We start from the raw sequence: 57671 nt of genomic DNA on the forward strand, positions 1-57671 counted from the left end.
TTGTCGTAGCTGTTGGCCGCTTCCTGCGCGCGGATCAGATAATCCTCGGCATCGTCATAGCTCATCACGCCAACGCGGCGGACGGCGTCCTTGGTCGCCTTCAGCGCGACCGGGTTCTTCTTGAGCAGCACGCCGGCGACCTCGGTCACGCGCGCCTTCAGGTCCGCAAGCGGCAGCGCCTCGTTGACCAGGCCCCAGTCGGCGGCAGTCCTGCCGTCGACATTCTCGCCCATCATCGCATGGTACATCGCCTTGCGGAACGGCAGCAGCTCGGTCGCGACCTTGGTCGCGCCGCCGCCGGGCAGGATGCCCCAGTTGATCTCGCTCAGCCCGAACTGCGCTTCGTCCGCCGCAAAGGCCAGGTCGCAGGCGAACAACGGGCCGTATCCGCCGCCGAAGCACCAGCCATTGACCATCGCGATGGTCGGCTTCTGGTACCAGCGCAGGCGGCGCCACCAGCCATAGCTCTCGCGCTGCGCCTGACGACTGGCACCCAGGCCCTTGGCCTCGGTCTCGCGGAAATATTCCTTCAGATCCATGCCGGCCGACCAGGCCGTGCCCTCGCCCGACAGCACCAGCACGCCGACATCGTCGCGGAACTCGAGCAGGTCGAGCACTTCCATCATGTCGCGGTTGAGCGTCGGCGACATGCAGTTGCGCTTGTCCGGGCGATTGAAACGCACCCAGGCGATGCGGTCGACGACGTCATAGGCAACGGTGCCGTTGGAGCTGGTCTCGGTCATGGAAGGTCCGTTCTTGGAAAGGAAATTGAATCAGATCGGGTAATGGCCGGGCTGGGTCTCGATCGTGATCCAGCGCAGCTCGGTGAAGCTGTCGATGCCGGCCTTGCCGCCGAAGCGGCCGTAGCCGGAGGCCTTGGTGCCGCCGAACGGCATCTGCGCCTCGTCATGCACGGTCGGCCCGTTGACATGGCAGATGCCCGACTTGATCTGGCGCGCGACGCGCAGGCCGCGCGCGGTGTCGCGCGTGAACACCGCCGCCGACAGGCCATATTCGGTGTCGTTGGCCAGCTCGATCGCATGTGCCTCGTCGCGCGCGCGGACGATGCCGACGACGGGGCCGAAGCTCTCGTCGCGGAACAGCTTCATCTCGGGCGTGACCTTGTCGATGACATGCGCCGGCATCAGCACGCCGTCAGCGTCGCCGCCATTGACCTGCACCGCGCCGGCCCCGAGCGCATCCGCGACCAGACTCTTCACATGATCGACCGTCTTCTGGTCGACCACCGCGCCCAGCGGCGTCTTGCCCTCGCGCGGATCGCCCACCGGCATGGCGCCGACCTTGGCCGCGAACTTCTCGACGAACGCGTCGGCGACGCTGTCGACCACGATGATCCGCTCGGTCGACATGCAGATCTGGCCCGAATTCATGAACGCGCCGAACGCGGCGGCCTTCACGGCTTCTTCGAGATCGGCATCGTCGAGCACGATCAGCGGCGCCTTGCCGCCCAGTTCGAGCAGCACGGGCTTGAGATGCCCCGCCGCGCGGATCGCGATGATCTTGCCGACCGCAGTCGATCCGGTGAAGTTGATGCGGCGCACCGCGGGATGGTCGACCAGCGCGCCGACGATCTCGGCTGCGTCCTTCGGCGCATTGCTGACCAGAGTCACCGCGCCCTTGGGCAGGCCGGCTTCCTCGAACGCCTCGACGATCAGGCCGTGCGTGCGCGGGCATTGCTCGGAGGCTTTCAGCACCACCGTGTTGCCGCACGCCAGCGGCATGGCGATCGCGCGCACGCCGAGAATGATCGGCGCGTTCCACGGCGCGATGCCCAGCATCACGCCGACCGGCTCGCGTAGTGCCATCGCGATGCAGCCCGGCTTGTCGGAGGGGATGACTTCGCCGCCGATCTGGGTGGTCATCGCCGCGGCCTCGCGCACGATCCCGGCGGCGAGCATCAGGTTGAAGCCGGCCCAGCCCCGGGTCGCGCCGATCTCACCCATCATCGCCTCGATGAATTGCGGCGCCTTGGCCTCCAGCGCATCGGCCGCCTTGTTGAGCAGCGCGCGTCGCGCATTGGGCCCCATCGCCGACCAGATCGGGAACGCAACGGCGGCAGCTTCGCACGCCGCATTGGCGTCAGCGATCGTCGCGGCCGGTGCGGTGGTCGCCACTTCCCCCGTCACCGGGTTGAGGCGGTCGAAGGTCGTTGCCGAACGCTCGGCGAGCATGGTGTCGAACTCGGTCATCACCCTCTCCTTAATTGTTATGTGACATAGCATGATGAATCAGGAGCCGCAAGACCCTCGGACGTCATCGGCGCCTGGCGGCGCGCATCACTTTCGACGTGAGCTGAGCGAGATAGTCGGGTTCGACAACACAGCTGAACGAAGCAGCGGCCTTGGGATCGCCCTTGCCGTCATATCGGGCCCGTTGCGGAAACGCACAGAGTGGCCGCGTGAACTGCGCCCTGTCGTCGGCGACCTTCGCTGCCTCGATCCGCGCCGGCGCCCTGCCCTGCTCGACCCAGTCGATCAGCGACCAGAGCATGTCGCGCGAGGGATCGCCTGGCGCCGTCGCCTGGCCCGATCCGCCGAACTGGTCGGCGCCCGGTCCGCGCGCGCAATGATACATGCCCGGCACCATGAACAGCCGCACCGAGTCATCGAGCTTTTCATACCCGCCATTGGCCCGGGCGAGCGCGGCATAATAGTCGACCGTCGGCCCGGCGATCACCGAAGGATCCTGCCAGCCCTGATAGATGATCGCCTTGCCACCGCGCGCCAGGAACGGGGCGATGCGCGTGCTGTCGGCGCGAAGCTGCGGCATCGTCCTGTTAACCAGCGCCAGGTCACGCGTGCGCTGGAAGCTGTTCTCGTTCCAGTCCGGATTGCGATAGACCGCATCGCCCCACATCGCGCGCAGCAATGGCGAGGCCGGGCCGGGGCGCGTGCGCACGCCCGGCAGCAGTCCCTTGTCCATCGCCCGGCCGCGCTCGTCGGGCATCGGGGCGATAATCCGCTGCAGCATCGCGAGGCGCGGTGGCGACAGGCAGGCCCTGGTCTCACCCGGCTTGCACGCCAGCACGGCCGGATCGAAGCGGCACGCCAGCGGATTCTCGACGACGCCGTCGCGCAGCCCATCCTGCGTATCGCACGCCTTGTTCGACGCGCTCTCGTAGAGCGCCCAGTCTTCGTCGCTGAGCGCCCCCGCCGCATCGCGCTTCTGCGCCAGCGAGAACCACATCATCCGGACAGAGATCAGCGGCATGTACGGCCCGGGCGCGCCGGCGATCACGCCGTCATAATCGCCGGGATAGGCCTGCATTTCCTTCAGCGCCTGCCGTCCGCCGCCGGAACAGCCCGAAAAATAGCTGCGGTTTGCCGGTTTGCCGTAGAAGCGCGTCACCAATGCCTTGGCCGCCACCGCGGTCAGGTGCACGGCGCGGTGCTCGTAATCGTCGCGCGCCTTGGCCTCCATCATCCAGTGGGCCATGCTGGCCTTGTGCCCGCTGTCGGTGGTGACGGTAGCGAAGCCCTCGCCAATGCGCCGGCTCATATCATTATAGTTGAACACCCCAGCATCGCCGCCGACCCCGGCACCGAGCAGCCGCCCGTTCCATTGCGCCGCCAGCGGCAGCCACAGCTCGAAGCCGATACTGCCCTCGATCCGCCCCTCGACCCGGCACAGCGAAGCGCGGACCGGTTGCGGCTTGTAGAAACTGTCGGTGGCGGGCGCCCAGCCCTTCGCCTCCGGCACGATCTCGGTTGCCGACACAACTTCGACCGATCCGGCATGCCTGCCCGCCAGGTCGGCACAGGTCGTGGCCCGGGCCGGCGCCGCAACCGCGAGCGCCGGGACGAACGCCAGCATGGCGAGCAGGGACCTCACCGGATCAGAACTTCACGCCGGCGGTGAAGGAGATCAGCCGCGGAACCGGATTGGCCGATTGCGGATCATAGCCACGCGTCGTGTCGACGAAGGGCGGATCGCGGTCGAAGAGGTTACGCGCATCGACCGACACAGTGATGCGCGGCGTGATGTCGTAGCCGAGCGACAGGTCGACCGTGTCATAGGCCTTCACCTGCTGGTTCGGCACCACGGTGTTGTTCCGGTAGCCCGACAGATGGTTCAGGGTCGCCCGCGCACGGAAGCCGTTCCACGCGATGCCGGTATCGGCCTGCATCCGGAATTTCTGCGAGAAGCCGATCGTGTTGAGCACGTCGACCAGCCCCGATCCCGGCACCGCCTCGAACTTGTAGCGCGTGTAATAAGTGCCCTGCACACCGGCATCGAGCTTGAAGTCACTCCATTGCCAGCCATAGTTCAGGCCGAAATCGATCCCGCTGACCAGCGACGTGCCGAGATTCTGCCGCCGTCCGTCAGCGATGAACGCGACCGCCGATGCGTTGATCGTGTTGTTGATCGGCAGCCCCGAATTGATCAGCGCGGTGATCTGCGCCTGAGTCGGGGAAAGGTTGCGGAACGCCGCATAGATCGGGTTGGTGAGCAGGCCCGCCGTGCCGCGCAGCGCCTGGATCTGGTTGGTATAGTTGATGTCGAAATAGGTCGCGGTCGCGACCAGCCCGGGCACGCCGCGAGGCGCGATCTCGAGGCCGACCGACCAGGTCTTGGCGGTCTCCGGCTTCAGGTCGGGATTGCCGCCGGCGATGCCGATGCCGGTCAGGTTCCCGTTCGGCCCGGGCAGGGTGTCGTAATAGAGCCCGGCGCCGCCCGCGATGGTCGACACCTCGGTAAAGGTCGGCGCGCGGAACGACGTGCCATAGCTGCCGCGCAGGGTGACGCCATCGACCGGCTTGTAGGTCAGCCCGATCTTCGGGTTGGTCGTGTCGCCGAAATCGCTGTAATCCTCATAGCGCCCGGCGACCGACAGGCTGAGCTGCTCGATCCCCGGCATGGCATTGTCCACCCCGACGATCGGCACGAACAGCTCGGCGAACACGGCCTTCACATTGCGCGATCCGTCATCGGCGACATGGACCTGCGCCGCGCTGTTGCCGGTCGCGAGATCGGTGAAGGTATATTCCTTGCGATATTCGCCGCCGACCGCGAGGCGGACATTGCCGCCCGGCAGCGCGAACAGCGATCCGTCCATCTGCGCGTTCACCACATCGAGCCGCGTCGCCCCGGTGATGACGAAATAATTGTCGTTGATCCGCGCGAGCGTCGCCGCATTGTTGGTCCCGCCGAACACGTTGAGCGCGGTCGCGGGATTGGTGTCGGCCAGCGGCGCGTTCAGCGCCGCCGTGTTCACGCCCTTGCGGCGATCCGCCACGTCGCGCGAGGCGCCGTGCGCATAATAGACGGTGCCCGACCAGTCGCCGAACAGCTTGGCCTCGACCCCGCCCATCAGGTTCCAGGAATAGGAATGATAGGGATTGCGATCGGGCCCGAGCTCCGGGAGCAGCGAATAGGTCACCGTTTCCTGCGTCGCACCGGCGACCGGCGAGACGAAGAACGGATTGGTGTTGCGCACCGTCGCGGTGAAGGTGTCCGCCGTGCCGAGGATGATGCCGTCGCGGTAGGAATAGAAACCATCGGCAAAGATGCGCACGCTGCCCACATCCTGCGTCACGGCACCGACCACGCTGTAGCGCTGCTGCTCCGGCACCACGGCATCGAGGCCGTTATAGAAGCATTTATTCGACGTCCCGGCGACCAGCGTGCCGACATTGGCCGACGTCACCCCGCCCGCCGGAATGGCATAGGTGTTGCCGCCCGCGGTGATCGTGCCGGGTCGGCAATTGGTCGTGCGCAGGTCGCGCCCGCCGCGGGAGCGGTTGTCGTCCTGGTACCAGGGGAGATCGTAACCGCGCAGCGCCGAATTGCGGGTATATTCGCCCGCGATCATGGCGGAGCCGCCATCCCATTTCTTGCCCGCGATCGCCGAGACCTGCGCCTCGTTGTAATTGCCGTCAGTGAAGCCGTAGCGCGCCCGCGCCTCGATCCCGTCGACATCCTTGCGCAGGATGAAGTTGACCACGCCGGCAATCGCGTCCGATCCGTAGATCGCCGACGCACCGTCAGCGACGACCTCGACCCGGCCGAGCGCGATGCTCGGCAGCACGGAGGGGTCGGTGTACTGGCCCTGGGTGCCCTGGGGCGGGAAGCGCTTGCCGTCATAGAGCAGCAGGGTCGCGCCGGTGCCGATGCCGCGCAGGTTGATGCCGGCGCCGCGCGTCGCATTGGCCGCGCCATTCTGCGCCGTGCCGCCATTGCGGTTCGCGCCGAGCGAGACGACCTGCGGCACGCGCCGCAGCAGATCGTTGACCGAGGTGACGGGCTCCTGCGCGATCTTCGCCTGGTCGATCGCGATGACGTTGGAGCCGACCGGCGCGATGCCGCGGATCCGGCTGCCGGTGACGACCACTTCGGCCGCGTCCTCGGCCGCGTCCGGGGCCTGATCGGCGGGTGCCGCCTGGCTGACGGGCTCGGCGGTCTGCGCGATGGCCGGGCCGGCAAAAGCGATCAGTCCGATCGCGGCGCTCGATGCGAGCAGGGCGTGACGGTTCAGCATCTGGATCATTTTTCCTCTCCCCTGTCCTCCGTATCCGGCATCTGCGTGCCGTGACGGATGGACTCCCTTGAGCCCCGATGGAGCGCTCGTCGCCGCACCGGAAGTAATGACTTATAACAATTTCTATGAGCTGATTGCAAGCGCTTGCAAGACTCCCGATCCCTCGATAGGCTGGCCCTTGAAATCAGGCGGATTCCCGCGCCACGACCGCTCAGCCGGCGTGCGACTCGGGCGTCGATCAGGGAGAGACGGATGCGGTATCGGCACCTCGCGCGCGGCACGGCGATGACCAGCTTGCTGGCGGCCATGGCCCTTTCCACCGCGTCCGCCCAGGTCGGCCCGCAGGCCAATGCCGACCTCGCCAGGGAGGTCGCGGCGCAGCGTGCCGCCTATGCCGCGATGCCCGATACGCCCGGCACCGGCCCCTATCCCGCGGTCAAGCAGGTCGTCGCCTCCCTGCCCGATCATGTCGTCTATCACCCGGCCGATCTGGCGGCGCTCGGCACGCGCAAGCTCGGCATCCTCGCCTGGGGCAATGGCGGCTGCCGCGCCGACGGTGCCAGCGCGCGGCTCCACCTCGCCGAGATCGCCTCGCACGGCTATCTCGCCATCGCACCCGGCGCGATCCTCAGCGGCCCGGGCGCGCAGCCGGCCAAGGTGCCCGAGCGCGGCATCGATCCGGCGACGGGCAAGCTGCCCCCGGTCGCGACCACGTCAGCCGCGCTGATCGCGGCGATCGACTGGGCCTATGCCGAGAACAAGCGGCCGGGCAGCCCGTTCTTCGGCAAGCTCGACACCGACAGGATCGCGGTTTCCGGCCATAGCTGCGGCGGGCTCCAGGCGCTCGAGGCAGCGATCGATCCGCGCGTCCACGCGGTGATCATCCACAATAGCGGTATCTTCGCTGACGGCAGCAACCCGATCAGCGGCATCACCGTCGACAAGGCATTGCTCAAGCGGCTGCACACCCCGGTGCTGTACATTCTCGGCGGGCCGAAGGACGTCGCTTATCCCAACGGCATGGACGATTTCAAACGAATCGACACCGTGCCGGTGATGGTCGCCAATCTCGGCGTCGGCCATGGCGGCACCTTCGCTCAGCCCAATGGCGGCGCGGCGGCAGCGGTGGCGGTCGACTGGCTCGACTGGCAATTGGCGGGCGACAAGCGCGCCGCGCTACGCTTCACCGGCAAGGACTGCGGTCTGTGTACTGACCCTGCCTGGACGGTGGAGCGCAAGGGGATCGAATAGGGTCTTCACCTCAAGCCTGTCGTCATGCCGGACTTGTTCCGGCATCCATTCCTCCGCAAGCGCCGCAGATGTTGTGTTTGCGGACCGATGGACCCCGGAACAAGTCCGGGGTGACGATCTGTTTTAGTCGTTCGGCCGACCAAACGCTCATCACCGGCACTTCTTCCCCCGCACGCAGGGCCGCAGCATCGGCGCTGGCATATGGGCCACGAAGGTCGCGGGTGGAGCCGGCCAGCGCCGCGTATCCAGTCGCTCCCCCAGATAGGATAGCGACGCCAGCACCACCGGGGTGGGGAAATTGCAATGCCCCGCCCCCTCGACCCACAAGGGCTTCACCAAAGCACCTTTGCCGCTCGCTTTGGCCGCATCGGCATAAGCCTGTTGCAGCGACGGCGAGGTCAGGCCGTCGCCCGTCATCTGAACCGCCAGCAGCGGCGCCAGCGGCCGGGCATCGGGCGTGTAGTGGCTGGTCATATACGCCACCGCCGCCGGGTCGGCGGCGACCCGCTCGCCCCTGGCCAGCAGGGCCAGGTCAGCGTCGAGATCGATCCCCGCCTCGCGGTACAGCGCCCGCACCATCGCCTCGCGGCCAGACCCCTTCAACTGCGCCGCATAATCGACGCCGGTGTTCCACGAAAACACTCCGCCCGCCCGGCGCTCCTGATCGCCGCGCGGCAGGAACACGCCCATCGCAAAGCTCTTCGCCATCTCCGATTGCTGCGCAGCATAATCGCCGACCGTCGGCTGTTGGCTGTTCGGCGTCGTCCATCCCGGCAGGCCGGCCAGCACCGCCGCCAGCGCCACCCGAGCACGCCCGGCGGCACTGCCCTGCGCCTCCTTCAGCGCGGCCGTCACCCGCCCCGCATTCTCGCGATCGTCGCCCGTCCGCACCAGCCTGATCCCGGCCTCGGGCGCGACCAGCGTACGAAAGGCATAGGCGCCGTCGAGCGCCATGTTCATCATGCCGATCGCCCCGCCGATCGACCCGCACAAGGCCAGCCCGCCATCGACCCGGCGCGGCGACCGCTCGACGATCGCGGTCGTCACCAGCGCGCCCATCGACATACCCCAGGCAATCACGCGTTTCGGCTTGCCGAACTTCCGCTCGAACGCGGCGAGCGTACCGAGCTGGTCGGGCACCGCCGATTCCAGCGCCCAGCCGCCATCGGCATAGGTCGACCCCGCCAGCGCATAACCCGCCGCCAGCAGCTTCTCGCGATGCGCCGCCGGCCCATCCTCGGCCGTACTGCCGCGAACCTGCGAATAGCCATGGCTCCACAACAGCAGCGTGCCGTTCCAGTTCGCCGGGATCGTCGCGCGCCACAGCGCGCCGTCGGCCAATGTCCCGTCCGCCTGCCGCACCGCCGGATCCTGTCCGCCGGCCGCCACGGGCGTCGCCATCATCACGGCCAACGCCACCACCATTCCGCGTCCAAGGCGCATGCGTCTCTCCTTCACCGAGCTTGATAGGCTCGATGAAAGCGTTTGCAAATCCGCTTTGTGGCCGTCAGTCGCCGGGCGGCCCGAGATAGTCCGCGCCGTAAACGGCGGCGCGGATGTCATGGTGCAGCGTCCCGTCGAACGGCCTGACCTGTACGAAGAACACCACCGCCATGTCGTTGGCCGGATCGACCCAGAACAGGGTCGTCTCCGCCCCGTCCCAGAAGAACTCGCCGACCGCGCCGCGATTCTCCTTCGCGTCGCGCGGCCGCGCCGTGCGCACGGCAAAGTCGAAACCGAAGCCGACCGATCCCTTGCCCGGCAGGAAGAAACGCCGCGTGATGCGCGGGTCGAGCTGGTCGGTCGACATCAGCCTGACCGTCGAGGGCGCGAGAATCCGCACCCCCTCCAGCGTGCCGCGCCCGAGCAGCATGCGCGCGAACCGCATATAATCGTCGAGCGTCGAGGCGAGCCCGGCGCCGCCCATCGTCAACCGCCGCGGACCGAAATTCAGCGCGCGCGTCTTCTCGTCGGGCTGGCGCAGAAGCTTCCCGTCGGTCTGTTTGTCATAACTCGCCGCAAAGCGCGCGAAACGCTCCTCGGGCTGAGTCCAGCCGGTCTCGCGCATGCCCAGCGGATCAAGGATTGTGCGCCGGACATGCTGTTCGAACGGCTCGCCCGTCAGCTTCTCGACCAGCAGGGCCTGAACATCGACCCCGGTGCTGTAGCTCCATTCGGCTCCCGGATCGAACAGCAAAGGCACCTGCGCCAGCTTCCTGCCCATCTCGTCGAGGCTGTTGGTCAGGGCGAGCGGATCGATCTGATGGAAGATCATATCGGCGGCGGTATCGCGCATGCCATAGGAGAAGCCTGCCGTGTGCCGCATGATGTCGCGCACGCTGATCGGCCGCGCCGGCGCACGCAGGACCGGCTTGCCGTCCGCCCCCATGCCATCGATCACCTTCACCGCGCCGAACTCGGGCAGATAGCGTTCGAGCGGATCGTCGAGCCCGAACTTGCCCTGCTCCCACAGCTGCATCAGCGCGACGCCGGTCACCGGCTTGGTCATCGAGAAGATCTGCACCAGCGTATCGCGCCGCATCGGCCGGTGCGCCTCGCGATCGGCCTCGCCCGCCGCGCCGAAATAGCGTTCCGCGCCCTTCTGCCAGACCAGCGCCGAGGCGCCCGTCGCGCGGCCGCTGGACACCATCTGGCGCAGCGCCGCGTCGATTCGCGCCCGGTCGATGGTGACGCCTGCCTTGTCCGCGCCCGCGCCTCCCGCACCGGCCCACGCCATTTTCGGTGCGGTCAGGCCGAGCATGATCGTGGCCAATGCGCTGCGTCGCTGCATTTCAGCTTCTCCCCTGTCGCCGCCCACGATAACGTTCACAACGCTGGCTTTACAAGAGACTTACCCGAGGCCAGCCTTGACCGGAAGAGGATTGCCGCCCGATGAGCCCGCTCATCCTGATGACGCTCCAGGCGGCAAGCCTGGCCGCGACCAACTACACCGTCGACGCGCCGATGGAAGCGCCCTCCACGGTGCCCGACTGGGCCGACGAGTTCGACGGCAAGCGGATCGACACCGCCATCTGGCGCTTCGACACGGAGCGCAACGCCCAGGGCTGGTTTAACCACGAACTGCAATATTACGCCCCCGAAAATGCCTCGATCGAGCAGGGCGCGCTGGTCATCGAAGCCCGCCGCGAAAAGCTGCCCATCAAGCCCGACTGGGGCGGCCAGGCCTATACCTCCGCCAAGCTCGTCAGCCGCAAGGCCCATGGCCATGGCTTCTACGAAATCCGCGCGAAACTCCCTTGCGCCCGCGGCACCTGGCCCGCGATCTGGCTGCTCCCGCCCGACGGCAAATGGCCCGACGAGGGCGAGATCGACCTGATGGAAATGGTCGGCTGGCAACCGCGGATCGTCCACGCGACGCTCCACACCGGCGCCTTCAACCACGCCAGGGGCACACAGCGCGGCGCCGAGAAGCTGGTGCCGACCAGCTGTTCCGACTTCCACCGCTACCAGCTCGACTGGCGCGCCGACTCGATCACCATCGGCGTCGATGGCCGCGCCTATCTACGCGTGAACAACGACCAGCCCGGCGGCACACCCGCCTGGCCGTTCACCCGCCCCTATAACCTCATCCTCAACCTCGCCATCGGCGGTGACTGGGGCGGCGCGAAGGGCGTCGACGATACGGCGCTGCCACAGCGCATGAGCGTCGATTATGTGCGTTACTGGAAACCGCGATGAGCGACATCACCGTTCATCGCATCGGCCGTGAGCAGCAGCCGCTCGTCGTCATCGACGATTTCGCCCCCGATCCCGACGCCCTCCGCGCCACCGCGATCGCAGCCGAGTTCGGCCCGGCCCTGCACCATTATCCCGGCATCCGCGCCCCGCTGCCGGCGGCGTACATGCCGACGCAGCAACCAGTCATCGCCGGGGTTTTGGCCGATGTCTTCGCCCAGCCCGGCCCGATCGACCTGATCGACGCAAGCTTCTCGATGGTCACCACCGACCCCGCGGCCCTTTCGATCCACCAGCGCCTGCCGCATTGCGACGCCTTTGCGGTCGAGCGCATCGCGCTGATCCATTACCTTTCCGAAGGCGACGGCACTGCCTTTTTCCGCCACCGCTCGACCGGCTTCGAGACGGTCGACCAGGCCCGCGCCCCGATCTATCTCGGCCAGCTAGACGCCGAGCTCCGCCATGGCGGCGAACCGCCGCGCAGCTATGTCGCTGGCGACACGCCTCTGTTCGAACGCACCCTGCTCGCCGAGGCGCGCTTAAACCGCGCGCTGATCTACCGGAGCTATGTTTTGCACAGCGGCGCGATCCGCCCGGACGCGCAGCTCTCGCCCGATCCCGCCAAAGGCCGCCTGACGGTCACTGCCTTCCTGTCGGTGGAGAAGATATGATGGAGACGAACCCGACCCGCCGGACGGTGGTCGCCGGACTTGCCGGAACCGCTATCGCCACGGCGGCCGGCCCCGCCACGGCCCGCACGCGCGATCCCGATCTCGGCCCGAACGTCCTGATCGCCGACCCGTCAATGCCCCGCGCCGAGCTGCAGCGGCGGCTCGACGCGATCTTCCAGTCGATGGAACGCGCGCATTTCACGGACGAGCGCCACGCCATCCTGTTCAAGCCCGGCCGCTACGATCTCGACGTCAATATCGGCTTCTTCACCCAGGTCGCCGGGCTCGGCGCGCTGCCCGGCGACGTCACGATCAACGGCCATGTCCATGCCGAGGCGGACTGGGCCAAGGGCATGGCGCTGGTCAATTTCTGGCGCGGCGTCGAGAATCTCGCAGTCCGCCCGCCTGACGGCGCGGATCGCTGGGCAGTGTCGCAGGCCGCGCCTTATCGCCGGGTCCATCTCGCCGGCGACCTCGCGCTCGACGATGGCGGCTGGTCGAGCGGCGGATTCACCGCCGATTGCCGCATAGACGGCGTGATCCGCTCCGGCTCGCAGCAGCAATGGTTCACCCGCAACAGCACGCTGCGCGGCTGGCAGGGATCGAACTGGAACATGATGTTCATGGGCGTCGAGGGCGCCCCCGCCACGAGCTTTCCCGATCCGCCCTATACCAGCATTCCGACTGTGCCGATCATACGGGAAAAGCCGTTCCTGCACATCGACGCGTCCGGCGCGTGGAAGGTGTTCATGCCTGCCCTCCGCCGCAACGCAAGCGGCGTGAGCTGGGAAGGCGGGAAACCGCGCGGCACCTCGATCCCACTCGCGCGCTTCTTCATCGCCAGGCCCGAAATGTCGGCCAGCCAGCTCAATGCGGCGCTGGCCCGTGGCCGGCATCTGTTGCTCACGCCGGGCATCTACCGCCTCGACGCGCCCCTCCGCATCGCGCGCGCGAACACCGTTGTCCTCGGCCTCGGCCTCGCCACCCTGCTGGCGGAGAGGGGCAGCAAGGCGATCGCCGTCGCGGACGTGCCCGGCGTCACCATCGCCGGGCTGATGATCGACGCCGGCCCCGCCCTTTCACCCGTACTGGTCGAGATCGGGCCAAGGGGCGCCAACCGCGATCACCGCGCCAATCCGACCCTGCTCTCCGACCTGTTCTTCCGCGTCGGCGGTGCGACGATCGGCAATGCCGAGACCTGTCTCGAGATCAACAGCCACCACGTCATCGGCGACCATCTGTGGATCTGGCGTGCCGATCATGGCGACCGGGCAAGCGGCCGGATCCATGTCGGCTGGGACGAAAGCATCGGCAATCAGGGGCTGGTGGTGAACGGCGACGACGTGACGATGTGCGCGCTCTTCGTCGAGCATTTCCGCCGCTACAACACGCTGTGGAACGGCGAGCGTGGCCGGACCTGGTTCTACCAGAACGAGCTGCCCTACGACCCGCCGAACCAGGCCGCGTACATGGCCGGCACCATACGCGGCTGGGCCGCCTACAAGGTCGCCGACCGGGTGGAGGACCACCAGGCAGTCGCGCTCGGCATCTATGCGAACTTCACCGCCGACCCGAGCATCGTCGTCGAAAGCGCGATCGAGGCGCCGCACAAACCGGGCGTCCGGTTCTCGAACGTCACGACCATCTCGCTCGGCGGCGGCAAGGGCACGATTGCGCATCTCGTCAACCAGGCCGGCGCCGCGGCAGAGCCCGGGGCGATCAAGCAGACGCTGGTCAGCTATCCCTAGAGTTTCGGCCCGATTGCCCCCTCTCCGTTCGGGCTGAGCTTGTCGAAGCCCTGCTCTTCCCTTCCGCGGAAGAAAGAACAGCCCTTCGACAAGCTCAGGGCGAACGGAGAGTGGTAGTCTGATTCTAACGCCGCCCGCGCACCCCGATCACGCTCAGCCCGCCGCACAGGGTCAGCCCCACCAGCGCGAGCATCAGCGTGCTGAAATCGCGCGGCGTCGCCAGCGACCAGGTCAGCAGCGGGCCGAGGAACGAGGGCAAGGTATTGGTCAAATTGATCAGCCCGAGATCGCGCCCGCGATGATCGGGGTCGGGCAGCAACTGCATCGCAAAGGCCGCATGCAGCGGCAGGAACACGCCCGATCCGATCGCGTAGAGCGCGAACGCCGCCGCCCCCATCGTCCAGTCCCGCGCCAGCGCCATGCCTAACAGCCCCATCGCCGCCACCATCGCCGCCGCGACCAGGAACGGCTTGCGCCGGTCGATCCGGTCGGACAGGCGGCCGACCAGCACCGCGATCGGCAGCGGCACGATGAAGGATATCGCCAGCAGATGCCCGACCCGCAGCGCCAGGTCGCGCGGGTCTTCACTGGTGATGCTCTCGAAATAATAAAGCAGGTACAGCGACAGCACCGCGCCCGCGACCTGAACGAACAGCCGCGCCGCCCAGGCGATAGCGAGGTCGCGCCGGGGCGAGGTGAAGACCGGGCGCGGCTCGCTCCCGACCGGCACCGGGATCGACCGCGACAGCAGCAGCGGCGTGACGCAGGCCGTGAACGCCAGCACCACGAGCCCGAACTGAGTCACCTCGCCCAGCCGGTGCAGGCCGACCACGATCGCCAGCACCGCCGATGCCGAGGGGTTGGCCAGCGCCAGCAGGCCGCCGGTCAGACCTTTTTGCGCATCGGGCACTTCGTCCGCCATGATCGCGGCGAGCGGCCCGAGCATCGCGTTCAGCGCAACCTGGAACAGGATCGTCGCCATGATGATCGCCCCCGGCGTCGAGGCCGCCGCGACCAGCGCGTAGGACAGGGCCGTCACGACCATCCCGCCCGCCACCCAGCGACGCCGCCCGCCACCCGCGGCGACCGACCGGTCGCTGAGCCAGCCGAACAATATGCCGCACAGGCTCGCCGCGATCGCGCCGCACACCACCGTCGCGGTGAACACATCGATCCGCGCCTCGCCCGATACGCCCTCGATCTTCATCGGCAGCAGCATGCTGAGCAGCGGCATATACGCCATCACCCCGCCGGCATGCGCGATCGCATAGATCAGCAGGAAGCCGATCGGCCGGTGGCCGGTGCGCGGTCCGGCCGCGAGCGCAGGAGCGAGGGGGAAAGGCATCAGCGGTCGCCCGACCTTGCCCGTGCCGGCGGCAATCGGCAACTGCCCGGGGTTGGGGGCGTCGATCCTTAGTGTCGGCTCATCATCCTTCAATCGTCACCCCGGACTTGTTCCGGGGTCCATCGTGGTCCAGGCGCAGCGCTTCATGATGCACGCTGCGCCTCGCCGCAGGATGGATGCCGGAACAAGTCCGGCATGACGGAAGTGCTCACGGTTTCATCGTCGCCGCCGCCACCGTGGCGGTCGAGACGATCGAGCGATCCGTCGCATCACGCCCCAGCGCCACCCGGTATGTGCCGCCCGCGATCCGCCAGCCCGGCAGCTTCACGTCATAATCGGCCAGGATGCGCGGCTCCGCGGTCAGGGTCACGCGCCGCACCTCGCCTGGCTTCAAGGTGATGCGCGTGAACGCGGCAAGGCGCATCGGCACCTTCGATCCCTCCCGCGCGACATACATCTGCGGCACATCGGCGCCCGCGCGGCTGCCGCTGTTCACCACCTCGAACGAGAGGCTCAGCGTCTTGCCCCCGGTCACCACCGGCCGCCGATAGGTAAAGCTGGTGTAGCTCAGCCCGTGCCCGAAGGCGAAGAGCGGCTGCCGGCCCTTTTTCTCGTACCAGCGATAGCCGACATCGGCGCCTTCGACATAATCGACCGGAAAGCTCGCCAGCTTGAACTTGCTCGCATTGGCGGGGTCCGCCGCCGCCTGCGCCTCGAGCGAGGTCATCGTATCGAGCCCGACCGGGGCCGGGCGCGGCGCCTGCGCTGCCGAGGCAAGGAAGGTGATCGGCAGGCGGCCCGAGGGATTGACCCTGCCTGTCAGCACGTTGGCGATCGCCTCCCCGCCGCGCTGGCCGGGATACCAGGCCTGCACCACCGCCGGCACTGCCTTGATCCAGGGCATCAGCACCGGGCCGCCGGTCTCTAGCACCGCCACCGTCCTGGGCTGCGCCGCGGCCACCGCCGCGATCAGCGCGTCCTGCCCGTCGGGCAAGGACAGGTTCGGCACGTCCTGCGCTTCGGTCGTCCACTGCGTGGCGAAGACGATCGCGATATCGGCGCCCCGCGCCGCCGCTGCGGCCGCCGCGACGTCCTTCCCGTCGACGAAGCTGATCTCGGCCTTGGGCAGCGCCGCGCGCAACGCCTTGAGCGGCGCGGACGCATGATAGGTGACGCGCGCGAACGACATCGCCGCCCCGGACGTCAGCGGAATCTCGATCGGGGCACCCCCGACCGACCGCACCTGGCTCGATCCGCCGCCCGACAGGACGCCGACATCGGCATTGCCCCCGATCACCACGATCCGCTTCGCCGTCGCGGCGACCGGCAACACCCCGCCGTCATTCTTCAGCAGCACAATACCCGCCTCGGCCGCGCGCTGCGCCACTTCGGCATGCTGCGCATAGGAGATCGGCTGCACCGTCTCCGCCACCGGCGCGTCGTACAGGCCGGTCTCGATCAGGCCGGTCAGATAGCGCACCACCATGTCGTCGAGCCGCGCCATCGGCACCTTGCCCGCCTCGACATCGGCCTTGAGCCTGTCGAAGAAGATCTCGCTGTCCAGTTCCTGGCCCGATTCCTGGTCGAGCCCGGCATTGGCGGCCTTGGCGGTCGAATGCACCCCGCCCCAGTCGCTCATCACCCAGCCTGGATAGCCCCAGTCGCGCTTCAGCACCTTGTTCAGCAGGAAGTCGTTCTCGCACGCCCAGTCGCCATTGACCTTGTTGTACGAGCACATCACCGAGCCGGGCCTGCCGCGCTCGATCGCGATCTGGAAGGCAAGCAGGTCGCTTTCGCGGAAGCTCGCTTCGTCGATCCGCGCATCCACCACCATCCGACCGGTCTCCTGCGCGTTGAGCGCGAAATGCTTGACCGTGGAGACGATGCGGTTGGACTGGACCCCGGCGATATGCGCGCCCGCCAGGGTGCCCGCGAGCAGAGGATCCTCGCCGAGATATTCGAAATTGCGTCCGTTCCACGGGTCGCGCGTCAGGTTGACGCCGCCCGCGAGCAGCACGTTGAAGCGCTTGGCGCGCGCTTCCGCGCCGATCATCACCCCGCCGGCGCGGGCGATCTCGGGGTCGAAGCTCGCCGCCGTCGCCAGGCTCGACGGCAGCGCGGTGGCGACATCGCCCTTGCGCTGCTCGACCTGGTTGGCGACGCCGAGCGACGCATCGCTCTCGCGCAGCAACGGCACGCCCAACCGCGGCACGCCGTCGATATGGCCGGCCGAGGGGATCAGCTCATGCCTGGTCTTGCCCTTGGCCATGGGCGGGAACAGACCATGGACCAGCCCGATCTTTTCATCGAGCGTCATCTTCGCGACGATCGCGGTGGCCCGCGCGCGGGCGTCCTGCCTGACACTCTTGGTGCCGACGCTCTTCCTGGCGGCGCTCTGCGGCTGGGCGATGCTCGCCGCCGCCCCCGTCAGTGCGAGAACCGACACCGCGGCCAATATGGCCTGCATCCTTTTCGACATCCTCTTTCCCCTCGAATCCGTTGCCGATTTGCACCAGCCCGGTGATGATTTGCGCGGGTGGCGAAACCCGCAATCGCCCGAAAACATGCAAATTGCTAACGTTCACAACCACTCAGGCCGATTCGGTGCCATTTGCGGCTTTCCGCGAAGGACCTTGACAACGCACGACAAATTTCGCAAGTGAACGTTATCAATAAAGTGCGGATCAAGCTGCACTGATAAAACAGGGGAGGATATATGCGGCGTCGTTCTACTCGCGTGCTTTCGCGATTCGTGGTTGGAGCATCGGTTCTGGCGATCGCCACGGTGTCCGGCACGGCCCATGCGCAGGACGCGAATGCAGCGGGTGGCCTGGTCCAGGATCAGCCGGCTGCCGATGAACCCGATATCGTCGTCACCGGCATCCGCGCCAGCTTGCGGCAGGCGCTCGACATCAAGCGCGACTCGCAGGGCGTGGTCGATGCGATCTCGGCCGAGGACATCGGCAAATTCCCCGACACCAACCTCGCCGAATCGCTTCAGCGCATCACCGGCGTGTCGATCGACCGGTCCAACGGCGAGGGCTCGCTCGTCACCGTCCGCGGCTTCGGGCCCGAATTCAACCTGGTGACGCTCAACGGCCGCCAGATGCCGACCGCGCTGATCGGCGACGGCGGCAGCGCGCCGTCCTCGCGTTCCTTCGACTTCGCCAACCTCGCCTCCGAAGGCATCGCCGCGGTCGAGGTCTACAAGAGCGGTCGCGCCTCGATCGAATCGGGCGGCATCGGCTCGACCATCAACATCCGGACCCCGCGCCCGCTCGACCGGCCCGGCATGCGCGGCAGCCTCACCGTCAAGGGCGTGATCGACAGCTCGCAGAACGGCAAGAACGACATCACGCCGGAAGTCTCGGGCATCTTCAGCAGCACCTTCGCGGACGACCGGATCGGCATCGCGATCATCGGGTCGTACCAGAAGCGCAAGGCAAGCACGAACCAGGGCGTCGTCGGCTGGCGCGACGGGTATCTCGGCAACGAGAACAACTGGGGCTCGCTGGCGCAGCCCGGCAGCCCGGGCGCCGCGAACATCACCAACCGACCCGATCCGACCGATGTCTATCAGGTGCCGCAGAACGCGTCGTACGAGTTCAACGACATCGATCGCGAGCGCATCAACGGCCAGGCCGTCCTGCAATTCCGCCCGACCGACGAGCTGACCGCGACGATCGACTATACCTATTCGCGCAACACCGTCGAAATCCGCAACAGCAATGTCGGCATCTGGTTCAACCATGGCGACACGTCGAGTTCCTGGACCGACGGCCCGGTCGCCGGCCCGGTCTTCTATACCGAGCGCTTCGCGGTGCCGGATGCGGGGTGCGTGGCGCCGTCGACGGTCTGCAACGTTGGCAAGGACCTGTCCTATAGCGGCTCGCTCACTGCGAACCGCGCCGAGAACAAGTCGCTTGGCGGCAATCTGGTGTGGAAGGCCCCGGGCGGGGTGACGGTGACGCTTGATGGGCATCACTCGACCGCGGAAGTGAAGCCGACCAACCGGTTCGGCTCGAGCATGTCGGTCGGCACCGCGATCTTCGGCGTCCAGAACCAGACGATCAATTTCGACCATGACCTGCCGGTCATCTCGTACAACATGGCCCCCGGCATCGACCCGCTCAACGCGGCACTGATCACACCCACCGGCAACGCCTTCCGCAACGCCTATTTCAAGGACACGATCAACCAGGCCCAATTGGGTATCCATTACGACCATGAGGGTGGTTTGCTCGACGGCCTCGACTTCGGCGTCTCCTATATCGAGAACAAGGTACGCTCGGCCTTCGGCACCATCCAGAACGACAGCTGGGGCGGGATCGGCCCGGCATCGTCGGTCCCCGACAGCATGTTCACGCTCGCGACGCTGCCCAATCTGTTCCCGGGCCTGGCGCAGCAGGGCATGGCGCAGAAATTCTACACCTTCAATTTCGAGGACATGGTCGATCTCCTCGAATCCAAGTTCAAGGCGTGCAGCCAGCCGCGATCGGGCGCCTCGATCCAGGGCAGTTGCCTAGCGCAGTTCAACACGGACCGGCGCATCACCGAAAAGACGCTGGCGCCTTATGTGCAGGTGGCCGGGAAGTTCGACGCGTTCGGCAATCCGGCGCACATCGTCGCCGGCGTGCGCTACGAATCGACCGACATCACCTCGTCGGCGCTCGTGCCCGTCCCGTCCAGCACGCAGTGGGTGGCGGACAACGAGTTCAACGTGGTCCTGTCGGGCAACAGCGCCTTCACCCGGTTCGACGGCCGGTACGATAACTGGCTGCCGTCGATCGACTTCGACATTTCGCCGCTCCACAACGTCAAGCTGCGCGCCTCGTACAGCCACACCATCACCCGCGCGAGCTATGACCTCATGCAGGGCGGGCGGACGCTGGACGGGCTGTTCCGTGTCGGCGGCGGCACCGGCGCTCAGGGCAATCCGGGCCTGATCCCGTACAAGTCGAAGAACATCGATCTGTCGGCCGAATGGTATTATGGCCGCGACAGCTATGTGTCGGTTGGCTATTTCCGCAAGAGCGTCGCGAACTTCATCGCGTCCACGCGCTTCGACACCACTGCCTTCGGCCTGACCACCCCCCAGGGCGGTCCGCGCTACAATGCAGCGGTCGCGGCGATCGGGCCGAATGCGACGGCCACCCAGATCCGCCAGTATATCTTCGCGCATTACCCGCAATCGTCGAACGCGGCGCTGGGCCTAATCTATTCGCTGCCCGAGGATCCGGCGCTCAACTTCAAGATCACCACGCCGGTGAACAGCGATCAGACGGCGACGCTCCATGGCTGGGAATTCGCCATTCAGCACAGCTTCTGGGATACCGGCTTCGGCGCCATCCTGAACTACACGATCGTCGACGGCAGCGCGGTGTACGACAATACCAAGCCTTCGACCGTCACCCAGTTCGCGCTGACCGGGCTCAGCAACAGCGCCAACGCGGTGGCGTTCTTCGACAAATACGGCATCCAAGCGCGCGTCGCGTATAACTGGCGCGACGAATTCCTGAACTCGACCGGCATCAATCCGACTTACACCGAAGCCTATGGCCAGGTGGACGCGAGCGCGAGCTACGAGTTCATGAAGGGCATCAGCGTCTTTGCCGAGGGCATCAACCTGACCGGGTCGGGCCGGCGCCAGCATCTGCGGTCCGATCGCAACGTGACCGTCGTCGCACCGGGCTTCGCGCGCTACTCGTTCGGTGTTCGCGCGGCGTTCTGATCCGACCGTTGGGACATTGCCGGTGACAGGAAAGCCACCCTCCGACGAGGGTGGCTTTTCCTCTCCTGGCGCGGCAAGTTGCCGATCGTGGATGAAGGCGCGTAGCGTGGACGAGGCAGTCTCGAGGGTCGTGATCGTCGGCGGCGGCACCGCCGGCTGGCTCGCGGCGTGCCTCATCGCCGCGCGCGCCAACCCGGCGGCTCCGGCGCCGCTTTGCGTGACGCTGATCGAATCCCCCGATATCCCCACCATCGGCGTCGGCGAGGGCACCTGGCCAACGATGCGGCGGACGCTGGAGCGGATCGGCATCAGCGAGACCGAATTCCTGCTCGCCTGCGACGCTTCGTTCAAACAGGGCTCGCGTTTTATCGGCTGGCGCACCGGCGGCGATGGCGACGCCTATCTCCACCCCTTCGTCGCCCCGATCGACGGCGATCCGCGCGACGTGGTGGCGGCATGGCACGATGCCGCGCCCGGCCGCGGCTTTGCCGACACGGTCACGCCGCAGGCGCGCCCGTGCGCGCTCGACCTGGCGCCGCGCCAGCGCGCGATGCCGGATTATGCCGGCGCGCTGAACTATGCCTATCACCTCGACGCCACAAAGCTGGCGGCGCTGCTGAGCCGGCACGCCACCGATCGGCTCGGCGTGCATCTTGTCCGCGACCATGTCGTTTCGGTCGAACGCAGCGAAGACGGCGACATCGCGGCGGTCCGTACCCGGGCGTCGGGCGATGTCGCGGGCGACCTGTTCATCGATTGCACCGGCCACGCCGCCCTGCTGATCGGCGGGCAATATGGGGTCGATTTCCTCGATCGCAGCCACGAGCTGTTCAATGATCGCGCACTGGCCGTGCAGGTGCCGGTCGCGCCCGGCAGCCCGATCGCGTCGCAGACCAACGCCACCGCGCACGCCGCAGGCTGGATCTGGGACATCGGCCTGCCGACGCGGCGCGGCGTGGGCTGCGTCTATTCGTCGCGCCACGCGAGCGACGAGCAGGCCGAGGCGACTCTCGCCGCCTATCTGCGCCGCGCCCTGCCCGGCGCCGATACCGATCGCCTGACCTTCCGCCGCCTCACCTTCCGCTCGGGCCATCGCGAGCGCTTCTGGGAACGCAATTGCCTCGCGATCGGGCTGTCGGCGGGTTTCCTCGAACCGCTCGAGGCATCGGCGATCGTGCTGACCGAGCTGTCGCTGGAGGCGCTGCTCGACAATTTCCCGGCGACCCGCGACGTGATGCCGATCCATGCGGACCGCTTCAACACGCTGTTCCGTTACCGCTGGGACCGGATCGTCGAATTCCTCAAGCTCCATTATGTGCTGAGCGCGCGCGACGAGCCCTATTGGCGCGACCACCGCGATCCTGCCTCGATCCCGCCGCGGCTGGCCGATTTGCTCCGCCTCTGGCGCGACCAGCCGCCGTCGCGTGCCGACCTGCCCGCGGCGGAGGAGATCTTCCCCGCGGCGAGCTACCAATATATCCTCTACGGCATGGGCTTCCCCGCCCCGCCCGCCGGCGCCATCCTCGGCGCGCCCGGCAACGGCGTGACGCAACAGCTCGGCCAGGTCGAGCAGCGGTCCCGCGTGCTCGCCGCCAGCCTGCCCACCAATCGTGCCTATCTCGATGCGCTGCGCGCGCATCACGCTATGGCGCCTCCCATGGAAAATACGCGCTGATATGTCCGAACACGCGCTTCTCACCCTCGAAGACCATCGCGACCTCCGCGTGCGCACTGACCGCGGCATCGCGCTGGGCGACGCGGTGATGTGCGCCATCGCGGTGCCAAGCGAGTTCCGCCGCGTGCAGGACGACTATCCGATCCTGTTCCGCCTGAATGCGGAGCGCGACCGCTTCACCGCGCTGGCGATGTTCGGCTTCGATACGGGCGAGAATCTGTTCCTCGACGATGGCCGATGGGATGCGCGCTACCTGCCGCTGGCGATCGACATCCAGCCCTTTCTGATCGGTGGGTCGCCGACGGAAGGCGGCGACAAGCAGGTGCATATCGACCTCGCCAGCCCGCGGATTGGCGCAGACGGTGTGCGGCTGTTCGACGAGGATGGGCGGCCGACACCCTATCTCGAATCGATCACACATAAACTGGGCGAACTCGACCTGGGTTATCGCGAGTCCGAAGGCTTTTTCGCCGCACTCGATCGCTACAAGCTGCTCGAGCCGCTGACGCTCGAGATCAAGCTCGACGACGGATCGACCAACCGCCTGGTCGGCTTCCACGGGATCGACGAGGATCGGCTGCGCGAGCTCGACGCGGCGACCTTGGGCAAGCTGCACGCCGACGGCCATCTGATGCCGATCTTCATGGCGATCGCGTCGCTCGGCCGGCTGCGCGAGCTGATCGCGCGCAAGAACCGCCGGATCGGACATGGCTGAGGCCGACCCCGGAATCTTCGAGGCGCTCGCGCCGGTGCCCGAGGTCGAGGTCGAGGTCGCCGACGCCGCCGCGCTCGACACCCTCCTGCGCGAGGCCGATCGCCCCTTCGTGGTGCGCGGGCTCGTCGCCGACTGGCCGCTGGTCCAGGCAGGCCGGCGCTCCAACCGCGACGCGCGCGCCTATCTGCTGGAGCGGCACCGCGACATTCCCTTCGCAGTCTCGGTCGGGTCGCCGGCTTCGGGCGGACGGCTATTCTACGACGACGCGATGGGCATGAACTTCCACATGCTGCGCGCCCGGTTGTCGGAGATCTTCGCCAAGATCGAGGCGAACGAAGGCCGGGCGGACGCCCCGCCGATCTATCTCGCCTCGATCGACATGCACGAATTTTTCGACGGCCTGCACGAGGCGAATCAGGTCGATCTCGGCGACCGCGCGCCGCTCGCCAGCATCTGGATGGGCACGCGCACGCGCATCGCGGCACATAACGACGTGCCCGACAATCTCGCCTGCGTCGCGGTCGGGCGCCGCCGCTTCACGCTCTTCCCGCGCGACCAGTTCCGCAACCTCTATCTCGGCCCGATCGACAATACGCCGGCCGGCCGCGCTATCAGCATGGTCGATTTCCACGCGCCCGATTTCGCGGCCCACCCGCGCTTCCGCGAGGCGCTGGTCCACGCCCAGACCGCCGAACTCGACGCCGGCGACGCGCTCTACATCCCGGCGCTCTGGTGGCACCATGTCGAGGGGCTGGAACCGTTCAACATCCTGATCAATTACTGGTGGCGCGAGGCCCCGCGCTGGTTCGGCCAGCCGCAGGACGCGCTCAACCATGCGCTGCTGTCGATCCGCGATCTGCCCGACGACCAGAAGGCCTATTGGCGCGACCTGTTCGACTATTATGTCTTCGGCAATGGCGATGACGTGACCGCACATATCCCCGAGGAAGGCCGCAGCATCCTCGCCCCCCTGACCCCCGAAAGCGCCGGCCGGATCCGCGCCTTCCTGCTGAGGCAATTGAGCCAATGACTGACGGCATGCCGCACCCCCGACGCATCGTCATCGCCGGTGGCGGCACCGCGGGCTGGATGGCCGCGGCGGCGATCACGCGGACGATGGGCCGGACGGTCGAGGTCACCCTGGTCGAATCCGACGCGATCGGCACGATCGGGGTGGGCGAATCCACCATCCCCCCGCTCGTCACCTATAACCGGCTGCTCGGCATCAACGAGGCCGATTTCATGCGCGCCACCCAGGCGACCTTCAAGCTGGGCATCCTGTTCGACGACTGGAAGACCATCGGCAGCCGCTATTTCCACAGCTTCGGCCTGACCGGCAAGGATCACTGGTCGGCCGGCTTCCAGCATTTCTGGCTCTACGCCCGCAGCAAGGGCTATGAGCAATCCTATGACGACTATTGCCTCGAGCTGATCGCGGCGCTGCAGGGCAAGTTCGCGCATCTCCCCGATGACGGGATGAACTACGCCTATCAGCTCGATTCGACGCTCTACGCGAAGTTCCTCCGCTCTATGGCCGAGGGCGACGGCACGAAGCGCGTCGAGGGCAGGATCGCCCAGGTCGATCTCGATGGCGAGAGCGGCGACATCGCCGCCCTGGTGCTCGACTCCGGCACGCGGATCGAGGGTGACCTGTTCCTCGACTGCACCGGCTTTCGCGCGGTGCTGATCGAGCAGGCGCTGCATGCCGGCTTCGACGACTGGACGCACTACCTGCCCTGCGACAGCGCCATCGCGCTCCAGACCGAGAATGTCGGCCCGCCCGTCCCCTATACCCGCGCCATGGCACATGATGCCGGCTGGCAATGGCGCATCCCGCTGCAGCATCGCACCGGCAACGGCCTGGTCTATTGCAGCCGCTACCTGTCGCGCGACGCCGCGCTCGAACGGCTGCTCGGCAATGTCGAGGGCGAAGTGCTGACCGAGCCCAATATGCTGCGCTTCACCACCGGATCGCGGCGGCGCCAATGGTATCGCAACTGCATTGCGATCGGCCTGTCGGGCGGCTTCATGGAGCCGCTCGAATCGACCAGCATCCACCTGATCCAGCGCGCCGTGCTGCGCCTCATCCGGATGATGCCGCTGGGCGAGATCAGCGTGCGCGACGTGGCCGAGTTCAACGACCAGCAGGACGAGGATACGCGCCAGATCCGCGACTTCCTGATCCTGCACTACAAGGCGACCGAGCGCCGCGACAGCCCGTTCTGGCGGCAATGCGCGGCGATGCCGATCCCCGATACGCTCGCCCAGAAGATCGAGCTGTTCCGCGAGACCGGCCGCGTCTTCCGCAAGAACGAGGAATTGTTCGCCGAGAACAGCTGGGTCCAGGTGATGATGGGCCAGGGCATCGTGCCGCGCTCCTATCATCCGATCGCGGCGAAGCTGCCCGATACGGAGCTCGACAAGCTGCTCGGCACGATCCGCGACCATGTCACCCGCACCGTCGCCTCGCTGCCCGCGCACGGCGCCTATGTCGCCCGCTATTGCGGCGCGTCGATCCCGGCGCGGGGCTGACCGGCATGGCAAGGCGCCGCCAGGCCGTCACGATCAAGCATGTCGCCGCCGATGCCGGAGTCTCGCTCCAGACGGTCAGCCGCGTCATCAACAAGGAGCCGAACGTCCGGCCGGAGATGACGCTCCGGGTCCAGGCCTCAATCGACAAGCTCGGTTACGTCCCCTCGATCGCCGCGCAGCGGATGAGCGGATCGCGTTCCTACCTCATCCTCGCGCTCAACGACCGCGAGCGCACCATCGCCGACTGGCGCAAGCGCGAGGGCGCCGACTGGATCGACCAGATGCTGCTCGGCGGCATGCTGACCTGCGCCGAACATGGCTATCGCATGATCGTCGAGCTGGTCGACACGCATAGCGATCATATCGAGCGCGAGCTGCTCGGCGCGATCGCCGCGCTCCAGCCCGACGGCGTGATCCTCACTCCGCCGCATTCGCAGAATCCGCACATCACTGAGCTGCTCGAGGCGCAGAAGATCAGCTTCGCACGGATCGGCTCGCTCACCGAGGGCCCCGGCTTCGCGCTGACCATGGACGACGAGCATGCCGCGCGCATGGCGACCGAGCATCTCGTCGGGCTCGGCCATCGCCGCATCGGCCTGATCGCCGGATCGCCCGAATATGAGCTCAGCGCCTGGCGCGTCCATGGCTGGCGCGCGGCGATGGTCGAGGCGGGCCTGGACACGGCCGGGCTGCTCGCGGAAGGCGATTTCAGCTATGCCTCTGGCCGGCACGCCGCGCTCCATTTGCTCGACAGCGCCGCGCCGCCGACCGCGATCATCGCCAGCAACGACCAGATGGCGCTGGCGACGCTGGAGGCAGGGCGCGAGCGCGGCATCAAGGTGCCGCGCGACCTGTCGCTGATCAGCTTCGACGATACCCCGATCGTCCGCTTCACCCACCCGCCCCTGACCGCGGTGGTGCAGCCGATCGCCGACGTCGTCGCGCGCGCGGTCGAGCTGATCATCGCCGACCGCGCGGGCCGCATTGTGCCCAACGCGCCGGTCGTGGTGCCGGCGACGCTGGAACTGCGCAGCTCGACCGCCGCGCCCCGTCAGGGTTGAACGTCCACCGATTTTCATTGGCAAAGTCCGTTTTCACTGAGATACTAGGCCTAGCCGGAATCGAACGACGGGGGAGAGGGAAATGGCGCTCAAGGGCCTCGCATGCTGGGCACTGGCCTCGGCCGTCGCGCTCACGGGCACCGCGCTCGCCGCGCCCGGTCCGCTGCCCCGCATCGACAGCCGCGACGGCCGCCACGCGCTGATCGTCGACGGCAGCCCGTTCCTGATGCTCGGCGCGCAGGTCAACAACAGCAGCGCGTGGCCCGCCATGCTGCCAAAGGTCTGGCCGGTGATCGACGCGCTCCAGGCCAACACGGTCGAAGTCCCGATCGCCTGGGAACAGATCGAGCCGCAGGAAGGAAAGTTCGACTTCTCCTTCCTCGACACGCTGCTCGACGAGGCACGCGAGCACAAGGTCCGCCTCGTGCTGCTCTGGTTCGGCACCTGGAAGAACACCGGCCCCAGCTACGCCCCGTCCTGGGTCAAGCTCGACAACAAGCGTTTCCCCCGCATGATCGACGCCAGGGGCGCGACGCATTACGCGCTCAGCCCGCACGGCGCGACCACGCTGGAGGCGGACAAAAAGGCGTTCGTCGCGCTGATGCGCCACCTGAAGGACCGGGACCAGGCCAACACCGTCATCATGGTGCAGGTCGAGAACGAGCCTGGCAGCTATGGCAGCGCGCGCGATCACTCCGCCGAGGCCGACCGGTTGTTCGCCGGCCAGGTCCCCGCCGCGTTGGTGAAGCAGACCGGCAAGAAACCCGGCAGCTGGGCCCAGCTCTATGGCCGCGATGCCGAGCTGTTCTTCCACAGCTGGTACGTCGCCAGCTATATCGACGCGGTCGCCGCCGCGGGCAAGGCCGTGAAGCCGTTGCCGATGTATGCCAACGCCGCGCTCACCAGCAATCCGTTCGTCTGGCAGGACCCGAACAGCTTCGCCTCGGGCGGGCCTTCCCATCCGGTGATCGACGTCTACAAGGCCGCCGCCCCGCATCTCGATGTGGTGAGCCCCGACATCTACAACCCCGATCACGCGCAATATCTCGGCTTCCTCGATCGCTACACGAGGCCCGACAATCCGCTGTTCGTGCCCGAGACCGGCAATGCCCGCCCCTATGCCCGCTATTTCTTCCCGGCGATCGGCCGCGGCGCGATCGGCTGGGCGCCGTTCGGCATGGACGCCACGAAATATTCCAACTTCCCGCTCGGCGCCAAGGCGCTCGACCCCGAGACGATCGAAGCCTTTGCCCGCAACTATCGCCTGTTCCGCCCGCTCGAACGAGTCTGGGCCAAGCTCGCTTATGAAGGCCAGGTGTGGGGCGCCGCCGAGCCCACCGATCCCGCTGCAAAGCACGCGCAATCGCTCGATCTCGGCGCGCACAAGGCCACCATCAGCTTCGGCCTCCCGCAATTCGGCACGCCCGCCCCGACCGGCAACGACACCCCCTCGGGCGGCGTCGCCATCGCGCGGCTCGGCCCGTCGGAGTATCTCGTCACCGGCTTCCACGCCCGCGTGGACTTCGCCCTCACCGACCCCGGCAAACGCCACCTGATGCTCGAGCGCGTCGAGGAAGGCCATTATGTCGACGGCGCCTGGGTGTTCGACCGCCTGTGGAACGGCGACCAGACCGATTACGGCCTCAACTTCACCTCGGAGCCGCAACTGCTCCGCGTGAAGCTCGCGACCTGGCAATAGGAGAGAAGAAGTGAAACTCCCCGTCTTCGCCGCGGCGATCCTGCTCGCCGGCACCGCTTCCACCGCGCTTGCCGCGGCCGATGTCCAGCGCGTCGATCACGGCGTGGTCGTCACCCCCGACAGCGGCCCGGCCAAGCGCGTGCGCATACTCGTCTATGGCGAGGACAAGTTCCGCGTCACCGCCGTCCCCGGCACCAGCCTCGACCTGCCCGACAGCTTCATGGTCGTCGCCAAACCCCATGGCACCCTGACCGTCACCGAAGCCAACGGCCTCGTCACCCTAAAGGCCGCCAAAGCCACCGCCGAGATCCGCCTCAGCGACGGCCATGTCGCCTTCCGCGACGCCACCGGCAAGCTCACCCTCGACGAAGCCGCCCGCGGCGCCTTCCACCCCGTCACCCTAGACGGCAAGCCCTGGCTCGCCACCCGGCAACAGTTCAACCGCGGCACCGACGAAGGCTTTTACGGCCTCGGCCAGCACCAGAACCGCCAGATGAATTACAATGGCGAGGACGTCGAGCTCGCCCAGCACAATATGGACATCGCCGTCCCCTTCCTCGTCTCCACCCGCCATTACGGCCTGCTGTGGGACAACAACTCGATCACCCGCTTCGGCAACCCCACGCCCTATGCCTTTGTCGGCACGAAACTGAAGGTGACGAGCGGCGGCACCCCCGGCTGGAAAGCTGAGTATTATCTCGGCGACCGGCTCGCGGTGACCCGGCAGGAGCCCGTGATCAATTACGAATATATCCGCGACCAGGACAAATGGCCCGCCGCCGCCAAGGCGCAAACCGTGGCCTCGGCCGATAGCGGCCAGAACACCGCGGGCAAGACCGTGCAGACCCAGCATGTCGTCTGGACCGGCGCCGTCACCCCGGAGACCACCGGCGAGCATAAATTCCGCCTCTATTCCTCCAGCTATGTGAAGGTCTTTGCCGACGGCAGACTGGTGCTGGAGCGCTGGCGCCAGAACTGGAACCCCTGGTTCCACAATTTCACCCTGCCCATGGTCAAGGGCAAGCCGGTGAACCTGCGCATCGAATGGGAGCCGAACGCGGGCTATATCGCCTTCTACCACAATGATCCCTTGCCCGCCCCCGACCGCCACTCGCTGTGGATGTCGTCGGATGTCGGCAAGGCGACCGATTATTATTATGTCGGCGGCACCAGCATGGACACTGTCGTCGCCGGCTATCGCGACCTTACCGGCAAGGCCGCGATGCTGCCCAAATGGGCCTATGGCTTCTGGCAAAGCCGCCAGCGCTACGAAACGCAGGAGCAATTGCTCGGCGTCGTCCGCGAATATCGCAAGCGCCGCATCCCGCTCGACAATATCGTGCAGGACTGGTTCTACTGGCCCGAGGACCAATGGGGCAGCCACGAGTTCGACAAGAAGCGCTTCCCCGATCCCAAGGCGATGGTCGACGAAGTCCACGCCCTCGACGCCAACATCATGATCTCGGTCTGGCCGAAATTCTACCCGAACACCGCGAACGCGAAGGAGCTCGACGCCAAGGGCTATCTCTACCACGGCAATCTCGACGCCAAGCGCAAGGACTGGGTCGGCCCCGGCTATCTCAATACCGATTATGATCCCTATGCGGCCGAGGCGCGGGCGATCTATTTCCGCCAGGTCCGCGAACGGCTGGTGACGCTCGGCTTCGACGCCTGGTGGATGGACGCGACCGAGCCCGACATCCATTCCAACCTGTCGATCGACGAACGCATCGACGCAATGGGCCCGACCGCGAAGGGCCCCGGCGCCGCCCTGTTCAACAGCTTCCCGCTGGTCCACGCCCAGGGCATGGCGGAGGGCCTGCGCGACGCGCGGCCCGACGTGCGCCCCTTCATCCTCACCCGCTCGGGCTTTGGCGGGCTGCAGCGCACCAGCTCGGCGGTGTGGTCGGGCGACACCGCCGCGCGCTGGGACGATCTGCGCGACCAGATCTCGGCCGGCGTCAACGTCTCAATGTCGGGCCTGCCCAACTGGACGCACGATATCGGCGGCTTCGCGGTGGAGGATCGCTACACCAACCAGCTGCCCGAGGCCCGGGCCGAATGGCGCGAGCTCAATCTGCGCTGGTTCCAGTTCGGCGCGTTCAGCCCGCTGTTCCGCAGCCATGGCGAGACGCCCAGGCGCGAGATCTACGAAATCTCGGCCGACGACCCCGCGATGCAGCGCTCGATGATCTGGTACGATCAGCTCCGCTACCGGCTGATGCCCTATATCTACACGCTCGGCGCCGACACCAACCTCAAGGACGGCTCGATCATGCGCGGCCTGGTGATGGATTTCGCCGCCGACAGGAAGGTGTGGAATATCGACGACGAATATCTGTTCGGCCCCAGCCTGCTCGTCGCCCCGGTCACTGTCTTCAAGGCACGCACCCGCCAGGTCTATCTCCCCGCGGGCGCCGACTGGTACGATTTCAACACCGGCGCATACCATCCGGGCGGCCGCACGATCACCGCCGCGACCCCGTACGAGCGCATGCCCCTCTTCGTCCGCGCCGGCAGCATCCTGCCCACCGGCCCCGAGGTGCAGAGCACGAAGGACCAACCCGACGGCCCGCTCGTCCTCCACGTCTTCACCGGCGCCGACGCCAGCTTCTCGCTCTACGAGGACGACGGGGTGAGCCCGGCCTATCTCCAGGGCAAATATGCGCGCGTGCCGATCACTTGGGACCAGGCGACGCGCACGCTCACCATCGGCGCGCGCGAGGGGGGTTATGCGGGCATGCCGGCGAAGCGGGCGGTGTCAGTGCGGTTCTACGGGCCGGGCAAGGCGGTGGCGCCGGACTTTGCGGAGAATGGCGCGACTGGGGTGGTGTATGAGGGGAAGGCGGTTACGGTGCGGGAGCGGTGAGCAAACCACTACGTTTGCCGCCAGTCTGATTACCCCCAAACTTTGTTAGCGTCGAATCTGATTCCAGCGGCCTTCAGCTCCTTAATCAACTTTAGCTTCCAGCCTTCGGTCTCATCGAGATTGGTATAGATCACCCCGAAAAGATCGGAAGGAATCTCAACATCGCCCTTGCGCATTAGGCATGTTCTACCGCGCCCCAACTTGGCCGCGAAGTAGCCCAGTTCAAACACCACGTTCTGTCGTGCACGCGCCTGTTGGACCTGAGCCGCGTTTTGCCCCCCGAGATCGTCTGGGGTCAGCAGAACCACGGCGAAGCCAACTTGGCTAGCACATTCCTCAAACTTCTCAATGATGGTGCGCCCGCGGTCCGGCTCTTCATGCAGTATAATTGCATCTATCTCGATCTTTTCCAAGAAGCGCGCCAGACTTTCTTTAGCCGCGACGTCATGACCGTGAACTATGAAAACCTTGCTTGAGCTAGACGCGGAAGCAATTTTCTCTGCATCGATGTAACTTTCGTTTTCTATCCGCTCATCAAGAGAGGTGATTGCGGCTGCGAGTAATCCCAGCGAGCGTCGTTTGCATGTCTCGAAGACCTCGGTAATTTCATCTCGACTCGGTTTGCGGTTGAGGAATTTAAATCCTGGGGAAAACTCAGATGCTCTGATGAAGTTGGCATAGGCTGGCGTATTCATGCCGAAGACCCCACCTATCGTTTCCCTCACCGACGCGCTCAGCCTATCGAGAAGCGGATCGTCGTAAGGATCGCGCACGGCGTTCGGCTGGAAAGCGTAAACTTCTTCGACACGCTTTTGCAGGCGGCCAATACCGCGGCGAATATCATTGGCAGACATAGCAGGTTGCTGAACTGGCTCGGATTTTGTCGGCTGCGCCAATGAGTATCCCCAAGATGTCTTGTCAGGCTATCGGTAGTGGGAGCATTAGTCGCTGCCTATCATAAATGGAGTTTGATAAAAATTACACAAGCCTTATCGCCGACCCGAACGAGCGACCGAATTCGACCGCTAAAACTGATCTGCACCCATGATGCAATCTCCATATTTTTCGCGCATCATCGCTCCAAGATCGTCCGTGTCGCGCAGATGCTCGATCTCGGGACGGGTAATAACCATCACCTTCAGCCCTTCGCGGTCGAAGACGCTGCGCAAATGCGCCTGCGCTCGCGTTCGGTCGTCCCGGTTACCCGTTACGCCGTTAGCAGCGACCAAAATGCCGAAATCCACCCGACATTTGTGGAGCTTGCCAGTGAAGACAGTAAGGGTGGCAGAATCGACGGGCGCGGCCCAGTTTTTGCATTCAATAATCAGATGACTCGGGAGAAATGGCAGGCCTGCCGGATGGCGCTGATTGTAAAGAAGGATGTCAATTTCCATCGAGCCCGCATTGTCGAGCATATTGCGCTTGATGACACCAACGCCTTCGAGCAGGCAAAACGTCCCAGACACAACCGATTCGAGAGCTTCTCCTTTTATCGCAGTATTACCGGCATCGCCTGCCGACAACATAGCCGCGACCGCGACATGATCGATCGCTGGCATCAGCGCGCTCCATGCATGATGCGGTTTCGGGTCTCCCGAACGTAGGTTCCCAGCCGAGCCGAACGAGCAAGTTCTTCAAACTTGTCAATTGTCATCCAGAGCACGCTGTCTGAGAGTTGCTGATCGCGCTCGGGCGGAGCGAATGTCGTTAGCACAAGCGCCATGCGAACACTGGTGGACTGCATGAAGCTCAGCAGCCTCTCCTCAAGTTGCCGCGCTGACTTTGCATCCGCCCCGCTTCGGACCTCGATCACCGCGGGATCTAGCAACTCGGCGTCCACATTGCCGAGCCAAGCCAGCAGGTCAGGCCGATAGCGGCCATCCAAATCTGATCGCGGCTCGGAGATCGCTGACCCGCCCGCTGCGATCACCGCATCGTATGCTCGTCGCTCAAGATCGGTCTCAAACGTTGTGCGCCCCTCCCGCTTACGCGACGTCCGGGCGAGCGCTTCGCTCGGAAGACGCTCAACCGGCCGGGGACTTCGAGAAATAGCTGGGGAGGCCAGGAACAAGTCCAGATGGAAGCCGAGCGCCTCCCGGTTGCCAAGCCCGGCCTTCACAGTCGTGAATGTGCGGAGGTCGATTGGTAGAGGTCTAGAATGCGCTTGCACGAGAAGGATAGGCTTGCCGAGCCCGATCGCGATACCTGCCTCAAAGACCCCCCGATAATCAGCGATTGTGCCATTTAACACGACAAGAACAAAGTCTGCGAGCCGCATTCCTCCACTCGCGTCGACCAAGTCAAAAGGGCCGTCTTTGGCCCATTCCCATGCGATGCCACGATCAAGCAGCAGTTCAGGCAGAACGCCAAGTTCAAGACCAGTGGGCGCCGAAATATAGCAGCGATGATAATTACTTGCCGTACCGTCAGGCATAAATTGAACTTTCCGTAATTTTGTCCCGTAACAGGTCAGTTGTATGATCGCGTTTCGAACACGTCGCGATCCCAGGTTTCGCTCGCCCATGTAAAACCGACGATACTCCGCGCCAAAGCAAGCATAGATTAAGCCCCATCATCTATCTCCCTGTCACTTGGAAGGACATAATTCTTAATGTCTTTCATCGCTTCTAGAAGACGGATTGTCGCGCTCGCGTCCAAGGTGCTGCCCGGATAACGAACTTCATAGAGTCCCTGAAGATTTGAAGGCAATTTCACACCTTCCCGGACTAGAAGAATGAAGCGGCGGCCGTAGAATGCCATCGCCGCACCAATTTCTATAAGGACGTTTGGATTGAGCAACACATGTTCGATTCCATCTTTGTCGGTTATCACAGTATCAGCATCGACATGAATTATAGCCGCCCCTGACCGACGCATATCGTCCATAATCTTCTCTGGTACTGGCTTCGATACTGACTGCCTTTCTACAGATATCACCGCCTCTAGTTCTCCATACTCCAAGAGTTTTCTGATTGGTTCCACCAGAGCTCGGTCTTTACCGTGAGTGATAAACACTCGCCGGCGTCGCAAATCATCCTCAACCGCCGCCTTCAATGAAGCACCTGCCGAGGGCACCACAGGAGGCAGAACCTTTGTGCGTTGAAGCTCCACAATTGGTGGAGTCGGATCATCGCGGATCGTAAGATCGGGTGAAGGCAATGGAAGAGAAGCGTTTTGCTCCTCCGCCGGAATGCTAGGCACCGTACCCACTGGGGTTTGAAGGCTTACGTAGTCTTTGCCATTGATCTGCTCGATGAAGCCGACGGACTTAGCACTAGCGTCCAGACGCTCCAGAACCTCCTCAGCCTTATCGCGAGGAACGCCGAGCTCCTCCAGAACGTTCATCGCTATGTCATGGCGAGGGAACGGGCTCTGATCATACCTCTTAAGAAACTCCCCAAAGACGCGCGGCTTCAGCACAGCTTCTCGCTTTGCTTCCACGTCCTCGTCCTCGGCCCTAGGTCGGATAATGCGCCTAGCCAGTTCAGTTACAGATACGACGGCAGCCTGAGCGCCGCCTTCGATAAGGCCAAATGCTATGCCACCGCCTGACAACACCCGCATCTGAGAACCTTTGGGATCTATGCTAAGTGCTTTAGCTATATGAAATGGGGCGGTTGGTCGGCCCGCGTAGTGGTCGAATATCGCTTGAGGTATTCTGAGCGCATCCTCAAGCGATGTGTTAGGTACATCAGCTTGTTTTAGATAACTTCTTTTTGCCGCGGCAGCAGAGGCAGATGGAGTGGACATGGGCACCGGGCTTGGCTTAGGTACCGGTGATGCCTGCGCCTCGCGCGCGCCTGTTGCCGCGGCGGGCTTCCTGTCTCTTGCCATTTTCAATCCTCATCCTATTCGGAATGTGCGTAGGTGATGTAGGACATGCTAGAACCGATCACCACTGTCGTATCGCGCCTGTGTCCATGGCATGGAAAGGTTATCGGATATCGTCGAATTTAAATTTGGCCCGTCGGGATGATTGGTTTTCTGGAAACTTGGCAGGCATTGATCGGGAGCTTCGTCGCAATCGGCGCGGCTTTCGTCGGCGGCATTTACATCAATCGGCAATTCCGGTGACATTGCACTTAACTACGCACGTGAATTTAGCAGAATATAGCAATATCAATAGTTTATCGTCTTCCCACCCATCCAAAAATGTCAGCGACCCTCATGACATTCTGACCACCCACCCCATCGATTCAAACCTCACCCCACCGCCGCTATTCCGGCACCATGATCTACAAACCAGAATTCGCCGATCAGGCCCGCCTCCTGTGTCGCCTGGGCGCCACCGACGAGGAACTCGCCGAGCATTTCGGCGCCTGTGTCCGCACCATCTATCGCTGGCGCAACACGCATGAGGCGTTCGCCGAGGCCGTTATCGCCGGCAAGGACCACGCCGATGACCGCGTCGAGCGCGCGCTCTATGCCCGCGCCGTCGGCTGCACGGTCGAGCGCACCAAAGTCTTCAAGAGCGCTGGCGAAGACCCGGTCTATGCCACCTACCAGCATCATTTGCCGCCCGACACCAATGCCGCGCTGAACTGGCTTCGCGTCCGTCGGCCGAAGAAATGGCGCATGGCGGAAAAGCAGGAGGAGATGAGCGAGAGCCGGATGGCCCTTGCGGCGTTCGTCCGCCGCTGCGAGGCCAGAGACGAAGAGAAAAGGCTGGCGCAACAGCGGGAGCAGCAGGCGTCGGCACCACCGCCGCCGCCAGAAGCCCCGGATACGGACCCCGATCTGGAGCCCGACCCTGACCTGGACACCTGTCCGGATGACGAGCCGGCCAAGGGGAGCTGCTCATCCCCGGACGAAGAGCCGGCCTCCTATGCAGGACCGGCTGCGCCGTCGACGCCAGGCCTCTGGGAGCCGACGCCGACGCCGAATCCGCCACGGCCGCCGCTCTCGCCGCCTCCTTTCGCACCCGCACAGCCACCGGTCGCCGCCCCGCAACCGGCAGCACCCCGGTTCCCGGTCCTTGACATTACCCCTCGTGGCTATCCTTAGCCCCACCGCCCGTCCCGGCCGCGCGTCAGATCAGCCCCACGCCCTCCAGCGCAATCACCGGCACGACCTCGCCCGCCCCCGCACGCGGCAAGGTCAGCCTCAGCCCCGAGCCATCCCGCTCGAACGCCACCGGGCCGCCGCCGACCAGGGTCGCCCGTTCGATCCGCGCGCCCGGCATCGCACGCGACGCCAGCGAAGCGATCGTCACCGGTCCCTCCGGCCAGCGCAGCAGCGCGGCGAACAGCGTGCCGTTCTTCACCGTGAAGCGCACATCCTGCGCGGTGAAGGCGCCGGCCCCATCCTTGTTCATCTGGCCCTCGTTCATATGGCCCGCGCTGAGTTGAGTCGGCCCCTCGCCATAGAGGCGCCAGGGCCGCGATCCGTAGATCGCCGCGTCGCCGTTGCGCGCCATCCAGCGCGTGATGCCGGCGACGATCGTCTCTTCCTCGTTGTCGATCGTCCCGTCGCCGCGCATCGGGATGGAGAGCAGCAGATTGCCGTTCTTCGACACCACGTCGCACAGCCGCTGGATCACCTGCTCTGCGGGCACGTAGGATTTGTTGTCGAAGCGGGCGCGGTTGTAATGCCAGTCGCCGATGCAGGTGCAGGTCTGCCACGGCTCGGGGCGCAGCCGGTCGCTGAAGCCGCGCTCGACATCCTCCACCATCGCGCGGCGCTGATAGGGGGTGAGCAGCTTGCCCGTCGCGACCACGTCGATGCTGCCATGCTCGCGCTGCGACTGAGCGTAGAAGTGCGCCAGCGCCTCGACCCCGGTCGCGCCGAAGGGCAGGCCGGTATCGTCGAAATAGACCATGTCGGGCCGGTATTTCTCGACCAGCTCCTTCTGCCGGAGCAGCCAGGTGGCGACAAAGGCCGGCGGCGCGGGCGGCGATCCTTCCATCCAGCGCCCGTCATGCACCTCGTGCCAGGCGTCCATCGCCGCGATCGATCCGATGCCGTCGGGCGGCACGAAGCTCGGGCCGACATACAGCGCCTGCGGGTCGAGCCCGTCCCACCATTGGCCCTTGCCCTGGCTCTTGCGCAGTCTGAACGCGTCGTAGCGCTGCCCGGCGCGCGGGCCGACCGCGTCATAGCCATAGGCCGTCTGCCACCAGTGCCAGGCATGCGCGCTATGGTTGCTCACCCCGAAGCGCAGCCCCTCGCGCCGCACGATCTTCTCCCAGGTGCCGATGATGTCGCGCTTCGGCCCGACCCGCAGCGTGTTCCAGGCATGGTGGCTGGAATCGAACGTATCGAGATTGTCGTGGTGGTTGGCGATCGCCATAAAATATCGGGCGCCGGCTTTCTTGTAGAGCGCGATCAGCGCCTCGGGGTCCCAATGCTCCGCCTTCCAGCGGTTCTCGATCTCCATGAAGCCGGTGTCGGCCGGGTGGCCATAGGTCTTCAAATGATGCTCGTAGAACGGGTTGCCCTGCACATACATCAGCCGGCCGTACCAGTCGCCATACTCGGGCACGCACTGCGCGCTCCAATGCGCCCAGATGCCGAACTTCGCGTCGCGGAACCAGCGCGGCGTCTCGTAATCGCGGACGATCGAGGACCAGTTGGCGTCGACCTGCTTCGCCTGCGCCGTCGCGGTCAGCGAGGCCCCCGCCAGGCCGGCCGCCCCGCCGAGAAAGCCGCGCCGGTCGATCATGCCGCCGACGCGGTGCCGACCGGGCTGAACGCGAATCCCGCAAGCGTCGCGGGCTTCATCTCGATCGAGAAACCCGGCGCGGTCGGCGGCATGTACGCCGCGCCCTTCACCACACAGGGCGTCACGAAATGCTCGTGCAGATGATCGACATATTCCGCCACGCGTCCCTCGGTCGTGCCCGAAAAGCAGAGATAGTCGATCATCGACAGATGCTGGACATATTCGCACAGCCCGACGCCGCCGGCATGCGGGCACACCGCCAGGCCCTGCTTGGCCGCCATCAGCAGCACCGCGAGCACTTCGTTCACCCCGCCCAGCCGGCACGCGTCGATCTGCACCACGTCGATCGCGCCGCGGCTGATGAACTGTTTGAACATCACCCGGTTCTGGCACATCTCGCCGCTCGCCACTTCGATCGGCGCGATTGCCTGGCGGATACGGCGATGCCCCTCGATATCGTCCGGGCTGGTCGGCTCCTCGATGAACCAGGGGTCGGCAAAGGCGAGCGCCTTCACCCGCTCGATCGCTTCGTCCACGTCCCAGATCTGGTTGGCGTCGATCATCAGCTTCACGTCGGGGCCGATCACCTCGCGCGCGATCGTCACGCGGCGGCGGTCGTCCTCCGGGTTGGCGCCGACCTTCAGCTTGATATGGCCGAAGCCGTCGCTCACTGCCTTGGCGCACAGCCGCCGCAGCTTCTCGTCCGAATAGCCGAGCCACCCCGCCGAGGTGGTGTAGCAGGGATAGCCCTTCGCCTTCAGCGTCTCGACCCGCGCCGCCTTGCCGGCCGACCGCTCCTCGAGCAGCGCCACCGCTTCCTCGGGCGTGATGAAGTCGGAGATATAGCGGAAGTCGATCAGCCCGACGATCTCGGCCGGGCTCATCTCGGCGATCAGCTGCCACAGCGGTTTGCCCGCCTGCTTGGCCAGCAGGTCCCACACCGCGTTGACGATCGCTCCGGTCGCGAGGTGGATCACGCCCTTTTCCGGCCCGATCCAGCGCAACTGGCTGTCGCTCGTCACATGCCGCCAGAAGCGCGCGCCGTCCTCGCGGATCCAGTCGAGGTCGAGCCCCACCACCAGCGGTGCCAGGGCCGCGATCGCCGCGCAGCAGATCTCGTTGCCGCGCCCGATGGTGAAGGTCAGTCCATGCCCCGTCAGCCCCGGCTCGTCGGTGTCGAGGATGCAATAAGCGGCGGAATAATCGGGGTCGGGATTCATCGCATCCGACCCGTCGAGCATCAGCGCGGTGGGAAAGCGCAGGTCGACGATCCGGACGCCGGTGATCGTCGTCATGCGCGACCCCGATACGCGGGACGGCGGTCACTACAGCACCTCACTCGACCCCTCCCCGGCACGCCGTACCAGCCCCTCTCTTGCCCGACACTTCGTTCGCGGGTGATGAGCATTTTCATAGGTGGGAATGATGGGCAGCGCAAGCGCACAGTGGTTGGGGGCGGCGTTTTGGGGTGTGGGGATGCGTCTATTCACTTCCTTGTGCTCCCGCGAAGGCGGGAGCCCAGCCTGGGCTCCCGCCTTCGCGGGAGCACAAGGAAGCATGGGTCGGCCTCAGCGCATCACCGAGCCACGAAAATCAGATCCGGCTATCGCCCTCGACCAGCTGATCCGAGATCCGGTCAGCCGCCGCGCGCACATAGGCCCCGGCATCGGCCCGCGGCAGATGCGGCCCGAGCTTCTTCAGGAACGGCACGGTCAGCGCCGCCGCCGCCACGCCGCCGCGCATCACCGGCGCGGAGATATCGGTCACGCCCGCCACGAACTTGCTCGGCGTCAGCTCGACGCGGCGCTTGCGTACTTCATCGGCATGCGCGCGGAAGCTGGCCAGTTCCTCGTCGCCGAGCGGCGGGCTGAGCAGCTTCTCCCAGCGCCGGCGCACATCCTCGGGCTGAAAGGCATAGAGCACTGCGCCCGACGCCGCCTGGTGCAGCGGCCGCCGGTAGCCGACCCGCACCGAGAAGCCGAGCTGCTCGCTCGACTCCATCCGCGCCACCACCACCATCTCGCCCAGCGTGTGCACCGCGAGATGGCAGGACTGGCCGAGATCGAGCGACAGCTGGCGCATCACCGGCAGCGCCAGCTCGACCAGGCTGTACATCCGCGGCTGCTGCATGCCGAGCGAGAACAGCCGGTCAGTCAGCAGATAGCCCTCGGCCGCCGAATCCTGCTCGATATAGCCGCGGAACTCGAGCACCTGGACCATGCGGAACAGCTCGCCATGCGATCGCCCCAGTTCGTTGACGATCCCGGTCAGGGTCATCGGCCCGCGCGCGGTCGCCAGCAGCTCCAGGATGTCGAGCCCCTTCTCCAGCGCGGGTGCCTTGTAGCGGCGGTCGTCGTCGTCGATGGTCGTCTCGTCTGATGGCACGCCGCGCCTCGCTGCTCGATCGGGGGATGCGATCAGATAGGACCGTCGATGGTCGGGCGGCAACCGTTTCGTCACGCGGGTCCGCTCAGCGCTTCGGCACCGCGATCTCGAACCGGTGCGGCTCGCCCGCGACCAGGATCGTCGCGGTGACCATGGCGGTCTTGCCGCGCTTGAGCTTCGTGGTGACGACCTGCCCGCCATCGGCCGCGCCGGGCTTCAGGGTAATCTGCTTGAGCAGCACGGCGTCGAGCGCCGCCACCGCTGCCTCGGCCTTGGGGTCGCGCCGCTTCGACCGGTCGATCGTCCCCTGCGGCACGCCGGCGGTGGTCGTGCCCATGCCGCCGGTGAAGCCGGTGACGTCGGTCTGCCCGTTGGGCGTGACCAGCAACGCGGCGCCGGCATGGCCCTGGCTGGTGTCCTCGGTCGCGCTGCCCGGCCGGCCGCCGCCCTGCTCCGCCAGCAGGGTCGCGCGCGGCACCAGCGGCACGGGCGTGCCGTCCGCCGTCGCCACCGCGACATCGCCCGGCCCGAAGCTCAGCGGCGCCGTGCCCCGGTTCAGCACGACGATGCGCAACACCAGCCGCCCGTCCGACAGCGTCGGATCGGCCACGACATGCACCTCGCCGCTCGCCCGGCGCGACACCAGCTCGGCGCCCGCCTCTCCGCGCACCGGCGCGGCGTCCTGCGCCACCACCGGCGCGGCGCATCCCAGCGCCACCGCGAATGCCCATCCAGCCTGTCTCATCCGTCTCTCCTCACCCGGCGCGGCAATGGCGGTCGATGAACTGGGCATGCCCCGGCATGCCCGCCGCCGTGGTCGCGATCACCTTGCGCATCCCGCCCAGCACTGCCCGCGCCTCGTTCAGCGGCACCACTTCGGCCAGCGTGTCGTAGCGTTCGGGGCTGATGCCCTGGCCGAGCAGCACCGCGAGCCAGCTCGCTTCGTGGAACAGGTCCTTGTCGCGCTCGATCAGCCGGCCGCTATGGCGGAACATCTCGATCTTCGCGGCCAGCGTGTCGGGAATGTCCATCTCGCGGCATCCCTGCCAGAACGGTCCCTCGCGCTCGGTCGCCCGGTAATGCAGCACCAGGAAATCGCGCACTGATTCAAATTCCCGCGCGACCAGGCGATTATATTCGTGCCTGACGCGCGGATCGAAATCGCGGTCGGGAAACCAGGCGAGCAATTTGGTGATGCCGCTCTGGACGAGGTGAAGGCTGGTCGATTCGAGCGGCTCGAGGAAGCCCGAGGCGAGCCCGAGGGTGACCACGTTGCGTTCCCAGGCTCGCTTGCGCTGCCCGGTGGTGAAGCGCAGCCGGCGCGGATCGCCGGTCGCGGGCGTGTCGAGACTGGCGAGCAGGATGCGCTCGGCCTCGTCATCGTCCATATGGCGGCTGCAATAGACATGGCCGTTGCCGGTGCGATGCTGCAGCGGGATGCGCCATTGCCACCCTGCCGGCCGCGCGGTCGACCTGGTATAGGGCGGCAGGTCCGCCATGCGTTCGCTCGGCACCGCGATCGCCCGATCGCACGGCAGCCACTCGCTCCAGTCGTCGTATCCCACACCCAGCGCCCCACCGATCAGCAGCGCGCGAAAGCCGGTGCAGTCGAGGAACAGCTCGGCCTCCAGCCGCCGCCCGTCCTCCAGCACCAGCGCCTCGACGAACCCCGTCTCCGGCGTCAGCGCCACCTCGGCGATCTTGCCCTCTACCCGGACCACTCCCCGTGCCTCGGCATAGGCGCGCAGATAGGCGGCATAGAGCCCGGCGTCGAAGTGATAGGCATAGGAGAAAGTCGAGAAGACCGAGCGCGGATCATTGGGCGGCCGGTCGAACCGGTTGAGGTACGCCGCGGCCTCAGTCAGCGAATAGGCCGAGAGCGGGGTCGCATCGCCCTCGGCCCGCGCGCGCAGCCATTGCTGGTGGAACGGCGTCATCCCGAAATCGTCGCCATAGCGCCCGAACGGATGGAAATAGCGATGCCCCGGCCGCAGCCAGTCGGCAAACTCGATGCCGAGCTTGAACGTCCCCTGCGTCGCGCGGACGAACGCCGCCTCGTCGATGCCGAGGATGCGGTTGAACGCCTGGATCGGCGGGATGGTCGCCTCGCCCACCCCGACGGTGCCGATCTCCTCGGACTCCACCAGGGTGATGCGGCAACCGGTGCCGACCAGCGCGGCGGACAGGGCCGCCGCCGCCATCCACCCCGCACTGCCGCCGCCCGCGACCAGGATCGAGCGGATGGCGTTGCCGTCGCTCATGCGGCCAGCGGCGCCGGGCAGCAGCGGGCGAGGAAGGTCGCATGATCGGGCATCGTCTCCGCCGCCCGGGCGATCGCCGCGCGCCGCTGCGCCATGCCGCCGCGCAGATGCTCGAGCGGCAGCTGGTCGACGATCGGGTCATAGCGCCGCGGCAGCACGCCATTGCCGAGGAAGATCGAGACCCAGCTCGGCTCCTGATAGGATTCCTCGCTGTAGAGCGGCACCTTGCCGCCCGCTTCCCACACCGCGATCTTGCGCGCGAGCGTCTCCGGGATCTCGGCCGCGCGGCACTGCGACCACATCGCCTCCGGCCGGCGGCTGCGGCAATAATGCAGGATCAGGAAGTCGCGGATCCGCTCATATTCGTTCGCGGTGACGCGGTTATACTCGTCGATCAGTACCGGATCGAAGCGCTTGTCGGGCAGCATCTCCACGAGCCGCGCAAGCCCGGTCTGGATCAGCTGGATGCTCGAGGATTCGAGCGGCTCCAGGAACCCGGCGGCGAGCCCGATCGCGACGACGTTGCGATGCCAGAATTGCGCGCGTCGCCCGGTGGTGAAGCGCAGCAGCCGAGGCTCGCCGAGTGGGGCGCCGTCGAGATTGTCGAGCAGGGTCGCCACCGCTTCGTCATCGGAGAGGAAGGCGCTGGCGTAGACGTGCCCGTTGCCGATCCGGTGCTGCAGCGGGATGCGCCACTGCCAGCCCGCGGGGCGCGCGGTCGACCGGGTGAACGGGGTCATCCGCCCCCGGCGTTCGCACCCCACCGCGACCGCGCGGTCGCACGGCAGCAGATGCGACCAGTCGACATAGCCGACGCCGAGCGCCCGCGCGATCAGCAAGCCGGCAAAGCCGGTGCAGTCGATGAAGAAATCCCCGGCAATGGCCTCGCCGCCATCCTGCATCGTCAGGCTGGCGACATTCCCGGTCTCAGGATCGAGCACGACATCGCCGATCCGCCCCTCGCGCCGCCGCACGCCCCGCGCCTCGGCATAGCCGCGCAGGTAGCGGGCATAGAGGCTAGCGTCGAAATGATAGGCATATTTGTAGAACGCCGCTTCGCCCCGCATCGCCTCGGGCGGCGCGAAGCGGTCGCGGCGCGCGGCCGCATAGGGCATCGACCAGTCCTCGATCGGCGCGGTCTCGCCCGCCTCGTGCAGCTTCAGCCAATGGTGATGCGGCGCCACGCCCTGGATGGCGTCGCCATAATCGCCAAAGCCATGGAAATGGACATTGCCCGCCTCGCCCCAGTCGCGGAACTCGATGCCCAGCTTGAAGGTGCCGTTGGTCTTCGCGACGAAGTCGGGCTCGTCGATGCCGAGCAGCCCGTTATACTGGGTGATCAGCGGTACCGTCGCCTCACCCACGCCGATCGTGCCGATCTCGTCGGACTCCACCAGCACGATCTCGGCAAAGGGCGGCGGCATCAGCCGCGCGAGCAACGCGGCCGCCATCCAGCCCGCGGTCCCGCCGCCGGCGATCACGATCCTGCGGACGGGCGCCTCACTCATGGAAACGGTCTACGCAATCAGGAGGGTCATAGTAGCCAAAAAACGCCCCCGGATCGCTCCGGGGGCGCAAGGTTACAGGAGGGGCTAGAAAACGCCACGCACAAGGAATGCGAACCGTCTATCGGTGTCCGTCCAGCTGTAGCGCGGCTTGAGATCGGGATCGCCGACATCAAGGAAAGTCCGCGCGTTCAGCAGGTTCGTGCCCTGCACACCAATCTTGAAATGCTTGTCGATCGAATAGAGGATCGACCCGTCGAGCTGGCCGTATTTCTCCGACCAGACCGGGAAGTTGATGTTCGCCGCCGAGGTCGTCAGCAGATAGCTCGACCGCCAGTTATAGGCGAGCCGCGCCGATATCCCGTATTTCTCGTAGATGCCCGCCACGTTGAAGGAGTATTTGGAAAGGCCCTCGAGCGGCAGGTTCGGCCTGATCGCATTGGTCGTCTGGTTCGAATCGAACACATTGACCGCGGTATTCCTGCCGCCGGAGCTGTCGACATAGGTGAAGTTGCCCTGGAAGCCGAGGCCGCTGAGCGGCCCGGGCAGCATGTCGAAAAACTGGGTATAGGCGACCTCGAAACCCTTGATCTTGCCGTGCGCGCCATTCGTCTGTTGGGTCACGTCGAAGGTCAGCGTCTGCCCGCCGCTCGTATAGGTCTGCGAGGCGACGCCCGCGAAGATATAGTTGCTGATGTCCTTGTAGAAGCCCGCCAGGGTCAGGCTGTTCGATTTCGAGAAATACCATTCCAGGCTGACGTCGAACTGGTTCGATCGTGTCGGCCTGAGATCGGGATTCCCCGCCGTGCCGGTGAAAGCCGTCACCCGGCCGCCCGCGCCCGTGCCGTTGGCGATGCCAGTGGCGGAGTCGAAACTGAACCCGAGGGTGGTGAAGGGATTGAGCTGCGCGAAGGTCGGACGGACGATCGCCTGGGCGGCCGCCAGGCGGAGCTGCAGATTGTCCTGGAGGAAGAAGCGCAGATTCAGACTGGGCAGTACATCGGTGTAAGAACCGCTATGCGCCTGAGTCAGTCCGCCGATATTGCCGCCGGAAAAGGCGACGGCGCTGGCCAGCAGGTTGCAATCGGCCTGGGTGACCGTCTGCCCCGCCCTCGGCCCCGACGTGATCGGGGTCCCGACGGCGCAGCCCGCCGTGGGTGCCGCGACCCGGATCGCCGAACCCGTCGCACCGGTGTCGGTATTGACGACACGAACGCCGATATTGCCATCGAAATGAAGGCCGCCATCCGAGCCGAAACGGAGCAGGGCGTAACCGGCCCTGGTCTTCTCGCTCTGGTTGTTGATGCCACCGCTGACATTGTCGGCGCCTGGCGCGGCGAGCGAATAATCGCTGCTGAGCGGGGTCCAGCCCCAGCCGCCGGATTCAGTGCTCTTCAGGTAATTATAGGCATTGGCGGTGCCGTTGCTGACCAGCGCGTTGCTCGGGAACCAGAAACTGCTGCCGATGGCCGGCACCTTGCCGCGGAAGAAGTTGCTGTAGGTGAACAGCTCCGACTGCCCCGGAAGCCCGGGCGCCTGGGGGCCGCCGGCATAGCCCGTCTGGTTGAGATAGACCGGGTTGCCGGTCGCGCCCCAATATTGCTCGCTGAGCAGCGCCCAATTGTAGCCGGTCTGGCGGGTGATCGCGGTACGATCGGTGCCGCGCGCACCCAGCCGGAAGGACTTCAGGAACGGGTTGTCGATGAAGCTATATTCCACATCGGCGCGCTCGGCCCATTCATGCGCCTCATTGTCCTCGATATGGTCCATCGCCGCGGCCCACCAATAGCTGCTCTGGTTGGCCCAGGTGCCGAAGCTGGCGCCCGGCCCGGCGGTGGGCGTGACGGTCAGCGAGGGGTCGTCGCCGCGGAAATCGAACTTGAAGGTGCCTAGCGTGTTGGTCTGGGTGAAGGCGGTCATGCTCACCACCTGCGCCGTCGACTTCACATATTGGACATCGGCGCTGAACGCCCAATGCTCATCGGGCGTCCAGCGCAGGTTGAGCGAATAATCCTGCGTCTTCTTGTGCTGCGACCCGAACCGCGTATCCGGATTGATCTGGCGATTGGTGATCGTGCCCGAGGAGAGCTCGCGGTTCGGGCCGAAAGTATAGGTTCCGATGTCGGGTGAATTGGCCGCGACCGACGGCCCGGCATAATCGCCGACCGCATGTTCGATATCGTGCGGGTCCGCCTGGCTGATCAACGCTTCGCCGGTCAGCAGCAAGGTCTCGCTCGGTTTCCACTGCACCGATCCGACAAAGGCCGTCCGCTTCTGCTCCCAGTCGATCTGGCGGAAACCCATGCCGTTGGGAACAAAAACGGTCGTCCCCGCGGACACGCCGTCCTGCGCCTTGCCGAGGGGCGCCGCATCGTAACGGCCGGCCGAGATGCTGTCGGTGCGATTGCCGATATTGCCGATGCTGTACGACAGCAGCACGCCGATCTCGCCGAGCGGGGTCGACCAGCGATCGCTGGCCAGCACATTGCCCGACCAGAAACCTTTTTTCCGAAGATCGGCATAATTATAGTCGCCCGACGCCGCGAGGACGAGGCCTGTGGAATCGAACGGCTTGCGCGTGCGCAGGTTGACGATGCCGCCGATGCCGCCCTCGACCAGTTCGGCCGATGGGTTCTTGTACACGTCGACGCCGGCGAGCAGGTCCGACGATACATCCTCGAAGCTCAGCCCGCGACCGTTGTTCGCCGAGAAGACGTCACGGCCGTTGAGCTCGGACCGCACCCAGGAAAGACCACGGATGAACACGCCGCCGCCTTCGGACGACAGGCGGGCAGGGTCGCGATTCTCGTTGGTGCGCTGGAGCGTGATGCCGGCGATACGCTGCAACGCTTCCGACACCGAACGGTCCGGCAGCGCGCCGATATCCTGCGCGGTGATCGAATCGACGATCTGCTCGGCATTCTGCTTGCGCGCCTGGGCAGTCTGCAGCGAGGCGCGAATGCCGGTGACGACGATATCGCCCTTGGTGTCGGTCGAGAGCGCCGAGTCCTGCTCGGACGCCTGGGCATCGGGGCCCTGGCCTGCGCCACCCCCGGCGCCGGCCTGGCCGGCGGCATCGGCGATGGCAGTCTGCGCCAGGGCAGGCATCGGCAGCATCATCGCCGCGATCACCAGCGAGGACGCGCCGAGATGCCGGCGCCTGGAGGCACCCATCGACCGGGCCGGTCCAGAAGCGATTTCATCGAATACCATCAAAAGGGTCCCCTCCCCGTGAAGTCGGCGCCGTTCGCGACGCCCGTCATCCATTGGTCTCGTCGACAGGATCGTTGCGATCGAAGCACGTCCGTCCACCGGAACCCGTCCGGTGCATCTGACAGCGGCAATTCGATTGAGCCTTCGATCCTCCCGATATGCGACGCTTGAGCGCTCTTTCTGCCCGCATTGTCTAGCACTGGTAAAAATGATTTTCAAGCATGAGACGTACGTTGTCATATTGCAGCGCAGCAAAATTGAGCCGCCGCAATGCAGCAGACTGCATACCGGGAAATGTCCAAGGACACCGGTGTCTATCCCATGGCTGAGCGATTCATCGCGAAAAATAGCTCGCATGTGCAGCATAGCTGAATATGCGATTATTTTTACATGTGCGTGTCTTTTTCACAAAATTGCGCAGGTTTTCTGGCGAAATTCATTCCGAAGGAGCTATGTTCGTCCATCACGAGTCCCGGGCAAAAACCGGGAGGGAGCAGGATCATCAGGGCAATCCGCGAAGTCGACCCGGCCATGTTCCGATCGGTGATCGCCGAGGCGCGGCCCGCCGTGCTGCGCGGGCTGGTTGCCAACTGGCCGGCCGTCGCCGAGGGTCGGCGCGGCGCCGCCGACCTCGCCCGTTATCTGTCGGCGATGGACAGCGGCAAGTCGGCCGGCTGCGTGGTGGGAGCGCCCGCTATCGGCGGCCGCTTCTTCTACCGCGACGACATGGCCGGTTTCAATTTCGGGCGGCGCGATGCCCGGGTGAGCGACGTGGTCGGCCAGTTGCTCCATCAGGCGGCCACCGCCGAACCGCTCGCCATCGCAATGCAGTCGGCGCCGACTGACGAGGTGCTCCCCGGTTTTGCCGACGCGAATCCGATGCCGCTTCTGCCAGAGGTGCGCCCGAGGATCTGGATCGGCAACGCCGTCCAGGTCGCGACGCACTATGACTCCAACGACAATCTGGCCTGCGTCGTCGGCGGGCGGCGGCGCTTCACGCTGTTCCCGCCCGATCAGATCGCGAACCTCTATGTCGGCCCGCTCGAGATGACGCCAGCCGGCGCGCCGGTCAGCATGGTCGATGTCGAGGCGCCCGATCTCGACCGCTATCCGCGTTTCGCCCAGGCGCTGGAGGCAGCGGAGACGGCGGAGCTCGCGCCCGGCGACGCGATCTTCATCCCCTATTTCTGGTGGCATGCGGTACGCTCGCTCGATCCGCTGAGCGTGCTGATCAACTATTGGTGGAACGACATCCGCGAAGCAGCCTCACCGCTGAACGCGCTGCTCCACGCGCTCCTCGCGATGGGCGATCTGCCGGCGGAACGGCGCGCGATCTGGAAGGGCATGTTCGATCATCTCGTCTTCCACGCGAACGGCGACCCGGCCGGGCATCTGCCCGAGCATGTGCGCGGCGTGTTCGGCACGCTCAGCCCGGAGCAGCGCCGCGACCTCACCGCTCACCTCGCCCGCTCGCTGGCGGACAAGCCCTGACGCCGCTCAACGGCGCTTGCGGGCAAGGACATGGTCGATCGCCGCCTGCGCGATCGGTGCCATGCGGGCATAGCCGCTCGGCAGCGGATGAAGGCCATCGCGCGTCAGGTCGCGCTGAAGCAGGCCATGCCCGTCAGTCATCGCAGCATGATAATCGGCGAACCCATAGCCGCGCGTCCGGCAGAACGCCTTCAGCCAGGCGTTGAGCGCGCGGATCACCGCAGGATCGCGTTCCTTCAGCATGTCGCGCGCATTGTCCGTGTAGTTGTTCACCGGCATGACCGATCCGAACACGACCGCGATGCCGTGCCGGTCGGCGAGGTCGGCCATCGCCTCGTAATTGGCTTCGATCTGTTGCTCGGTCTCCTGCTGCAGCACGCCGTGCAGATCGTTGACGCCCGCGAGGATCACTACCGCCGAGGGGCGCAGCGCGATGACATCCTGATGGAAGCGCAACAGCATTTGCGCGGTGACCTGGCTGCCGATGCCGCGATTGACATAGGGCTTGCCGGGAAAGGCCCTGGACAGGTCCCAGAGATCCGTGATCGAATCTCCAAGGAAGACGACACGGCGCTCGCCCGGCCTGGGCGGCGGCAGCGCGCGGTTCGCGGCGGCGTAGAGATAGCGCTCGCCGAAATCCTGCATCAGACTCGGCACCAGCGTCGCGCGGAATGGGCCGAGCCAGGGGCCCCAGTCCTTCTCGACGACCGTCCGTCGTTCGGGCGAGCTCTGATAATGGTCCTGCGCCGACACCGGCGCCGCGATCGCCAGCGCGGCCGCCAGCCAGACCAGCATCCTCATGCCGGGAACACGCCCTTGCGCGCCGCATAGGTGGCGAGCAGCCGCGGCCAGCTCATCACGGGCAGGGCCTGAGGAGCACGCACGCCGAAGCCGTGCCCGCCTTCGTCGAACACATGCAGCTCGGCCGGGCGCCCCGCCGCGAGCAGAGCCGCGTACAGCGCCAGGCTGTTCTGGACCGGGACCAGCCCGTCGTCCGAGGCATGGACGAGGAAGGTGGGCGGCGTGCGTGCATCGACCCGCATCTCGATCGAATGGCGCTCCCGCTCGGCGACCGAAGCGCCCTTGCCCAGCAGATCGTCTCGCGATTCGATATGCGTAAAGGGTGCGGCCATCGACAGCACCGGATAGATCAGCGCGGCGAGATCGGGGCGCGCCGGCAGCCGGTCAGCCTCATCCACTGGTTTGTAGAGCGCTTCGGCATGGCGTGTCGCGAGCGACCCGGCGAGGTGACCGCCCGCCGAGAATCCCAGCACCGCAACCCGCGCGGGATCGATCCCGAAACGCTGCGCCCCGGCGCGGATGATGCGCATCGCGCGCTGCGCATCCTGCAGTGGCACCTCGCTGCGGCCATTCCATCCCTCCACCGGCAGGCGGTAGCGCAGGATGAAAGCAGTCACGCCGCGCTCGTTGAGCCAGCGCGCCTGCGATATGCCTTCATTGTCATAAGCGAGGAATCGGTAGCTGCCGCCCGGCACCACCAGCACTGCGGCGCCATTGGGCCGGGCCGGACGGCACACCACCAGCACCGGGCGGTCGACCCCGGTCAGCCAGCGGTCGGGATGCGCCGGGTCCTTCGACTGATCGTCAGTCTTCGGCCAGATCACAGTACCCCGATCGCCCGGGATCGCGCCGGGCCACAAAGGCACCGTCTCTTCTCCGGCAAAGGGCTGGCCGATGGCGGCGCCGGGCAGCAGCGCAAGCGTCGCCCCGGCTTGCAGCACGACACGGCGTGACATGTCGACCATCCCATCTCTCCCCTTCGCCGCGCTTGGATGCGCGCTTGTCGTGGCGTTTGATAGGGCAGACGCACCGCGCGCCGCAATGCATTTAATCACTGGTGAAAACATGTTTCACATTTCACAATGACGAAACGATCGGCTATCACTGGGCAAAGCACGCCGCCGCGACCGGCGAGCAGGCATGGGAGGATTGAGCATGCCGTTGTCAGGCACCACCATCGACGGAACGGCCCCGTCGATCGCCATGGCCTCGGACCCCACCGACACCACCAGCCGCCGCGCGCTGATCCTGGTGATCGGACTGTTCTTCCTCTGGGGCGTCGCGAACAATCTCAACGACGTGCTCATCGCGCATTTCCGCCACGTCTTCTCGCTCGGCGATTTCCAGTCGGGGCTGGTGCAGTCGGCCTTCTATCTCGGCTATTTCTGCTTCGCGATTCCGGCCGCCCTGTTCATGCAGCGCTTCGGCTACAAGGCCGCGGTGATCTTCGGGCTTGGCCTGTTCGGGCTGGGCGCGTTGCTGTTCTGGCCGGCCTCGACCGCGCTCAGCTATCGCTTTTTCCTGCTCGCCCTGTTCGTGATCGCAAGCGGGCTCGCCTTTCTCGAGACCGCCGCGAATCCGATGGTGGCTGAGCTTGGCCCACCCGAAAGCGCCGAGCGCCGGCTGACCTTCGCCCAGGCCTTCAACCCGCTCGGCTCGATCACCGGCGTGACGCTAGGCGCCTTGCTGATCCTGCCTGCCGGCGACAGCGCGCAATCGGCCATCGCCGACACCCAGGCGGTGCGGCTGCCTTATATGTTGATCGCAGCCGTCGTGCTCGGCTGGGCGGCCTTGCTGGCGATCACCCGTTTCCCGACCCGGGCGTTGCGCCCGCGCGAAACCGGGCCTGGCAGCCTCGCCGGCTATCGCGCCCTGCTCGGACGGCCGCACTATCTGTTCGGGGTCGCAGCGCAATTCTTCTATGTCGGCGCGCAGGTCGGGGTGTGGAGCTATCTGATCCGCTATGTCGATGCGGCCCTGCCCGGTTTCGGTCAGCGCAACGCCGCCTGGCTGCTGACCGCCTCGCTTGCCTTGTTCATGCTCGGCCGTTTCGTCGGCAGCGCGCTGCTCGCACAGATCAGCGGGGCGCGGCTGATGCTCGGCTTCGCGGGGATCAACGCGCTGCTCTGCCTGCTTGCCACCATGATCGGCGGACCGGTCGGCGTCGCCGCGCTGGTCGCCACCAGCTTCTTCATGTCGGTCATGTACCCGACGATCTTCGTGCTGGCGCTGCGCGACCTCGGGCCGCTGACCAAGCCCGGTGCGTCGCTGGTGGTGATGGCGATCATCGGCGGCGCGGTCATCACCGCACTGATGGGCGTCGCTTCGGACCACGCCGGCACGATCCGCGCGGCAATGGCGGTGCCGGCGCTGTGCTTCGCTGTGGTGGCGCTGTTCGCGCGGAGCCATCTGGGTGCCCGCGCTTGATCGACGCTCATGTCCATATCTGGCACCTCGGCCGCAATGACTGCACCTGGCCGACCGCTGATCTCGCCGCGATTCACCGCGATCACGAGCTGGTGGAGATCGAGCGGCTGGCTGCGCCGCTCGGTGCAACCGCCATGATCCTGGTCCAGAGCCAAGAGAGCGACCGCGATACCGACTGGTTGCTCGGTCAGGCTGCCGCCTCGCCGTTCGTTACGGGCGTCGTCGGCTGGGTCGATCTCGCCACCACCGATATCGGGGCTCGGCTTGACGCGCTGATCGCGGCGGGGCCGCTGGTCGGGATTCGGCCGATGATGCAGGATCTGCCTGCCGATGCCTATGACGATCCGGCGCTGGCTGCGGGGCTGACGGCGCTCGCCGATCGGGACCTGACCCTCGACGCGCTGATCCGGCCCGGACACCTGCCGGCGCTCGGCCGTCTTGCCGATCGGCATCCGCGCCTGCGCATCGTGATCGATCATGCCGCCAAGCCCGAGATCGGCGCTGGCGGCCATGACCGCTGGCACGAGGCGATCGCGCCGCTGGCCCGGCATCCCCTGATCGCCTGCAAGCTTTCCGGCCTGCTGACCGAGACGGCCCCGGACCAGCCCCCCGAGGCCGTGCTTGACTATATCCGCGCGGTCCATGCGCTGTTCAGCGGCGACCGGCTGATCTGGGGCAGCGACTGGCCGGTGATCAACCTGCGCGGCGACTATGCCGCCTGGCTGGCGCTCGCCCGGGGTGCGATCCCGACCAGCGAGCATGATGCCGTCTTCGGTCGCAACGCGCGCGCCTTCTATCCCCGGACACGGACATGAGCATCGCCCTCCCCCGCCTCGGCATGGGCACGGCGGCGATCGGCAATCTCTATCGTGCCGTGTCCGACGAAGAGGCGCAGGCGACCGTCAGCGCAGCCCTCGGGGCCGGCATCGGCTATTTCGACACCGCGCCGCATTACGGCTTCGGCCTGGCCGAACGGCGGCTGGGTGCAGCGCTCGCCGGGCATGATGCAATCGTCTCGACCAAGGTCGGCCGTCTGCTCGAGCCAACCTCTGCTCGCGGGACGCGGCACGGGTTCGTCGATGCCGATCCGTTCGAGCCCGTGTTCGATTACAGCGCCGACGGCATCCGGCGATCGTATGAGGCGAGCCTGAAACGCCTGCGCCGCGACCGGGTCGAAATCCTGCTGGCGCATGATCTCGGCGTGGTAACTCATGGCGATCGGCACGAGCATCACCGCCGCGCCTTCCTCGACGGCGGTTACGCCGCAATGCGCGCGCTGCGCGATACCGGTGCGGTCGACGCGATCGGCATCGGCGTCAACGAAGTCGCGATCTGCCTCGACCTGCTGCCGCGCGTCGCGCTGGACGTGATCCTGCTCGCCGGCCGCTATTCGCTGCTCGATCGCGGCGCCGACGCTCTGTTCGCGCTGTGCGCCGAGCGCGGCGTCCGCGTGATCATCGGCGGCCCGTATAATAGCGGTATTCTCGCGCGGCATGATCTCGGCGACGGCAGTGGGTTGCATTACGACTATGCGCCGCCTTCGCCCGACATGCTGGCGCACGCTCGACAACTGGCGGCGATGTGCGCGGCGCACGGTGTGCCGCTTCCCGCCGCGGCGTTGCAATTCCCGCTTCGCCATCCGCAGGTCGCGACGGTGATCCCGGGTATTGTCGGCGTCCCCCAGTTGCGCGACACGCTGGTGCGGCTGGCCACGCCGGTCCCCGAGGCGCTGTGGACGGCACTCGCCCAGGCAGACATCCCCCTTCGACAAGAGGCATCATGACTCAGCGACTAGCCGGAAAGACCGCCCTCATCACTGCCGCCGGACAGGGCATCGGACGCGCCTCGGCCCTGTTGTTCGCCGCGGAAGGCGCGACCGTGATCGCGACCGATCGCGAACCCGTCACCCTGGCCGGGCTGGACGGCATCGACTGCCGCGCGCTCGACGTGACCGATCCCGCCGCGATCCTGGCATTGCGCGATGCCATCGGGCCAGTCGACATCCTGTTCAACGTCGCCGGCGTCGTGCAGGGCGGCACCATCCTCGACTGCGACGAAGCCGCCTGGGCTTTTTCGATCAATCTCAACATGACCGCGATGTACCGCACGATCCGCGCTTTTCTGCCGGGCATGCTCGACAAGGGCGGGGGTGCGATCGTCAACATATCGTCGATCGCCAGCTCGGTGAAGGGCATCCCCGATCGCTTCGCCTATGGCGCGACCAAGGCCGGGGTGATCGGCCTGACCAAGGCCGTCGCCGCCGATTTCGTCGGCCGGGGCATCCGCTGCAACGCGATCTGCCCTGGCACCGTCGATACGCCGTCGCTCCAGCAGCGGCTGCACGACACGGGCGATTATGAGGCAGCACACCGCGCCTTTATCGGTCGCCAGCCGATGGGCCGGCTCGGCCGCGCCGAGGAGATCGCCGCGCTGGCGCTCTACCTCGCCAGCGACGAGGCGAGCTTCACCACCGGGGCGGTGCATGTGATCGACGGCGGCTGGATCAACTAGATATGCGCCATATCCTGCTGATCGACCTTGTCGACGAGGCGGAAGCGATCGCGCGGTACGAGGCATGGCATGCGGCCGGTGCCCTGCCGCCGCCCATCCGCGAGAGCATCAGGCGGGCGGGCATCACCGGCATGGAGATCTACCGCACCGGCAATCGCCTGGTCATGGTGATGGAGACCAATGCCGATTTCGACCCTGCGGCCAAGGCGGCGGCGGACACCATCGATGCCGCGGTACAAGCCTGGGAAACGCGGATGGACAGTGTCCAGCGCCCGCTATCCTGGGCCAGCGACGGCGCCAAATGGACGACCGCCACGCGCATCTTTTCGCTGGCGGAGCAGCCCTGACCGATTCGTGACGCGGCGCTGGCGCAACCAAAACAGTCAATTTAGGTTAAGCACGCTGGCTGGCCGTCGAGGCCGGCGAAAACAAGGGGCGGTCGCTTTACCGATGAATGATGTCGTCGCGGATTCAGAACGGCGCCGGCGCGAGGCCCTGGCGCGGTACGACATTCTGGACACGCCCCCCGAAGCGATCTTCGACGACGTCGCGCGGCTCGCCGCCGACCTGTGCGAAACGCCGATCGCGGTCGTCAACCTGATTGGCGAGGGCCGGCAATTCTTCAAGGCCGAGGTCGGGCTCGGTGTGCGTGAAACGCCGCTGGAGACATCCTTCTGCACTCATGCCCTGCTCGAGGAAGATTTCCTGCTGGTGCCCGATACCAGCGCCGATCCGCGCTTCGCCGGCAACCCGCTGGTCACGGGCGCGCCGCATCTGCGCTTCTATGCCGGCGCGCTGCTGAAGACGCCCGACGGCCATGCGATCGGCACGCTCTGCGTCCTGGATACGAAACCGCGCGCGCTGAACGAAGTGCAGCAGCGTTCGCTGAAGGTCCTGGCTGGGCAGGTGATGAGCCAGCTCGACCTACGGCTCGCGCTGCGCCAACGCGACGAGAAGGAAGGCCAGTACCGCACCCTGTTCGATTCGATGGACGAGGGCTTCTGCATCATCGAATTCCTCGACGGGCCGCACGGACCGCTCAGCGACTATGTCCATGTCGAGGCCAATGCCGCTTATGCCCGGCATGCCGGCATTCCCGATGTCGTCGGGCAGAAGGTCCGCGACATGGTGCCGCTCGAAGCCGGCGACTGGGTGGCGCGCTATGGCACGGTGCTCGAGACCGGCACGCCGATCCGCTTCGAGCGCGAGCTGGAGGCGACCGCGCGTTATCTGTCGCTGTCGGCTTTCCGGATCGAGCCGCCGGAGCGCCGCCAGGTCGCGGTGCTGTTCCAGGACATCACCGCCCGCCGCGCGGCGGAGGTCGAGCTGGTGCGGCTCAACGCCACCCTTGAATCGCGCGTCGACGACGCGCTGGCCGAACGCAAGATCCTGGCCGATATCGTCGAGGGCACCAATGCCTTCGTCCAGGTGGTCGACGCGGACTATCGCCTGCTGGCCGTCAACGGCGCCTCGGCGGCCGAGTTCGAGCGCGTCTTCGGCATCTATCCCAAGGTCGGCGACAGCCTGCTCGACCTCCTCGCCGACCAGCCCGAAAGCCAGGCCGCCGTACGGGCGATGTGGAGCCGGGCGCTTGCCGGCGACGAGTTCACCGCCGTCGCCGAGTTCGGCGATCCCGGTCGTGATCGGCGCCATTACGAGATGCGCTTCAACGCGCTGCGCGACAAGGACGGGCGCCAGATCGGCGCCTATCAGTTCGTCCATGACGTGAGTGAACGACTGCGCGAACAGGACCGACTGCGCGATGCCGAGGAAGCGCTGCGTCAGGCGCAGAAGATGGAAGCGGTCGGCCAGCTGACCGGCGGCCTGGCGCATGACTTCAACAATCTGCTCGCCGGCATCTCGGGTGCATTCGAGATGATCGGGACGCGGCTGGCGCAGGGGCGTGGCAGCGATGTCGAGCGCTATCTGTCCGCCGGCCAGGGCGCCACGCGGCGGGCGGCGGCGCTGACTCACCGGCTGCTCGCCTTCTCCCGCCGCCAGACCCTGTCGCCCAGGCCGGTCGTCATCAACCGCCTCATGGCGGAGCTGGCCGAACTGGTGCGCCGCACGGTCGGCCCCTCGATCGCGGTCGAGACGGTCGCGGCGGGCGGTCTCTGGCCGAGCCTGGTCGATGCCAACCAGCTCGAGAACGCAATCCTCAACCTGTGCATCAACGCCCGCGACGCCATGCCCGACGGCGGCAGGATCACGATCGAGACTGGCAACAAATGGCTCGACGCGCGCTCCGCCGCCGAGCGCGGGCTTGTTCCCGGACAATATGTCACGGTGTGCGTCAGCGACACCGGGACCGGCATCGAGAAGGACGTGCTCGACCGCGTGTTCGACCCCTTCTTCACCACCAAGCCGGTCGGCGAGGGAACCGGCCTTGGCCTCTCGATGGTCTATGGTTTTGCCCGCCAGTCGCACGGCCATGTCCGCATCTATTCCGAGGTGGGCCAGGGGACGATGGTCTGCATCTATCTTCCCCGCCATTTCGGCGAGGAAGACGTGCAGGGTGACGAGAGCGACGCGGCCGGCTCCCCGCAGGGCAGCGGCGAGCGGATCCTCGTCGTCGACGACGAACCGACGATTCGCATGCTCGTCGTCGATGCGCTTGGCGAGCTCGGCTATCACTGCGCCGAGGCGGCCGACGGTCCGGAAGGTCTCAGGGTGCTGCAGTCGAGCGACCGGTTCGACCTGCTGATCACGGATGTCGGCCTGCCCGGCGGGCTGAACGGCCGCCAGGTCGCCGACGCGGCGCGCGCGCTTCGTCCCGATCTGCGCGTCCTGTTCATCACCGGCTATGCCGAAAACGCGGTGCTCAATCACGGCCATGTCGAGCGCGGCATGGAGATTCTCACCAAGCCGTTCGCGGTGAGCGATCTTGTCGCACGAGTCGAACGACTGCTGCGCGGGGTGTTGCC

The 57671-nt window shown here is 66.2% G+C and carries 41 protein-coding genes (2 of these 41 running past the window's edge); 20 read left to right on the forward strand and 21 right to left on the reverse strand.

From position 1 onward, the window contains the following. The 4 genes from AC1DX5_RS01520 to AC1DX5_RS01535 form a co-directional block, all read right to left on the reverse strand. A protein-coding gene (locus AC1DX5_RS01520) for a p-hydroxycinnamoyl CoA hydratase/lyase (protein ID WP_478013872.1) crosses the window boundary here: on the reverse strand, positions 1–743 show its 5' portion. 94 nt of this gene lie to the left of the window's left edge; the window shows 743 of its 837 coding nt (coding positions 1–743); the start codon lies at positions 741–743; its stop codon lies beyond the left edge, outside the window. 30 nt (positions 744–773) lie between these two features. Beyond that, the gene (locus tag AC1DX5_RS01525) at positions 774–2210 is read right to left on the reverse strand and encodes an aldehyde dehydrogenase (protein ID WP_478013873.1); all 1437 of its coding nucleotides are present in this window, start codon (positions 2208–2210) and stop codon (positions 774–776) included. A 64-nt stretch (positions 2211–2274) separates the two neighbouring features. After that, positions 2275–3852, reverse strand: a complete 1578-nt coding sequence (locus AC1DX5_RS01530; protein ID WP_478013874.1) for a tannase/feruloyl esterase family alpha/beta hydrolase — start codon at positions 3850–3852, stop codon at positions 2275–2277. A gap of 4 nt (positions 3853–3856) precedes the next feature. After that, a complete protein-coding gene (locus AC1DX5_RS01535; protein WP_478013875.1) occupies positions 3857–6508 on the reverse strand; it encodes a TonB-dependent receptor in 2652 nt (883 codons plus the stop codon). Positions 6509–6751: 243 nt separating this feature from the next. On the opposite strand from AC1DX5_RS01535, the gene AC1DX5_RS01540 reads away from it, so the two are divergent. Further along, positions 6752–7750 (forward strand): dienelactone hydrolase family protein, encoded by a 999-nt coding sequence (locus tag AC1DX5_RS01540; protein ID WP_478013876.1) that lies wholly within the window; start codon positions 6752–6754, stop codon positions 7748–7750. A 150-nt stretch (positions 7751–7900) separates the two neighbouring features. On the opposite strand, the gene AC1DX5_RS01545 is transcribed toward AC1DX5_RS01540, so the two are convergent. Further along, positions 7901–9193: an alpha/beta hydrolase family protein gene (locus tag AC1DX5_RS01545; protein WP_478013877.1), complete on the reverse strand. Its 1293-nt coding sequence runs from the start codon at positions 9191–9193 to the stop codon at positions 7901–7903. A 64-nt stretch (positions 9194–9257) separates the two neighbouring features. Then, positions 9258–10541 carry a serine hydrolase domain-containing protein gene (locus tag AC1DX5_RS01550; protein WP_478013878.1) on the reverse strand — a complete coding sequence of 428 codons (1284 nt, stop codon included), beginning with the start codon at positions 10539–10541 and terminating at the stop codon, positions 9258–9260. A 101-nt stretch (positions 10542–10642) separates the two neighbouring features. Between AC1DX5_RS01550 and AC1DX5_RS01555 the strand changes: the two genes are divergently transcribed. Genes AC1DX5_RS01555 through AC1DX5_RS01565 form a run of 3 tightly spaced genes read left to right on the forward strand, consistent with a single transcriptional unit; the run spans position 10643 to position 13865 of the window. After that, a complete protein-coding gene (locus AC1DX5_RS01555; protein ID WP_478013879.1) occupies positions 10643–11449 on the forward strand; it encodes a glycoside hydrolase family 16 protein in 807 nt (268 codons plus the stop codon). After that, positions 11446–12117 (forward strand): DUF6445 family protein, encoded by a 672-nt coding sequence (locus tag AC1DX5_RS01560; RefSeq protein WP_478013880.1) that lies wholly within the window; start codon positions 11446–11448, stop codon positions 12115–12117. The genes AC1DX5_RS01555 and AC1DX5_RS01560 overlap by 4 nt, the downstream gene beginning before the upstream one ends. Further along, complete coding sequence (locus AC1DX5_RS01565; protein WP_478013881.1) at positions 12114–13865, forward strand: adenylyl cyclase; 1752 nt, start codon at positions 12114–12116, stop codon at positions 13863–13865. The genes AC1DX5_RS01560 and AC1DX5_RS01565 overlap by 4 nt, the downstream gene beginning before the upstream one ends. Before the next feature lie 124 nt (positions 13866–13989). Here AC1DX5_RS01565 and AC1DX5_RS01570 read toward each other — a convergent pair whose 3' ends face one another. Continuing rightward, on the reverse strand, positions 13990–15210 hold the full coding sequence (locus tag AC1DX5_RS01570; protein ID WP_478013882.1) for an MFS transporter: 1221 nt from the start codon (positions 15208–15210) through the stop codon (positions 13990–13992). Between the two features lie 208 nt (positions 15211–15418). Beyond that, positions 15419–17689, reverse strand: a complete 2271-nt coding sequence (locus tag AC1DX5_RS01575) for a beta-glucosidase (RefSeq protein ID WP_478013883.1) — start codon at positions 17687–17689, stop codon at positions 15419–15421. 237 nt (positions 17690–17926) lie between these two features. Between AC1DX5_RS01575 and AC1DX5_RS01580 the strand changes: the two genes are divergently transcribed. From AC1DX5_RS01580 to AC1DX5_RS01615, 8 genes are all read left to right on the forward strand, one after another. After that, complete coding sequence (locus AC1DX5_RS01580; protein ID WP_478013884.1) at positions 17927–20941, forward strand: TonB-dependent receptor; 3015 nt, start codon at positions 17927–17929, stop codon at positions 20939–20941. Positions 20942–21047: 106 nt separating this feature from the next. After that, positions 21048–22616 carry a tryptophan halogenase family protein gene (locus AC1DX5_RS01585; RefSeq protein WP_478013885.1) on the forward strand — a complete coding sequence of 523 codons (1569 nt, stop codon included), beginning with the start codon at positions 21048–21050 and terminating at the stop codon, positions 22614–22616. A 1-nt stretch (position 22617) separates the two neighbouring features. Beyond that, on the forward strand, positions 22618–23331 hold the full coding sequence (locus tag AC1DX5_RS01590) for a SapC family protein (protein ID WP_478013886.1): 714 nt from the start codon (positions 22618–22620) through the stop codon (positions 23329–23331). Beyond that, a complete protein-coding gene (locus AC1DX5_RS01595; protein WP_478013887.1) occupies positions 23324–24361 on the forward strand; it encodes a cupin-like domain-containing protein in 1038 nt (345 codons plus the stop codon). Before AC1DX5_RS01590 ends, AC1DX5_RS01595 begins: the two co-directional genes overlap by 8 nt. Beyond that, a complete protein-coding gene (locus tag AC1DX5_RS01600; RefSeq protein WP_478013888.1) occupies positions 24358–25863 on the forward strand; it encodes a tryptophan halogenase family protein in 1506 nt (501 codons plus the stop codon). The genes AC1DX5_RS01595 and AC1DX5_RS01600 overlap by 4 nt, the downstream gene beginning before the upstream one ends. A 5-nt stretch (positions 25864–25868) precedes the next feature. Continuing rightward, complete coding sequence (locus AC1DX5_RS01605) at positions 25869–26924, forward strand: LacI family DNA-binding transcriptional regulator (protein WP_478013889.1); 1056 nt, start codon at positions 25869–25871, stop codon at positions 26922–26924. Positions 26925–27006: 82 nt separating this feature from the next. After that, complete coding sequence (locus AC1DX5_RS01610; protein ID WP_478013890.1) at positions 27007–28623, forward strand: DUF5597 domain-containing protein; 1617 nt, start codon at positions 27007–27009, stop codon at positions 28621–28623. A 10-nt stretch (positions 28624–28633) separates the two neighbouring features. Next, complete coding sequence (locus tag AC1DX5_RS01615) at positions 28634–31492, forward strand: TIM-barrel domain-containing protein (RefSeq protein WP_478013891.1); 2859 nt, start codon at positions 28634–28636, stop codon at positions 31490–31492. 29 nt (positions 31493–31521) lie between these two features. Here AC1DX5_RS01615 and AC1DX5_RS01620 read toward each other — a convergent pair whose 3' ends face one another. From AC1DX5_RS01620 to AC1DX5_RS01635, 4 genes are all read right to left on the reverse strand, one after another. Beyond that, a complete protein-coding gene (locus AC1DX5_RS01620; protein ID WP_478013892.1) occupies positions 31522–32346 on the reverse strand; it encodes a TIR domain-containing protein in 825 nt (274 codons plus the stop codon). A gap of 171 nt (positions 32347–32517) precedes the next feature. Beyond that, a complete protein-coding gene (locus AC1DX5_RS01625) occupies positions 32518–33051 on the reverse strand; it encodes a restriction endonuclease (RefSeq protein WP_478013893.1) in 534 nt (177 codons plus the stop codon). Next, the gene (locus tag AC1DX5_RS01630; protein WP_478013894.1) at positions 33051–33926 is read right to left on the reverse strand and encodes a hypothetical protein; all 876 of its coding nucleotides are present in this window, start codon (positions 33924–33926) and stop codon (positions 33051–33053) included. Before AC1DX5_RS01630 ends, AC1DX5_RS01625 begins: the two co-directional genes overlap by 1 nt. A 128-nt stretch (positions 33927–34054) precedes the next feature. Further along, the gene (locus tag AC1DX5_RS01635; RefSeq protein ID WP_478013895.1) at positions 34055–35326 is read right to left on the reverse strand and encodes a TIR domain-containing protein; all 1272 of its coding nucleotides are present in this window, start codon (positions 35324–35326) and stop codon (positions 34055–34057) included. Between the two features lie 396 nt (positions 35327–35722). Here AC1DX5_RS01635 and AC1DX5_RS01640 point away from each other — a divergent pair, with 396 nt between their 5' ends. Then, on the forward strand, positions 35723–36496 hold the full coding sequence (locus tag AC1DX5_RS01640) for a hypothetical protein (RefSeq protein WP_478013896.1): 774 nt from the start codon (positions 35723–35725) through the stop codon (positions 36494–36496). Positions 36497–36521: 25 nt separating this feature from the next. Here the strand turns inward: AC1DX5_RS01640 and AC1DX5_RS01645 are convergent, their stop codons facing one another. From AC1DX5_RS01645 to AC1DX5_RS01675, 7 genes are all read right to left on the reverse strand, one after another. Beyond that, complete coding sequence (locus AC1DX5_RS01645; RefSeq protein WP_478013897.1) at positions 36522–38153, reverse strand: alpha-L-fucosidase; 1632 nt, start codon at positions 38151–38153, stop codon at positions 36522–36524. After that, positions 38150–39448, reverse strand: coding sequence for an L-fuconate dehydratase (locus AC1DX5_RS01650; protein ID WP_465171841.1), 1299 nt, complete (start codon positions 39446–39448; stop codon positions 38150–38152). Before AC1DX5_RS01650 ends, AC1DX5_RS01645 begins: the two co-directional genes overlap by 4 nt. A gap of 298 nt (positions 39449–39746) precedes the next feature. Beyond that, complete coding sequence (locus AC1DX5_RS01655; RefSeq protein WP_465171840.1) at positions 39747–40538, reverse strand: IclR family transcriptional regulator; 792 nt, start codon at positions 40536–40538, stop codon at positions 39747–39749. A gap of 85 nt (positions 40539–40623) precedes the next feature. Next, complete coding sequence (locus AC1DX5_RS01660) at positions 40624–41283, reverse strand: hypothetical protein (protein ID WP_478013898.1); 660 nt, start codon at positions 41281–41283, stop codon at positions 40624–40626. Positions 41284–41293: 10 nt separating this feature from the next. After that, on the reverse strand, positions 41294–42799 hold the full coding sequence (locus AC1DX5_RS01665) for a tryptophan halogenase family protein (protein WP_478013899.1): 1506 nt from the start codon (positions 42797–42799) through the stop codon (positions 41294–41296). Beyond that, positions 42796–44307: a tryptophan halogenase family protein gene (locus AC1DX5_RS01670; RefSeq protein WP_478013900.1), complete on the reverse strand. Its 1512-nt coding sequence runs from the start codon at positions 44305–44307 to the stop codon at positions 42796–42798. The genes AC1DX5_RS01665 and AC1DX5_RS01670 overlap by 4 nt, the downstream gene beginning before the upstream one ends. Before the next feature lie 84 nt (positions 44308–44391). Further along, the gene (locus AC1DX5_RS01675; protein WP_478013901.1) at positions 44392–47517 is read right to left on the reverse strand and encodes a TonB-dependent receptor; all 3126 of its coding nucleotides are present in this window, start codon (positions 47515–47517) and stop codon (positions 44392–44394) included. 531 nt (positions 47518–48048) lie between these two features. Between AC1DX5_RS01675 and AC1DX5_RS01680 the strand changes: the two genes are divergently transcribed. Next, a complete protein-coding gene (locus tag AC1DX5_RS01680) occupies positions 48049–49008 on the forward strand; it encodes a cupin-like domain-containing protein (protein WP_465175683.1) in 960 nt (319 codons plus the stop codon). 6 nt (positions 49009–49014) lie between these two features. Here the strand turns inward: AC1DX5_RS01680 and AC1DX5_RS01685 are convergent, their stop codons facing one another. After that, on the reverse strand, positions 49015–49809 hold the full coding sequence (locus tag AC1DX5_RS01685; protein WP_478013902.1) for a GDSL-type esterase/lipase family protein: 795 nt from the start codon (positions 49807–49809) through the stop codon (positions 49015–49017). Then, entirely contained in the window at positions 49806–50774 is a 969-nt protein-coding gene (locus AC1DX5_RS01690) for an alpha/beta hydrolase (protein WP_478013903.1), read from the reverse strand. Before AC1DX5_RS01690 ends, AC1DX5_RS01685 begins: the two co-directional genes overlap by 4 nt. Before the next feature lie 238 nt (positions 50775–51012). On the opposite strand from AC1DX5_RS01690, the gene fucP reads away from it, so the two are divergent. The 6 genes from fucP to AC1DX5_RS01720 all read left to right on the forward strand — a co-directional run. Continuing rightward, complete coding sequence (gene fucP, locus AC1DX5_RS01695) at positions 51013–52236, forward strand: L-fucose:H+ symporter permease (RefSeq protein ID WP_478014030.1); 1224 nt, start codon at positions 51013–51015, stop codon at positions 52234–52236. Beyond that, positions 52233–53051 carry an amidohydrolase family protein gene (locus tag AC1DX5_RS01700; RefSeq protein WP_465171831.1) on the forward strand — a complete coding sequence of 273 codons (819 nt, stop codon included), beginning with the start codon at positions 52233–52235 and terminating at the stop codon, positions 53049–53051. Before fucP ends, AC1DX5_RS01700 begins: the two co-directional genes overlap by 4 nt. Then, entirely contained in the window at positions 53048–54019 is a 972-nt protein-coding gene (locus AC1DX5_RS01705; protein WP_478013904.1) for an aldo/keto reductase, read from the forward strand. Before AC1DX5_RS01700 ends, AC1DX5_RS01705 begins: the two co-directional genes overlap by 4 nt. Then, positions 54016–54747, forward strand: a complete 732-nt coding sequence (locus AC1DX5_RS01710; RefSeq protein WP_478013905.1) for an SDR family oxidoreductase — start codon at positions 54016–54018, stop codon at positions 54745–54747. The genes AC1DX5_RS01705 and AC1DX5_RS01710 overlap by 4 nt, the downstream gene beginning before the upstream one ends. 2 nt (positions 54748–54749) lie before the next feature. Continuing rightward, positions 54750–55094, forward strand: coding sequence for an L-rhamnose mutarotase (locus AC1DX5_RS01715; RefSeq protein ID WP_478013906.1), 345 nt, complete (start codon positions 54750–54752; stop codon positions 55092–55094). Positions 55095–55197: 103 nt separating this feature from the next. Then, positions 55198–57671, forward strand: partial view of a PAS domain-containing protein gene (locus tag AC1DX5_RS01720; protein WP_478013907.1) — the 5' portion only. It continues 10 nt past the right edge of the window; the window shows 2474 of its 2484 coding nt (coding positions 1–2474); the start codon lies at positions 55198–55200; the stop codon falls past the right edge of the window.

The sequence above is a fragment of the Sphingomonas sp. P2_B6 genome (assembly GCF_056404755.1).

Coding starts and splice junctions, on each gene's coding strand:
- AC1DX5_RS01525 (WP_478013873.1), bottom strand. CDS start 2,210: ATGACCGAGTTCGACACCATGCTCGCCGAGCGTTCGGCAACGACCTTC.
- AC1DX5_RS01535 (WP_478013875.1), bottom strand. CDS start 6,508: ATGATCCAGATGCTGAACCGTCACGCCCTGCTCGCATCGAGCGCCGCG.
- AC1DX5_RS01540 (WP_478013876.1), top strand. CDS start 6,752: ATGCGGTATCGGCACCTCGCGCGCGGCACGGCGATGACCAGCTTGCTG.
- AC1DX5_RS01545 (WP_478013877.1), bottom strand. CDS start 9,193: ATGCGCCTTGGACGCGGAATGGTGGTGGCGTTGGCCGTGATGATGGCG.
- AC1DX5_RS01550 (WP_478013878.1), bottom strand. CDS start 10,541: ATGCAGCGACGCAGCGCATTGGCCACGATCATGCTCGGCCTGACCGCA.
- AC1DX5_RS01555 (WP_478013879.1), top strand. CDS start 10,643: ATGAGCCCGCTCATCCTGATGACGCTCCAGGCGGCAAGCCTGGCCGCG.
- AC1DX5_RS01560 (WP_478013880.1), top strand. CDS start 11,446: ATGAGCGACATCACCGTTCATCGCATCGGCCGTGAGCAGCAGCCGCTC.
- AC1DX5_RS01565 (WP_478013881.1), top strand. CDS start 12,114: ATGATGGAGACGAACCCGACCCGCCGGACGGTGGTCGCCGGACTTGCC.
- AC1DX5_RS01570 (WP_478013882.1), bottom strand. CDS start 15,210: ATGCCTTTCCCCCTCGCTCCTGCGCTCGCGGCCGGACCGCGCACCGGC.
- AC1DX5_RS01575 (WP_478013883.1), bottom strand. CDS start 17,689: ATGTCGAAAAGGATGCAGGCCATATTGGCCGCGGTGTCGGTTCTCGCA.
- AC1DX5_RS01580 (WP_478013884.1), top strand. CDS start 17,927: ATGCGGCGTCGTTCTACTCGCGTGCTTTCGCGATTCGTGGTTGGAGCA.
- AC1DX5_RS01590 (WP_478013886.1), top strand. CDS start 22,618: ATGTCCGAACACGCGCTTCTCACCCTCGAAGACCATCGCGACCTCCGC.
- AC1DX5_RS01595 (WP_478013887.1), top strand. CDS start 23,324: ATGGCTGAGGCCGACCCCGGAATCTTCGAGGCGCTCGCGCCGGTGCCC.
- AC1DX5_RS01600 (WP_478013888.1), top strand. CDS start 24,358: ATGACTGACGGCATGCCGCACCCCCGACGCATCGTCATCGCCGGTGGC.
- AC1DX5_RS01605 (WP_478013889.1), top strand. CDS start 25,869: ATGGCAAGGCGCCGCCAGGCCGTCACGATCAAGCATGTCGCCGCCGAT.
- AC1DX5_RS01610 (WP_478013890.1), top strand. CDS start 27,007: ATGGCGCTCAAGGGCCTCGCATGCTGGGCACTGGCCTCGGCCGTCGCG.
- AC1DX5_RS01620 (WP_478013892.1), bottom strand. CDS start 32,346: ATGTCTGCCAATGATATTCGCCGCGGTATTGGCCGCCTGCAAAAGCGT.
- AC1DX5_RS01625 (WP_478013893.1), bottom strand. CDS start 33,051: ATGCCAGCGATCGATCATGTCGCGGTCGCGGCTATGTTGTCGGCAGGC.
- AC1DX5_RS01630 (WP_478013894.1), bottom strand. CDS start 33,926: ATGCCTGACGGTACGGCAAGTAATTATCATCGCTGCTATATTTCGGCG.
- AC1DX5_RS01635 (WP_478013895.1), bottom strand. CDS start 35,326: ATGGCAAGAGACAGGAAGCCCGCCGCGGCAACAGGCGCGCGCGAGGCG.
- AC1DX5_RS01640 (WP_478013896.1), top strand. CDS start 35,723: ATGATCTACAAACCAGAATTCGCCGATCAGGCCCGCCTCCTGTGTCGC.
- AC1DX5_RS01645 (WP_478013897.1), bottom strand. CDS start 38,153: ATGATCGACCGGCGCGGCTTTCTCGGCGGGGCGGCCGGCCTGGCGGGG.
- AC1DX5_RS01650 (WP_465171841.1), bottom strand. CDS start 39,448: ATGACGACGATCACCGGCGTCCGGATCGTCGACCTGCGCTTTCCCACC.
- AC1DX5_RS01660 (WP_478013898.1), bottom strand. CDS start 41,283: ATGAGACAGGCTGGATGGGCATTCGCGGTGGCGCTGGGATGCGCCGCG.
- AC1DX5_RS01665 (WP_478013899.1), bottom strand. CDS start 42,799: ATGAGCGACGGCAACGCCATCCGCTCGATCCTGGTCGCGGGCGGCGGC.
- AC1DX5_RS01670 (WP_478013900.1), bottom strand. CDS start 44,307: ATGAGTGAGGCGCCCGTCCGCAGGATCGTGATCGCCGGCGGCGGGACC.
- AC1DX5_RS01675 (WP_478013901.1), bottom strand. CDS start 47,517: ATGGTATTCGATGAAATCGCTTCTGGACCGGCCCGGTCGATGGGTGCC.
- AC1DX5_RS01680 (WP_465175683.1), top strand. CDS start 48,049: ATGTTCCGATCGGTGATCGCCGAGGCGCGGCCCGCCGTGCTGCGCGGG.
- AC1DX5_RS01685 (WP_478013902.1), bottom strand. CDS start 49,809: ATGAGGATGCTGGTCTGGCTGGCGGCCGCGCTGGCGATCGCGGCGCCG.
- AC1DX5_RS01690 (WP_478013903.1), bottom strand. CDS start 50,774: ATGGTCGACATGTCACGCCGTGTCGTGCTGCAAGCCGGGGCGACGCTT.
- fucP (WP_478014030.1), top strand. CDS start 51,013: ATGGCCTCGGACCCCACCGACACCACCAGCCGCCGCGCGCTGATCCTG.
- AC1DX5_RS01705 (WP_478013904.1), top strand. CDS start 53,048: ATGAGCATCGCCCTCCCCCGCCTCGGCATGGGCACGGCGGCGATCGGC.
- AC1DX5_RS01710 (WP_478013905.1), top strand. CDS start 54,016: ATGACTCAGCGACTAGCCGGAAAGACCGCCCTCATCACTGCCGCCGGA.
- AC1DX5_RS01715 (WP_478013906.1), top strand. CDS start 54,750: ATGCGCCATATCCTGCTGATCGACCTTGTCGACGAGGCGGAAGCGATC.